The following is a 47,482-nucleotide window of genomic DNA, read 5'->3' as shown; positions in this document are numbered from 1 at the left end:
CCCGGTGGCGCCACCGACGAGCAGCAGCGGCCGGTGCCCGGCCTGCTGGAGCCGGCGGGCCATCACGACCTGCATCAGGTTGCCGATGTGCAGGCTCGGCGCGGTGGGGTCGAAGCCCACGTAGAAGGTGGTGCTCCCGCCGTCGAGCAGCTCGCGCAGTTCGTCGAGGCCGGTCGAGTCCTGGATCAGGCCCCGCCACAGCAGGTCGTCGGTCAGGGAGTCCCGCCCCTGCGGGAGGTTGCTGTCGGTCACGGTCACCGATTCTCCCCCATTGCCGGGCCCGGCCCGTACCGGGTTTGCCGAGGTGCGGCCGACTAGGCTGGCGGCGCCGTCGAACGCGAGGAGGAACCGCGGTGGACATGCCGAACCTGACCGGTGGCTTCGTGGCCCTGCTGGGCCTGACGTTCGACGAGGTCAGCGGGGACCGGGTGGTGATCCGGTGGAAGGTGCGCCCGGAGCTGCACCAGCCGTACGGGATCCAGCACGGCGGCGTCTACTGCTCGGTGGTGGAGACGGCGGCCAGCATCGGCGGCGCGCTCTGGCTGGGCGACAAGGGCAACGTCGTCGGGGTGTCGAACCAGACCGACTTCCTGCGTGCGGTGCGCGACGGCGAGCTGACCGCCGTCGGCACGCCGGTGCACCGGGGCCGCAGCCAGCAGTTGTGGCTCGTGGAGATCACCGACGCCGACAGCCGGCTGATGGCCCGCGGCCAGGTGCGGCTGCAGAACCTCACCATCTCCTGACGCATTCGCCCGAAACCGGGCACTGACGGCGATATCGTCGCCTCGGTGAGGACGTCCGCTCCCGGCCCGACGTGAGGAAGCTGTTCGCCGCCACGCTCGGCGTGCTGTCGGCCGTCGGCGGCTTCGTCGACATCGGTGACCTGGTGGCGGCCAGTCAGGCCGGCGCGCTGTTCGGCATGGCCCACACCTGGGTGCTGCTGGTCGGGGTGGTCGGCATCTGCGCGTACGCGGAAATGGCCGGCCGGATCGCGGCGGTGAGCGGACGGGCGGTGTTCGACCTGGTCCGGGAGCGGCTCGGGCCGCGGGTGGCGCTGCTCAACCTGGTCGCGTCGTGGCTGGTCACCGTCGTCACGCTCGCCGCGGAGCTGGGCGGGGTGGCGCTGGCGCTGCAACTGGCGACCCGGCTGAGCCACCTGTTCTGGGTGCCGCTCGCAGCGCTGGCGGTCTGGCTGGTGCTGTGGCGGCTGCGCTTCGAGCTGATGGAGCGGATCTTCGGCCTGGCCGGGCTGGCGCTGCTGGTGTTCGCGGTCGCGCTGGTGGCGCTGCCGACCGACTGGCCGGCACTCGGGGAGGGCGTGTGGCAGGTCAGCGCGTCCGGGCACGGCTGGCCGCTGTACTGGTTCGTGGCGGTGGCGCTGTTCGCCTCGACTGTGAGCCCGTACGAGGTGTTCTTCTTCTCCTCCGGCGGCGTGGAGGAGCGGTGGGGCGCGGCGGACCTGGCGCGGGCCCGCTCGAACGTGCTGATCGGCTTCCCGGTGGGCGGGTTCCTGGCGTTGTCGCTGGTCGCCGTGGCGACGGTGGCCTACCACCCGTCGGAGGCGTCGTTGAGCACGCTCGACGAGGTGGCGCGGCCGGTGGCGACGGCGCTCGGCGGCGCCGGCCTGGCCGCCGCGGTGCTCGCGTTCTTCGCGGTGACGTTCGGCGCGGCGCTGGAGACCGGGCTGTCGGCGGCGTACGCGGCGGCGCAGTACTTCGGGTGGCAGTGGGGCAAGCGGGTCCGCCCCCGGGAGGCGGCCCGGTTCCACAGCGTGCTGCTCGTCGGGCTGCTGCTCGGTGTGGTGATGCTGATGACGACGGTGGACCCGGTGCGGCTGACCGAGTACATGCTGGTGCTGAGCGCTGTGGTGCTGCCGCTGACGTACCTGCCGATCCTGGTGGTCGCCAACGACCGCGGGTATCTCGGCGACCGGGTCAACGGGCGGTGGATGAACCTGCTCGGCGCGGTGTTCCTGCTGCTCATCGTCGCGGCGTCGGTGGCGGCGATCCCACTGGCGATCATGACGGGGATAGGGCGATGAGGGTCCAGCTCGCCAAGCGGCTGCTCGACCGGCAGATCGTCGACGTGGACGGGCGGCTGGTCGGGCGGGTCGACGACATCGCGTTCGCCGTCGACGACGAGGGTTTCCCGTACGTCGACTGCCTGCTCACCGGGCAGGGCGCCCTCGGGGAGCGGATCGGCGGGCGGGTCGGGCGGCTGCTGGTGGCGGTGGCGGACCGGTTCACCGACGACCCGCCGGTGCCGCCGTTACGCGTACCGCTGTCCCAGGTGGCCCGCGTGGACAGCGCGGTGCGGCTGCGCTGCCCGGCTTCGGACCTGCCGCCGTCACCGGTGGAGGCGTGGCTGCGCCGGCACCTGATCGAGCGCATCCCGGGGTCCGGCCGTGCGAGCGGGTGAGCTGCTCGGCCGCACCGCGTACGACCTGCACGGGCGGCGGCTGGGCCGGGTGGTGGACGTGGTGGTGCGTGGCGGGTGGCCCCCGGACCGGCTGCTGATCACCGACGTGATCGTCGCCGGGCACTGGTGGACCCGGGTGATCAGCCGGCTGATCGGCCCCGAGCTGCACCCGTCCGGGCCGTGGCTGCTGCGGGTGATCGCCCGGCTGGTCGGGCGGAGCACCCGTCAGCTGCCCGCCGACGCGGTGCAGCTGCTCCCGCCGGTGCCCGGTTTCCCGTTCGGTCCGCCGGCCGGAGGCCGCTGAAACCGGGCGGCGGGAGAACCGGCGCCGGTCAGCGGCGGGCGTCGTCGAGTTCGGGCGCGTCGGCCGGGTCGGCCGCGTCGCCTGTGGTGTCGTCGTCCGGGGAGCCGTCGTGGCGGCTGCGGCGGCGTACGTGCACCTCGGTGATGGCCCGCTGGTCGACGTCGGCCACGGACAGCTCCCAGCCGTCCACGGTGACCTGCTCCCCCGCCACCGTCGGGATGTGCCCGAGGCAGATCAGCACCAGCCCGGCGACGGTGGTGTAGTCGCCGGCCGGCCGGTTCGGCAGCTCCACGCCGAGGTCGGTCAGGTCGTGCACCGGGAACGTGCCGGGCAGCACCAGCGTGCCGTCGGCCTCGGTCCGCACGGCGCGCAGGTCCCGGTCGGTCTCGTCGTAGATCTCGCCGACGATCTCCTCCAGGATGTCCTCCAACGTCACGATCCCGTCGACCGCGCCGCGCTCGTCGACCACGAGCGCGATGTGCTGGCGTTCGGCCTTGAACTGGCGCAACGCGTCGACCACGGGCAGCGAGTCGGGCAGCAGCATCGGCGGGCGGGCGATCTCGTCGACCGGCCGGTCGTCGGAGACACCCACCAGGTCCCGCAGGTGGATGACGCCCACCGCCTCGTCCAGGCCGCCGTGGCGGACCACCGGCGCCCGGGAGTGGCCGGTCGCGGCCAGGACGAGCCGGGCGGCCTCCGCGGTGGTGCCGCTGTCGAGCGTGAAGACCTGCAACCGGGGTACGAGCACCGCCCGCAACTGCCGGTCGGCGATCTCCACCGCACCGGCGATGATCGTGCGCTGCTCCTTGGTGAAGCCGTGGTTGCCGGCCACGATGTCGCGCAGCTCGTCCGGGCCGATCTCGTCCGGCTCGGCCTTCGGGTCCAGGCCGAACAGGCGTACCACCAGGTCGGTGGTGGCGCCCAGCAGCCAGACGGCGGGCCGGGTGATGCTGGAGAGCAGGTCCAGCGGGCGGGCCACCAGCAGCGCCCACCGCTCGGCCGACTGCATCGCGATCCGCTTCGGCGCCAGCTCGCCGAAGACCAGCGTGACGAACGTGAGCACCAGCGTGACAGCGACGATGGCGACGGTCTCGGCGGCGTTGCCGAACGCGCTGAGCAGCGGCACGAGCGGCCGGGCCAGCGACACCGCGGCGGCGGCGGAGGCGAGGAACCCGGCGAGCGTGATGCCGATCTGGATCGTGGCCAGGAACCGGTTCGGGTCCTTCGCGAGACGGGCGAGGGTCCGTCCGCCGCGGCTGCTGCGCTCCAGCCGCTGCACCTGGCTGTCGCGCAGGGACACCAGCGCCATCTCGCTGCCGGCGAACACCGCGTTGAGGATCACCAGCACACCGACCAGGGCAAGCTGGCTCCAGTAGCTCTGCACGACCGGTTATCTCCCTCGGCCCGATCCGGGTCGGCCGATGGCCGACTCGCCGGCCGGCAGATCCGGTCGGCGTGGCCCTCTGTTGCCCCGCGGGCCCGCCGCTGAATCATGACCGGCTCCGGCGTGACCCGCCGGGACCGGGTCTCAGGCCGGTACGGGCAGGTCGAGCACGTACGCGCCGCCCTCGGAGCGGAATCCGAGCCGGTGGTAGTAGGGGGCGACCATGCCGGGCGGGCTGACCACCCGGCGGAAACCGCGGTCGGTGAACAGCCGGCTGCGCCGGTAGACGAACTCCCCGGGCGTGAAGTCGCGGAACGGCGGGGTCACGTAGTCCAGGTCGATCTGGGCCACCCCGCCCGGTTCGGCGTGCGAGAGCATCACGCCGACCACCTCGTCGGCGCGTACCACCAGGAAGGCCGAGCGGTCCGGGGCGGCCGGGTCCCAGTGGAAGCCGGGGTTGAACCGGGCGATGTCGGCGGCGTGCACCCGCAGCGTGTGCGCCAGGAACGCGTCGCCGGTGCCCACCTCGACCACCTGGTAGGTCTGCTCGTCGTGCCGGGTGGCCAGCAGCTTGCGCAGGTACCAGACGTTGATCACGGTGAGCACCACGTTCAGGCCCACCATCGGCCAGACCTGCACGGCGGCGTTGTAGCCGATCAGGATGAGGCAGCCGACCAGGTTGAGCGCGCGCAGCCGCAGGATCCGGGTCTGCAGCAGGGACCAGACCAGCAGCGCGGAGCCGGCCCAGCCGACGAGTTCCAGCCAGTTCACCCGGGGAGACTAGCGGTCTGCCTGGTCAGACCCCTCGGCGGGCAGCGCCAGCACGTACTCCTCGACCTCGGTGCCGCGCGACGGGGCGTACCCGGAATCCTCGCCGACCACGACGAAGCCGCACTTGCGCAGCACCGCGAGCGAGGCGGCGTTGTCCTTCGCGGCGCGGGCGTGCAGCGGCCGGTGCGGCACCTCGCGCAGCAGCGCGCGCAGCGCGGCGGTGGCGTGGCCGCGCCCCCAGTGCGCCGCGTCGATCCAGTAGCTGACCTCGGTCTGCTCGCCGACCGGGAACGCGGCCACCCGGCCGATCACCTGGCCGTCGACGGTGACCGCGCGGTTGACGATGCGCGCGTCGGCGCGGATGCGCGCCCAGTGCGCTTCGAACGCGGCCCGGTCGGACGGGTCCTTCGGGCCGAACGCGGCCATCCAGTTCGCCTGCGGGTCCTGCTCGTGGGCGAAGAAGGCGGGCAGGTCGTCGTCGCGCACCGGGCGGAGCAGCACCTCGTTTGTCACGGCCGGAACCATACGTGGCCCCACCGACACCCTCGGGACCTCCGGCCCGGTGTGTGTCCCGTCCGGCCCTGCCGCGCCGCCGCCCGGCCCGGCTACCAAGGAGGTGGAACGACGCAGTCGAGGAGGCCGGACCATGTCGAAGTACGTCTACGACTTCATCGAGGGTGACCGCAGCCGGGCCGACCTGCTCGGCGGCAAGGGCGCCAACCTCGCCGAGATGACCCGGCTCGGGTTGCCGGTGCCGCCCGGGTTCACCGTCACCACCGACGCGTGCCGGGCGTACCTGGCCACCGGCGCGCCGCCGGCCGGCCTGTACGAGGAGATCAACGCGCACCTGCGGGAGGTGGAGGCGCGGCTGGACCGGTGGCTGGGCGACCCGCGTGACCCGCTGCTGCTGGCGGTGCGCTCCGGCGGGCGGTACTCGATGCCGGGGATGATGGAGACGATCCTCGACATCGGGCTCAACGACACCACGGTGGCCGGGCTGGCCGCCCGCGCCGGCGACGAGCGGTTCGCCTGGGACTCGTACCGGCGGCTGATCCAGATGTTCGGCCGGACCGTCCACGGCATCCCGGCCGAGGAGTTCGAGCACGAACTGGCCGCGCTGCGGGCCACCGCCGGGCCGGACGGGCCGGGCGCGGGGCAGTTGCGCGACCTGGTCGAGACGTACAAGAAGATCTTCGCCCGGCACGTCGGGCACGACTTCCCGCAGGCCCCGCACGAGCAGCTGTTCCTGGCCGTCCGCGCGGTGTTCGAGTCCTGGCACTCGGAGCGGGCCCGGATCTACCGGCGGCAGGAACGCATCCCGGACGACCTGGGCACCGCCGTCAACGTGATGGCGATGGTGTTCGGCAACCTCGGCCCGGACTCCGGCACCGGGGTGGCGTTCACCCGTGACCCGGCCACCGGCGCCCCCGGCTTGTACGGCGACTACCTGACCGACGCGCAGGGCGAGGACGTGGTGGCGGGCATCCGCAACACGGTGCCGCTGACCGAGCTGGCCCGGCTTGACCCGGTCAGCTTCCACCGGCTGCGGGAGATCATGGCGACGCTGGAGCGGCACTACCGCGACCTGTGCGACGTCGAGTTCACCATCGAACGCGGCCGGCTGTGGATGCTCCAGACGCGGGTCGGCAAGCGCACCGCGGCGGCGGCGTTCGTGATCGCCGCGCAGCTGGCCGAGGAAGGGCTGATCACCGCCGACGAGGCGCTGACCCGGGTCACCGGGGCGCAGCTCGCCCAGCTCATGTTCCCGGCCTTCGACACCGCCGGCGCGCCCGAGCCGCTCGCCGTCGGCGTCGGCGCCTCCCCCGGCGCCGCGGTCGGGCAGGTGGTGTTCGACTCGGCCGCCGCGGCGGCGTCCACCGGACCGGTGATCCTGGTCCGCCCGGAGACCAACCCGGACGACCTGCCCGGCATGATCGCTGCGACCGGGGTGCTCACCTCGCGCGGCGGGAAGACCTCGCACGCCGCGGTGGTGGCCCGGGGCATGGGCCGGACCTGCGTGTGCGGGGCCGAGGCGCTGGGCATCGACGTGGAGCGCGGCGAGTTCACCGTCGGCGAGCAGGTGGTGCGCGCCGGCGACCTGATCTCGATCGACGGCACCAGCGGGCGGATCTGGCTCGGCGAGGTGCCGGTGCAGCCGTCGCCGGTGGCCCGCTACCTGACCGGTGAGCTGCGGCCGGAGGCGGACCCGCTGATCGCCGCCGTGCACCGGCTGCTCGGGCACGCCGACGCGGTGCGCACGCTCGGCGTCCGCGCCAACGCGGACACCCCCGACGACGCCCGCCGGGCCCGCGAACTCGGCGCCGCCGGGATCGGGCTGTGCCGCACCGAGCACATGTTCCTCGGTGAGCGCCGGGAACTGGTCGAGCGGCTGATCCTGGCCGACGGCCCGGCCGAGGTGGGCGCGGCGCTGGACGAGCTGCTGCCGTTGCAGCGGGCCGACTTCCTCGGGCTGCTCACCGCGATGGACGGGCTGCCGGTCACCGTCCGGCTGCTCGACCCGCCGCTGCACGAGTTCCTGCCTCCGCTGGCCGAGCTGACCGCCCGGGTGGCGGGCGCGCAGGCGCGCGGCGAGGAACCGGGCCACGACGGTGTGCTGCTGGCGGCGGTGCGCCGGATGCACGAGACCAACCCGATGCTGGGGCTGCGGGGCGTCCGGCTCGGCCTGGTGGTGCCGGGCCTGTTCGCCATGCAGGTGCGGGCGCTGGCCGAGGCGGCCGCGCAGCGGGTCCGGGCCGGCGCTGACCCGCGCCCGGAGATCATGGTGCCGCTCGTCGGGGACGTGCGGGAACTCGCCGCCGTGGCGGACGAGGCACGGCGGGTGCTGGCCGAGGTGCCGGGCGCACCGGACATCCCGATCGGCACCATGATCGAGACGCCCCGGGCGGCGCTGACCGCCGGGGAGATCGCCGCCGAGGCGCACTTCTTCTCCTTCGGCACCAACGACCTGACGCAGATGACCTGGGCGTTCTCCCGCGACGACGTGGAGGGGGCGTTCTTCTCCACGTACCTGGAACGGGGGATCTTCCCGGTGTCGCCGTTCGAGAGCATCGACGCCACCGGCGTGGGCCGGCTGGTCCGCCTCGCTCTCGCCGAGGGGCGGGCGGCCCGGCCGGACCTGACCGTCGGCGTCTGCGGTGAGCACGGCGGCGACCCGGACTCGATCGGGTTCTTCGCCGACGCCGGGCTCGACTACGTCTCCTGCTCGCCGTACCGGGTGCCGGTGGCGCGGCTGGCCGCCGGCCGGGCCGCGGTCGAGGCCCGTACCGAGAAGTCCGACTCCCGCTAGGAGGGCAGCGTCATGACCGCCATCTTCAACCCGACCGGACCGGCGGTCGCGCCGGTCCCCCGGCCCGCGCCGCCGCAGGCCGCGACACCCGCCCCCGCCCCGGCCGGAGCCGTCGGCCCGGTGCTGGAGCTGCCCGGGGACGCCGCGCTGGTGCCGGTGAACCGCGACGGCCGCCCGGTCGGCGTGTTCGTCGCGGCCGGCGGCCGGGTCCGCTACCGACGCGTGGTCGAACCGGACCAGCTCGTCGCCGCCGCCACCGGGGCGTTCGCGGTGGCCGCGCTCACCGCCGCCGTGGCGGTGTGGTCCCGGCGCCGCCCGCCGTCCGTCGGCACCGTCACGATGGGGCCCGGCGGGTGGGTCAGCCTGCGCGGCGTGCCGGCGCCGCGGCTGCGCCCGGACCACAGGCCCTGGTGGGCGCGCGTGCTGCGGGCCCGCCGCCTGGTCGCCGAGCGCTGACCACCCAGGGGTACGGCCACCGGTACGTCACCGGCGGCCGTACCGCCGTTCCCGGCCGGGAAGGGGCCGTTGGTCCCGGGTCACCGCGGTCCTGCGCCCCTGCCCGGCAGCGCCCGGACCGACGACGCTGAGGGTGAGAACGAGAGCGAGGGAGGCCCCCGATGCGCGCCAGTGTCGTCACCGCGTTCGACCGTCCGATGGAGATCACCGAGCGTCCCGTGCCGGAGGCCGGCCCGGGCGAGATCCTGGTCCGCGTCGAAGCCAGCGGACTCTGCCACACCGACATACACGCCGCCCGCGGCGAGTGGCCGGTGAAGCCCACCCCGCCGTTCGTACCCGGTCACGAGGGCGTCGGCCTGGTCGAGCAGGTCGGTCCCGGCGTCACCGAGCACGCCGTCGGCGACCGGGTCGCGCTGCCCTGGCTCGGCTGGGCCTGCGGCACCTGCTCGTACTGCGTGACCGGCTGGGAGACGCTGTGCGAGTCGCAGCGCAACACCGGCTACAGCATCGACGGCGCGCACGCCGAGTACGCGGTGGCGTCGGCCCGCTACGCGGTCCGCGTGCCCGACGGCGTGGACCCCCTCGAAGCCGCGCCGCTGACCTGCGCGGGCGTCACCACGTACAAGGCCGTCAAGGTCGCCGGGGTACGGCCGGGCGAGCGGGTCGCGATCTTCGGCATCGGCGGCCTGGGCCACCTCGCGCAGCAGTACGCGCAGATCTTCGGCGCCGAGACTGTGGCGGTGGACGTGACCGCCGAGAAGCTGGACCTGGCCACCTCGCTGGGCGCGGCGCACACCGTCGACGCCGCCACCACCGACCCGGTCGAGCGGATCACCGCGCTGGGCGGCGTGGACGTGGCGATCGTGCTGGCCGCGAGCCCCCGGGTGATCGAGCAGGCCCACCTCTCGCTGCGCCGCGGCGGCCGGCTGGTGCTGGTGTCGCTGCCCGCCGACAACGCGATCACCCTGCCCGTCTTCGAGACGGTGCTCAAGGGCATCACGGTGCTCGGCTCGATCGTCGGCACCCGCGCCGACCTGGCCGAGGTCTTCGCGCTGCACGCCGCCGGCCGTACCCGGGTCGTCTACGAGACCCGCAAGCTGGACGACATCAACGACGCGGTGGACGACGTCCTCGCCGGCCGGGTCGCCGCCCGGCTCGTGCTCCAGCCCTGACCCCCGCCCCCGGTCCCCGCACCCCGCGGGGACCGGGCCACCGCCGACGCCCGGAGAGGGACCGACATGACCGCCACCGAACCCCTGGCCCCCTGGCGCGGATTCCACGCCGGAGCGTGGCAGGAGACAGTCGACGTGGCCGACTTCGTCCGCCACAACCACGAGCCGTACACCGGGGACGCGTCGTTCCTCGCCGGGCCGACGCCGCGCACGCTCGCGGTGTGGGACCGGCTGCGGGAGATGTTCGGCGAGGAGCGTCGGCGCGGCGTGTACGACGTCGACGCGGCCACCCCGTCGTCGATCACCTCGCACGCACCCGGGTACATCGACCGGGAGCGGGAACTGATCGTCGGGTTGCAGACCGACGCGCCGCTGCGGCGGGCGATCATGCCGGCCGGCGGGCTGCGGATGGTGGAGACGGCGCTGCGGGCGTACGGCCGTGAACCGGACCCGCGCGTGCACGAGATCTTCACCCGGTACCGCCGCACGCACAACGACGCGGTGTTCGACGCGTACCCGGCGAACGTGCTGGCGGCGCGGCGGTCGCACGTCATCACCGGGCTGCCCGACGCGTACGGGCGCGGGCGGATCATCGGCGACTACCGCCGGGTGGCGCTGTACGGCGTGGACCGGCTGGTCGAGGAGCGCCGCGCGCTCAAGGCGGCGCTGGACGAGCGGCGCAGCACCGACGACGTGATCCGCGACCGGGAGGAACTGGCCGAGCAGATCCGCGCGCTCGGCGAGCTGAAGGAGATGGCCGCCTCGTACGGCTTCGACATCTCCCGCCCGGCCGCCACCGGCGCGCAGGCGATCCAGTGGCTCTACTTCGCCTACCTGGCCGCCACGAAGGAGCAGAACGGCGCCGCGATGTCGCTGGGCCGCACCGCCGGGTTCGTCGACGCGTACCTGCGGCGGGACATCGCCGAGGGACGCCTGGACGAGAGCGGCGCCCAGGAGCTGATCGACGACTTCGTGATCAAGCTGCGGATCATCCGCTTCCTGCGCACCCCCGAGTACGACCAGCTGTTCTCCGGCGACCCGACCTGGGTCACCGAGTCGCTCGGCGGGATGGGCGCGGACGGACGGCCGCTGGTCACCCGCACCGCGTTCCGCTACCTCCAGACGCTCTACAACCTCGGCCCGGCGCCCGAGCCGAACCTGACGGTGCTGTGGTCGCCGCGGCTGCCGGAGGGGTTCAAGCGGTTCTGCGCCCAGGTGTCGCTGGACACCAGCGCCATCCAGTACGAGAACGACGAGCTGATCCGCCCGGCGTACGACGACGACACCGCGATCGCCTGCTGCGTGTCGGCCATGCGGGTCGGCCGGGACATGCAGTTCTTCGGCGCCCGGGCGAACCTGGCGAAGGCGCTGCTGTACGCGATCAACGGCGGCCGGGACGAGCTGACCGGCACGCAGGTCGCCCCGCCGGCCGCGCCGGTCGGGGGCGAGACGCTCGACTACGACGAGGTGCTGGCCGCGTACGACCGGACGCTGGACTGGCTCGCGCAGACGTACGTGGACGCGCTGAACGTGATCCACCACCAGCACGACAGGTACGCCTACGAGCGGCTGGAGATGGCGCTGCACGACCACCCGGTGCGCCGGTTCATGGCCACCGGCATCGCCGGCCTGTCGGTCGCCGTGGACAGCCTGTCGGCCATCCGGTACGGCCGGGTGAAGGTGCTGCGCGACGACACCGGCCTGGCCGTCGACTACGCGGTCGAGGGCGAGTTCCCGACGTACGGCAACGACGACGACCGGGCCGACGAGATCGCGGTGTGGCTGGTCGAGACGTTCGCGGAGAAGCTGCGCCGCCAGCGCACCTACCGCGACGCGGAGCTGACCATGTCGGTGCTCACCATCACCTCGAACGTGGTCTACGGCACGCACACCGGCAACACGCCGGACGGCCGGCGCGCCGGTGAGCCGTTCGCGCCCGGGGCGAACCCGATGAACGGGCGGGACACGCACGGCCTGGTCGCCTCGGCGCTGTCGGTGGCGAAGCTGCCGTACGACGCGGCCCGCGACGGCATCTCGCTGACCGGCACCGTCACGCCGGACGGCCTGGGCCACACCCGCGACGAGCGGATCGCGAACCTGGCCGGGGTGCTCGACGGCTACGCCGACGCCGGCGGGTTCCACCTCAACGTCAACGTGCTGGACCGGGCCACGCTGCTGGACGCGATGGCGCACCCGGAGCGGTACCCGCAGCTCACCGTCCGGGTCTCCGGGTACGCGGTGAACTTCGTCCGGCTCACCCCGGAGCAGCAGCGCGACGTGGTGTCGCGGACCTTCCACGGGTCGCTGTGACCGGCCGCCCGCCCGCGCCGCCGGAGGTGACTCCGGCGGCGCCGGGTGCCGTCACCGGCGCGGTGCACTCGTGGGACACGTCGGTCGGGGTGGACGGGCCGGGCACCCGGTTCGTCGTGTTCCTGGCGGGCTGCCCGCTGCGCTGCCGCTACTGCCACAGCCCCGACACCTGGTACGGCCGCAGCGGCCGGCGCCGCACGGTGGACGAGATGGTCGCGCTCGCCGGCCGGTACCGCCGGTTCATCCAGGTCGCCGGCGGCGGCGTCACCGTGAGCGGCGGGGAGCCGCTGCTGCAACCGGCGTTCACCGGCGAACTGCTGCGCCGCTGCCACGACCTCGGCCTGCACACCGCGCTGGACACCTCCGGCTTCCTCGGCGTCCGCGCCGACGACGCGCTGCTGGACGCCACCGACCTGGTGCTGCTCGACGTCAAGGCGGGCAACCCGCAGACGTACCGCCGGGTCACCGGCACCGGCCGGCTCGCGCCGACGTTGCGGTTCGCGCAACGGCTGGCCGACCGGGGTACGCCGATCTGGATCCGGTACGTGCTCGTGCCCGGCCTGACCGACGCGGTCGACGAGGTGCAGCGGGTGGCCGACGTGGCCGCCGGGCTGGCCACCGTGCAGCGCGTCGAGGTGCTGCCGTTCCACCGTCTCGGCGCGCACAAGTACGCCGAGCTGGGGCTGACCTTCCCGCTGGCCGACACCGAGCCGCCGGACGCCGGCCTGCTGGCCCGGGTACGCGGGCAGTTCGCCGCCCGCGGTCTCACCGTCACCTGACCGGTTCCCCGCCGCGCCACTAGGATCGGGGCATGTCTCGTCTGCGCCCGATCGCCCGTGTCCGCCCGCTGGCCGTCACCGGAGCGCGGGCCGTCGGCGCGCAGGCCACCGGCGCGGGTGCGACGGGCGCGCGGGCGCTGGGCGCGACGGCGATCGGCGCACTGGCCTTCGGCGCGTTCGCGCTCGGCGCCGTGGCGGTCGGGTCACTCGTGGTCGGCCGCCTGGCCGTGCGCCGCGCGGTGATCCGCGAGCTGCGCATCGGCCGCCTCGAGGTGGACGAGCTGGTCGTCCGCGACCGCTAGCTCGCCGCGGCGGTCGGATAGCCGTACAGGTCGAGCAGCCGGACCCGGGACGCCTGGAGCCGGTCCACCACCACGCTCATGAACCGGCTGGTGAGCTGGCGGCCCAGCGTGTCGTCGGACTCCATCAGCCGGCGTACCCCGTCGGCGTCGAGTTCGACGGCGGTGCTGCGCTGGGTGGCGACCGCGCCGAACTGCCAGCGGTACGGCGGGAACAGCCAGGACCAGCCGAGCACCCCGCCCGGCCCGATCGTCTCGATGCCCACGTCGCCGCGGCCCGGCACCGGGAAGTCCAGCGCCACCTGGCCGCCGCGGACCAGCCAGAACCGGTCGGCCGGCTGGCCGGCGCGGAACAGCCGGTGCCCGGGATGCCAGACCACCGGACGGGCGTAACCGGTGAGCCGGGGCAGCCACTCGTCGGGTAGCCCGGCCAGGAAGGGGTGGACGCGGAGCATCTCCAGCGGGGTCATCGCGCCTCCAGGATCGACAGGAGGGGAGCACTGGTTCCCATTCCACCCCGCCACCGCCCCGGCCGGTAGGGGCCGTTGGTCCCGGCTGTGCCGGGCGGATCGACTCTGCCCAGGTGGGAGCCGTCGGCGCAGGCTGAGAGGGAGCCGAAGGAGGACGTGATGACCGACAGGACCGGTGCCCCCGTCGTGGTGGGCGTGGACGGCTCCCCGTCCGCGCTGGACGCGGTACGGCTGGCCGCACGCGAGGCGGTGCTGCGGCACCGGCCGCTGCGGGTGGTGAACGCGTTCCTCTGGCCGCTGGTCGGCACGCCGCTGGGCATGGTCGCCCCGGTGCTGCCCGACATCGAACTGCGGCAGGAGGCCGAGAAGCTGGTCGAGGAGGCGGTGGACGAGGCCCGCAAGGTCGACGCCGACCTGGCGGTGACCGGCGCGGTGGTCGACGGCGGGCCGGTGGCGGTGCTGCTGCGGGAGAGCCGCGACGCCGCGCTGCTCGTGCTGGGTCACCGGGGACTGGGCGGCTTCGCCGAACTCCTCGTCGGCTCGGCCGCGGTGCAGCTGTCCGCCCGCGCGGACTGCCCGGTGCTCGTCGCCCGGGGTGAGGCCCGCGCCGACGGCCCGGTCGTGGTCGGCGTGGACGGCTCCGCGCTGTCCGACGAGGCGGTCGGTTTCGCGTTCGCCGAGGCCGCGGCGCGCGGCGCCGAACTGGTGGTGGTGCACAGCTGGCTCTACCCGCAGCCGGTGAGCTACCGCGAGGCGTTCGGCGACGTCCTGCCGCTGGCGTACGACCCGCGGGAACTGCGCGCCGACGAGCAGCGGGTGCTGGCCGAAGCCGTTGCCGGCTGGGCCGAGCGCTACCCGGAGGTCACGGTACGGCCGAAGCTGGTCGCCGCCGCCGCCCCGGCCCGGGTGCTGGTCGAGGAGTCCGTCGGCGCGCAGCTGACGGTGGTCGGCGCACACGGGCGCGGTAGCCTCGGTGCGCTGCTGCTCGGCTCGGTCAGCCACGCCGTGCTGCATCACTGCCACAGCCCGCTGGCCGTCGTCCGGCACCGGGGGAACCGCGCCCACTGAGCCGGTTCCCCGGCCCGGACGGGGCCTGCACCGCCACAATGGCCTGAGCCGACCGGAGGGAAAGCACCAGATGAACCGACCCGTCGTGGCGGGAGTGGACGGATCGCCGTCCAGCCTGGCCGCCGCCGACCTGGCCGCAGCGACCGCCGTCGCCCGTTCCCGGCCGCTGCTGCTGGTGCACGGCTACCTGCACCCGCTCGGCTACGGCGTGCCGCTCAACCCGTACGACCTGGGGTTGCCGGCGCCCACCGCGGAGTCGGAGAAGATGCTGGAGTCGGTCGCCGCCGACCTGGTCGAGCGGCACCCGGGCCTGCGGGTGCAGGTGCGCCAGGTGGCCGGCGGTCCGGGCGCGACGATGGTCGAGGAGTCCCGCCGCGCGGAGCTGGTGGTGGTGGGCAGCCGGGGCGTGGGCGGCTTCGCCGGCCTGCTGCTCGGCTCGGTCGGCGGGCAGCTCGCGCAGCACGGGCACTGCCCGGTGCTGATCGTCCGACCGGAGGAGCAGCCGATTCCGGTGGACGGACCGGTGCTGGTCGGGGTGGACGGCTCCGACCCGGCTGCGTACGCGATCGAGCTGGCCGCGGACGAGGCCGAGCGTCGCGACGCGGAGCTGGTGCTGCTGCACGTCCGGTCGCCGGAGCGCGGCGCGGTGGCGCCGGAGGTCGCGGCGGAGGCGTCCACCGCCGAGCGGGCCGAGGCGGCGGGGCTGCTGGTGGAGGCCGCGGACCGGGTCCGGGCCGCGCACCCGGGCCTGCGCGTGACGGAGCGGGCCGTGACCGCCGCCTCGCCGGAGACCGCGCTCGTGGAGGCCAGCGGCGAGGCGTCGCTCGTGGTGGTCGGCTCCCGGGGCCGGGGCGGCTTCGTCGGCCTGCTGCTCGGCTCGGTCAGCCAGGCGCTGGTGCAGCATGCCCACTGCCCGGTGCTCGTCGCCCACCGGCCCGAGCCGGCCGACGACTGACGCGCCGCGCGAGGCGGCCCCGCTCCGCTCGCTGGGCAGGCCGGCCCGGTCCAAGGGATGCCTTCTGAGCGATATGACTGAGAGGCACATTTATGCCTCTCAGTCATATCCGGTTTCCGGCATGGTTCGTCGTCGACGGCCACGCCCGGTAGCGGTCGGCTCCGCGCCGACCCGCCCGGGCGTCAGGACGGGTCGCGGCCGGCGAGCAGGTCGGCGAAGTCGGTGGTGAGCGCGAACGGGTCGGCCGGGCCGGTCGCGGGCGGGCGGCGGTCCACCTGCTCGGCCAGTTCGGCTCCGGCCCGGCGGATCCGGGACCGCAACGCGCTGTCGCCGTCGTCGCCGGCCCAGTCCTCGGGCGCGGCGAACACCGCCGTGGGCAGCGTCGCCGCCCGCAGGTACGTGAACATCGGCCGGACCGCGTGCTCCAGCGCCAGCGAGTGCCGGGCGGTGCCGCCGGTCGCCCCGATCAGCACCGGCTTGCCCGCGAGGGTGTCCCGGTCGACCACGTCGAAGAACGACTTGAACAGCCCGTTGTAGGACGCGTTGAAGATCGGCGTCACCGCGATCAGCCCGTCGGCGGCGGCCACCTCGTCGAGCGTGCGCCGCAGCGCGGCCGGCGCGAAGCCGGTGAGCAGGTGGTTCACCACGTCGTGGGCATGCTCGCGCAGCTCCACCACACGCAGCTCCACGGTGGCACCGCGGTCGGCCAGCTCGTCGCGGGCGGCCGCGGCGAGCTGGTCGGCGAGCAGGCGGGTGGACGACGGCTGGGCGAGACCGGCCGAGACCACCGCCAGGGTACGGCTGGTCATCGCTGCTCCCCGGCGGCCGGGGCGGCGTCGCGGGCGGCCAGGAGGCCGGCGTGGGTGGGCGCCTCGGGCACGTGCGCCGGACGCAGCGAGTCGAACTCCTTGCGCAGCACCGGCACCACCTCCTCGCCCAGCAGGTCGAGCTGCTCCAGCACCGTCTTCAGCGGCAGGCCGGCGTGGTCGATCAGGAAGAGCTGCCGCTGGTAGTCGCCGACGTAATCGCGGAAGCCCAGCGTACGGTCGATGACCTGCTGCGGGCTGCCCACCGTCAGCGGCGTCTCCCGGGTGAACTCCTCCAGCGACGGGCCGTGCCCGTAGACCGGGGCGTTGTCGAAGTAGGGGCGGAACTCGCGTACCGCGTCCTGAGAGTTGCGGCGCATGAAGACCTGCCCGCCGAGGCCGACGATGGCCTGGTCCGGCGAGCCGTGGCCGTAGTGCGCGAACCGCTCCCGGTAGAGGCCCACCATCCGCTGGGTGTGCTCCTTGGGCCAGAAGATGTGGTTGGCGAAGAAGCCGTCGCCGTAGTACGCGGCCTGCTCGGCGATCTCCGGGCTGCGGATCGAGCCGTGCCAGACGAACGGCGGTACGCCGTCGAGCGGGCGCGGGGTCGAGGTGAACGACTGCAGGGGCGTCCGGAACCGGCCCTTCCAGTCGACCACGTCCTCGCGCCACAGGCGGCGCAGCAGGTCGTAGTTCTCGATCGCGAGGGGGATGCCGTTGCGGATGTCCTGCCCGAACCACGGGTACACCGGGCCGGTGTTGCCGCGCCCCATCATCAGGTCCACCCGGCCGTCGGCCAGGTGCTGGAGCATGGCGTAGTCCTCGGCGATCTTCACCGGGTCGTTCGTGGTGATCAGCGTGGTCGCTGTCGACAGCAGCAGCCGTTCGGTGCGCGCGGCGATCCAGCCGAGCATGGTGGTCGGCGACGACGGCACGAACGGCGGGTTGTGGTGCTCGCCGGTGGCGAAGACGTCCAGGCCGACCTCCTCGGCCTTGAGCGCGATGGCGGTCATGGCCTTGATCCGCTCACGCTCGGACGGCAGCCGCCCGGTCGTGGGGTCGGCGGTGACGTCACCGACGGTGAAGACTCCGAACTGCATGACCAGCTCCTCGCGTGGGGTCCGGACCGGTCGCCCGGGATCGCTCCTCACAACATATTTGACGAGTCAACTATTCCGGCCGTCGCCCGCCCCGGCGTGGCCCGGATCACGTGCCACCCACCGACTACCCTTGCCGCGATGACGTACCCCTGGCTCGATGCACCGGCCGCGCAGATCGCCGACACCGCCCGGACCCTGCTCGGGTGGACCGTGTCGGCCGGCGGCGTCACCGTCCGGCTCACCGAGGTCGAGGCGTACGCGGGCACCGGCGAGGACCCGGCGTCGCACGCCCACCGCGGACCGACGCCGCGCAACAGGGTCATGTTCGGGCCCGCCGGGCACGTCTACGTGTACTTCGTGTTCGGCATGCACTGGTGCGCGAACATCGTCTGCGGCCGCGACGGCGAGGCGGCGGCCGTGCTGCTGCGCGCCGGCGAGGTGGTCGACGGCGTCGAGATCGCCCGGGAGCGCCGGCCGCGCGCCGCCGACCGGGAACTGGCCCGGGGTCCGGCTCGGCTGGTCACCGCGCTCGGACTCGGGCGGGACGCGAACGGCACCTCGGCGATCGACGGCAGCGGCCCGCTGCTGCTGACGCCACCGGCGAGCCCGGTCGACCCGGCGCGGATCGTCGCCGGGCCCCGCGTCGGGGTCGCCGCCGCGCACGACCTGCCGTGGCGGTTCTGGCTGGCGGACGAGCCGAGCGTGAGCGTCTACCGGCGGCACACCCCGCGTCGCCGGCCCGCCTCGGCGCGCAACTCACCGGCCTGAACCGGCCGTTCCGGGCAACCCGGAACACCCCGCAGCGCGTCTGTGGTGCATGACGCGCCGCCTTCTCACCACACCCTGAGGGCGCGACGTTGCGCACGAATGGCTTTCAACAGGGTGTTGACAACAGGTCATTCTTGGGTGTGGGATGGACGGCATGGTCACCGTGGACAACGACCCGTTCACCGCTCCGGATGCTGCCCAGGCCCGGGCGCACCGCAACTACGCGGCGCTGCTGCGGATCGCCGAGCGGCACGCCGGCACGAACTCCCGTCGCCGGCGGTACGCCCACCCCGACGTGCCCGACGCCTACGAGGCAGCCACGCTGGTGATGGCGCTCGCCGGGGGCGCCGAGCTGGACGAGGGTGAGGAGCCCGTCGACCAGGCCGACCTGATGGCCGCGCTGACGCTGATCCCGCACGTACGCTCCGAGGTGGACGCGCTGGAGGCCGGCCTGTTGCAGGTGGCCCGCGGGCGGGGGATGACCTGGCAGGCGATCGCCTTCGGGCTGGGGCTGGGCAGCGCCCAGGCGGCCCGGCAGCGCTACGAGCGGCTCACCGTCCGCACCGGCACCGGCGACTGACCGGCGGCGCGCACTGTCACAGGGGCAGGCGAGACTGTGCCGGACGACGGCACGGGAGGACGCGATGACGCGCGAGGAGATGCTGGCCTACTGCCTGGCCAAGCCCGGAGCCTGGCTCGACCGGCCGTGGGAGGGCGACGAGGTGGTGAAGGTGGGCAGCCGGATCTTCGCGTTCCTCGGCTCGCCCGAGGGTGAGGCACGGGTCGGGGTGAAGTGCGGAGCGTCCCGGGAGGTGGCCGACGAGTGGCTGCACCGGTTCCCAGCCGACGCGCGCCCCTCCCCCTACATCGGCCGGTCGGGCTGGAACACGCTGCGGCTCTCCGCCGGCATCCCCGACGACGAGCTGATCGAGGCGGTCGACGGGTCGTACGACGCGGTGGTGGCCAAGCTCCCGAAACGCGAGCGCCCCACCGGCTGATCGGAGAACGCGGAGGAGCACCGGCAGCCTGGGCTGGCTGGACGAACTCGCGCAGACCGGCTAGCGACGCTGAGTGTGCGCCAGATCCGGGGCACCAGCGAGAGCCGCCCCGAGCGGCGGAGATTCGAACTCCGAGACCGAAGCCCAGGTCCCGCTAAGCGGGATCCGTGTTCCACAAGGCAGGACCGTTGTAGATCTTGGAAGCTATGCGCCCCTATAGGGGCCATTTCCTACCAAGATCTCGCGGGGCGCGGCGCGGCGCGGGCGGGGCGCGGGGCTGGTCCGGGACGGAGCGCGGGCGGGGCGCGGGGCTGGTCCGGGACGGAGCGCGGGCGGGGCGCGGGGCTGGTCCGGGACGGAGCGCGCCCTGCCCCGAACCAGCCGCGCAGGTCAGCGGGGGACGACCCGCTCGGCGGCCCACTCCCGCCAGCCGGCCAGCTTGTCCGCCGCGGCGGCGAGCTGGTCGGCCACCGGGCCGGGGCCGGTGGAGCCGGGCGTGATGCGGGCGGCCAGCGCCGAGCGCACCGAGAGCACGTCGCGCACCGACGGGTCCAGGTGCTCGCTCACCGCGGCGAGGTCGGCGTCGGACACCTCATCCAGCGCGCACTCGCGGGCGGCGCAGAGCGCCACCAGCTTGCCGGTGATCTCGTGCGCGTCGCGGAACGGCACGTTGCGCCGGACCAGCCAGTCGGCGACCTCGGTGGCCAGCGAGAAGCCCGACGGCGCGCTGGCCACCAGACGGTCCACCCGGACCGTCATCGTGGAGATCATCCCGGCCAGCGCGGGCAGCAGCAGTTCCAGCGTGTCGACCGCGTCGAACGCCGGCTCCTTGTCCTCCTGCATGTCCCGGTCGTACGTCATGGGCAGGCCCTTGAGCATGGTGAGCACGCTCATCAGGCCGCCGACCAGCCGGCCGGACTTGCCCCGGGCCAGCTCGGCGATGTCCGCGTTCTTCTTCTGCGGCATGATCGACGAGCCGGTGGCGAAGGCGTCGTCCAGCTCGACCCAGCCGAACTCCTGCGACGTCCAGAGCACCACCTCCTCGCCGAGGCGGGACAGGTGCACGCCGATCATCGCGGTGACGAACAGGAACTCGGCCACGAAGTCGCGGTCCGCGACCGCGTCCATCGAGTTGGCGAACGAGGTGCGGAAACCCAGCTCCTTGGCGACCGCCACCGGGTCCAGCGGCAGCCCCGAGCCGGCCAGTGCGCCCGCGCCGAGCGGGCTGATCGCGGTCCGCTCGTCCCAGTCGCGCATCCGCTCCAGGTCGCGCAGCAGCGGCTGCACGTGGGCCAGCAGCCAGTGCCCGAACGTCACCGGCTGGGCGTGCTGCAGGTGCGTCATGCCCGGCGCGGCGGTGTCCACGTGGCGCTCCGCCTGCTCGACGAGGGCCTCGGCCAGCTCGACCAGCCGGGCGGCCACGCCGCGGGCGTGGTCGCGCAGGTAGAGCCGCAGGTCGGTGGCGACCTGGTCGTTGCGGGACCGGCCGGCGCGCAGCTTGCCGCCGAGGCTGCCGAGGCGCTCCAGCAGGCCGCGTTCCAGCGCGGTGTGCACGTCCTCGTCGTCCACGGTCGGGCGGAACGCGCCGGAGGCGCACGCCGCTTCCAGGTCGTCCAGCGCCGCGAGCATCCGGCCCAGTTCGTCCGGGTCGAGCAGGCCGGCGCCGGCGAGGACCCGGGCGTGCGCGCGGGAACCGGCGATGTCGTACGGGGCGAGACGCCAGTCGAACTGGACGCTCACCGACAGCCGCGCGAGCGCCTCGGCGGGACCGCCGGCGAACCGGCCACCCCAGAGGCTCGTCCGGTTGGCGGGGGCGCTGTTCTCGGTCAGGCTCTTGTCGTCCACCCCACCCATTGTGGTGCCCCCCATCAGGCCCCTCCCATCCGGGCGTCCCGTTGCGCGGCCATCGTGCTGGGCAGTCCCCACAGTCGTACGAATCCCTTCGCCAGCGACTGGTCGAACGTGTCGCCGGTGTCGTAGGTGGCAAGGCCGAAGTCGTAGAGGCTCGCCTCGGAGCGCCGGCCGGTGACCACCGCCCGGCCGCCGTGCAGCCGCAGGCGTACCTCGCCGGTGACGTGCCGCTGCGCGTCGTCGATGAACGCGTCCAGCGACCGCTTCAGCGGCGAGAACCAGAGCCCGTCGTAGACGAGCTCGCCCCAGCGCTGGTCGACGCCGCGCTTGAACCGGGCCAGGTCCCGCTCGACGGTCACCGCCTCCAGCTCCTGGTGGGCGGTGATCAGGGCGAGCGCGCCGGGCGCCTCGTACACCTCGCGGCTCTTGATGCCGACCAGCCGGTCCTCGACCATGTCGAGCCGGCCCACGCCGTGCGCCCCGGCGCGCCGGTTCAGCTCCCGGATCGCCTGGTACGGGGTGACCGTCTCGCCGTCGATCGCGACCGGGACGCCGCCGTCGAACGTGATCACCACGTCGTCCGGGTCGCGTTCCGACGCCGGGTCCTCGGTGTACGCGTAGAGGTCCTCGACCGGGGCGTTCCAGATGTCCTCCAGGAAGCCGGTCTCCACGGCCCGGCCCCACAGGTTCTGGTCGATCGAGTACGGCGACTTCGCCGACACGTCGATCGGCAGCCCCTTCTCCTCGGCGTACGCGATCGCCTTGTCCCGGGTCCAGGCGAAGTCCCGGGCCGGCGCGACGACCGTCAGGTCCGGCGCGAGCGCGCCCAGGCCGACCTCGAAGCGGACCTGGTCGTTGCCCTTGCCGGTGCAGCCGTGCGACACGATCGTGCCGCCGTGGGCGCGCGCCGCCGCGACCAGGTGCTTGACGATCAGCGGCCGGGACAGCGCGGACACCAGGGGGTAGCGGTCCATGTAGAGGGCGTTGGCCCGGATCGCCGGCAGGCAGTAGTCGGCGGCGAACTCGTCGCGGGCGTCGACCACCTCGGCCTCGACGGCGCCGCAGTCGAGCGCGCGCTGCCGGATCACGGCCATGTCCTCGCCGCCCTGGCCGACGTCGACAGCTACCGCGATCACCTCCGCGCCGGTCCGTTCGGCCAGGTACGGGATGGCGACCGAGGTGTCCAGGCCCCCGGAGTACGCCAGCACGACCCGCTCGGTCACGAGGTGCCCCCTTCGGCGGTGTCGTCGCGGCGCGCCCAGGCGGCGAGCCGCTCGCCCAGCGCTGCGCCGCCGTCGGCCTCACGGGCCACGACGAGGATGGTGTCGTCGCCGGCGATGGTGCCGACGATCTCGGTCAGGCCGGCCCGGTCCAGCGCGCTGGCGAGGTACTGCGCGGCGCCCGGCGGGGTGCGCAGCACCGCGATGTTGCCGCTGGAGTCGACGCCGTTGAGCAGCTCACGCAGCAGCCGGACCAGCCGGGCCGGCGCTCCCTCGGCGTCGCGCAGCGGCCGGTGCCCGTCCTCCGGGATCAGGTAGACGCCCCGCCCGTCACCGCCGCGCGCGGTCACCGCCCCCAGTTCCTTCAGGTCGCGCGACAGCGTGGCCTGGGTGACCTGGATGCCGTCCCCGGCGAGCAGGTCGGCCAGCTCGGTCTGCGAGTGGATCGGGGTGTCGCGGATCAGCTCGACGATGCGGGCGTGCCGCGCGGCGCGGGTCAGCGGAGCGGTCATGCGGATTCCTCCAGGAGAAACGTCAGCAGCGCCTTCTGGGCGTGCAGCCGATTCTCCGCCTGGTCGAACACCGCGCTGTGCGGGCCGTCGAGCGCCTCGTCGGTGATCTCCTCGCCCCGGTGGGCGGGCAGGCAGTGCAGCACGATCACGTCGGCGTCGGCGTGGCCGAGCAGCGCGTCGTTGACCTGGTACGGCAGGAACGGGGTGATCCGGTCCAGCCCGTCGGACTCCTGCCCCATCGACGTCCACGTGTCGGTGGCGACGACGTGCGCGCCGCGTACCGCCGCGGCCGGGTCGGTGAGCACCTGGACCGAGCCGCCGGTGGTGGCGGCGATCTTCTCGGCGCGGGCCACGATCTCCGGGTCCGGCTGGAACCCGCCCGGCCCGGCGATCCGCACGTGCATCCCGGCGGTCGCGCCGGCCAGCAGGTACGAGTGGGCCATGTTGTTCGCCGCGTCGCCCACGTACGTGAGGATCCGCCCGGCGGTGCCGCCGAAGCGCTCCCGCACGGTGAGCAGGTCGGCCAGCAGCTGGCAGGGGTGGTACGTGTCGGTGAGCGCGTTTACGACCGGCACTGTCGCGTGCTCGGCGACCTCGGCGATCCGGTCGTCGCCGTGGGTGCGCAGGACGATCGCGGCGACGTAGCGGGACAGCACCCGGCCGGCGTCGGCGAGCGTCTCGCCCCGGCCGAAGTGGGTGACCTGGGTGTCCACCACGAGCGGGTGCCCGCCCAGTTCGGCGATGCCCACGTCGAACGAGATCCGGGTGCGCAGGCTCTGCTTGTCGAACAGCACCGCCACCGACTTCGGCCCGGCCAGCGGCTGGTGCCCGTACCGGTCGGCCTTCATCCGGGCGGCGAGATCGAGCACGGCGGCCTGCTCGGCGGGCGTGAGGTCGTCGTCGCGCAGGAAGTGGCGGATCATGCGGGAGCCTCCGTCGGGGTCGTGGCGTCGGACGCGGCGTCGGCGGCGGGCGCTGCGGCGCCGGTGGAAGGGGGCGGCGCGGCGGCGGACAGCGCGGCCGGCAGGGCGGCGAGGAACGCGTCGGCCTGGGCGGCGGTGAGGATCAGCGGCGGGGCGAGCCGGACCACGTCCGGCTGCACCGGGTTGACCAGGAAACCCGTCTCGCGCAGCGCGGCCGCGGCAGCGGCGGAGACCGGCTGGTCAAGCACGACGCCCAGCAGCAGCCCGGCGCCGCGTACCTCGCGGACCAGCGGATGCCCGAGCGCCTCGACGCCGCGCCGCAGCCGCTCGCCGATCCGCTTGACGTGGTCGAGCAGGCCCTCGTGGGCGATCGTGGAGACGACGGCGAGCGCGGCGGCGCAGCTGACCGGGTTGCCGCCGAACGTGGTGCCGTGCGAGCCGGGGGTGAGCAGGTCGGCGGCCCGGCCGAAGGCCAGGCAGGCGCCCAGCGGCAGCCCGCCGCCGAGACCCTTGGCGAGCGTGATGACGTCCGGCTCGACGCCCTCGGCCTGGTGGGCGAACCAGTGGCCGGTCCGGCCGACGCCGGTCTGCACCTCGTCCAGCACCAGGAGCGCGCCGTGCGCGGCGGTGATCCGCCGGGCCGCGGCCAGGTAGCCGGGCGGCGGGACGACCACGCCGTTCTCGCCCTGGATCGGCTCGATGATCAGCATGGCGGTGTCGTCGGTGACCGCCTCGGCCAGCGCGTCGGCGTCGCCGAACGGCACGTGGGTCACGTCGCCGGGCAGCGGGCGGAACGGGTCGGCCTTCGCCGGCTGCCCGGTCAGCGCCAGCGCGCCCATGGTCCGGCCGTGGAATCCGCCGTGGGTGGCGACCACGTGCCGGCGGCCGGTGAGCCGGGACAGCTTGAACGCCGCCTCGTTGGCCTCCGCGCCCGAGTTGGCGAAGAACACCCGGCCCGGGCGGCCGGCCAGCGCGAGGAGCAGCTCGGCCAGCGCCACCGGTGGCTCGGCGACGAACAGGTTCGACACGTGCCCGAGCGTCGCGACCTGCTTGCTGACGGCGGCCACCACCGCCGGGTGGGCGTGGCCGAGCGCGTTGACGGCGATGCCGCCGAGCAGGTCGACGTACTCCCGGCCGGCCTCGTCGACCACGACGGCGCCGGAGCCGGAGACGAGCGCCAGCGGCGGCGTGCCGTAGTTGTCCATCATGGTGGCGTTCCACCGCTGCAGCAGCGTGCTCATGAGTCGATCACCATGGTTCCGAAGCCCTCCGACGTGAACACTTCCAGCAGCGTGGAGTGGGCGACCCGGCCGTCGACGACGTGCGCGGCGGGCACTCCCCCGCGCACCGCCCGCAGGCAGGCCTCCATCTTCGGGACCATGCCCGACTCCAGGGACGGCAGCAGCTTCGCCAGGTCGTCCGCGGTGATCTCGCTGACCAGGCTGGACGTGTCGGGCCAGTTCGCGTACAGGCCCGGCACGTCGGTCAGCACGACCAGCTTGCGGGCGTCCAGCGCCACCGCGAGCGCGGCGGCGGCGGTGTCCGCGTTGAGGTTGTGCAGCACCCCGTCGGCGTCCGGCGCGACTGTCGAGATGACCGGGATCCGGCCGGCGGCGATCAGGTCGGTGACCGCCGAGATGTTCACCGACTCCACGTCGCCCACCTGGCCCACGTCGACCGGTTCCCCGTCCACGTACGCGGGGCGGCGCACCGCGGTGAACAGCCCGGCGTCCTCACCGGAGAGTCCGACCGCGTACGGGCCGTGCGCGTTGATCAGCCCGACCAGCTCACGGCCGACCTGACCGACCAGGACCATCCGGACCACGTCCATCGCCTCCGGGGTGGTGACCCGCAGGCCGCCCCGGAACTCGCTGGCGATGCCCAGGCGGCCGAGCATGGCGGAGATCTGCGGACCGCCGCCGTGCACCACGACCGGCTTGAGGCCGGCGTAGCGCAGGAACACCATGTCGGCGGCGAAGGCGCGCTGCAGTTCGGGGTCGACCATGGCGTTGCCGCCGTACTTGACCACGACGGTGGCGCCGGAGAAACGGGCCAGCCAGGGCAGCGCCTCGATCAGCGTGGCGGCCTTGGCCTGGGCCCGGGTGAGGTCAGCGGAGAGATTCATGCTGAGCCCGCCTTTCGTTCGCGACTGCGGGACTCCGCTTCGCTACGTTCCTCGCGCTCACCGAGCCCGCCTTTCGTTCGCGACTGCGGGACTCCGCTTCGCTGCGTTCCTCGCGCTCACGTCGAATAGGCCGAGTTCTCGTGGACGTACGCGTGGGACAGGTCGTTGGTCCAGATGGTGGCGGCGTCGGCACCGGCGTGCAGATCGATCCGGACGGTGACGCCGCGGCCGGTGAGGTCCACCTTGGCGCGGTCCTCGGCGGCGGCGCCGCCCCGGCACACCCAGATGCCGTTCACCGCGACGTCCACGCCGTCCGGTTCGAACACGGCGGCGGTGGTGCCGACCGCGGCGAGGATCCGGCCCCAGTTCGGGTCGTTGCCGAACAGCGCGGTCTTCACCAGGTTGTTGCGGGCCACCGTGCGGCCCACCTCCACCGCGTCGTCCTCGCTCGCCGCGCCGACCACCTCGATCGCGACCTCCTTGGTCGCGCCCTCGGCGTCGGCCAGGAGCTGCTGGGCCAGATCGTGGCAGGCGGCGGTGACCGCGGCGGTCAGCTCGGCCGCGGTCGGCTCGATGCCGGAGGCGCCGCTGGCCAGCAGCAGCACCGTGTCGTTGGTGGACATGCAGCCGTCGGAGTCGATCCGGTCGAACGTGATCCGGGTGGCGGCGCGCAGCGCGGCGTCCAGGGCGTCCGGCCCGGCCACCGCGTCGGTGGTGAGCACGCAGAGCATGGTGGCCATGGCCGGGGCGAGCATGCCGGCGCCCTTGGCCATCCCGCCGACGGTCCAGCCCGTACCCTGGGCCACCGTCGTCTTGGGCCGCGTGTCGGTGGTCATGATCGCCTCGGCGGCGGCCGGGCCGCCGTCGCGGGACAGGCCGCGCACCGCGTCGCGTACGCCGGGAAGAAGCTTGTCCATCGGCAGCCGCTCGCCGATCAGGCCGGTCGAGCAGACCGCCACCTCGCCGGCGCCGACAATCAGCCGCGCGTTCGCCGCGGTGATCGCGGCGGCGGTGTGCTCGGCGGTGGCGTGGGTGTCCTGGAAGCCGGCCGGTCCGGTGCAGGCGTTCGCGCCGCCGGAGTTGAGCACCACGGCACGTACGACGCCGCCGTGCACGACCTGCTGGCTCCACAGCACCGGCGCGGCCTTGACCCGGTTGGCGGTGAAGACGCCCGCGACACCGGCGTCCGGACCGTCGTTGATCACGAGGGCGACGTCGGCGGCGCCGGCGGACTTCAGGCCGGCCGCGACACCTGCGGCGCGGAACCCACGGGGGACGGTGACGCTCACGGGGCCACTCCAAACACGGACAGTCCGGTGGTCTCCGGGAGACCCACCATCAGGTTGGCGTTCTGCACGGCCTGACCGGCCGCGCCCTTGCCCAGGTTGTCGATCGCGCTGACCACGATCACCCGGCCCGAGTCGACGTCCACCGTCGCCTGGAGGTGGCAGGAGTTCGAGCCGGCGGTGGCGGCGGTGTGCGGCCAGGCGCCCTCGGGCAGCACGTGCACGAACGGTTCGTCGGCGTACGCGGCGGCCAGCACCGCGCGCGGGTCGGCGTCGCCGGTGGGCACGGCGGTGACGGTGGCCAGGATGCCCCGGGGCATCGGCGCGAGCACCGGGGTGAAGGACAGGCCGGTCGCGCCGGTGGCCTGCTTGATCTCCGGCACGTGCTGGTGCGCGCCCACCTTGTAGGGGGTCAGGTCGCCCATCACCTCGCTGCCGAGCAGGTGGGCCTTGGCGGCCCGGCCCGCGCCGGAGGTGCCGGAGGCGGCGACCACCACCACGTCGTCGGGGCGTACCGCGCCGGCCGCGACCAGCGGGGCCAGCGCCAGCGTGGTCGCCACGGCGTAGCAGCCGGTGCTGGCGACCCGCGTCGCGGCGGCGATCTCGGCCCGTCGGCCGGGCAGCTCGGGCAGCCCGTAGGTCCAGGTGCCGGCGTGCTCACCGCCGTAGTAGCGGGACCAGGCGGCGGCGTCGCGCAGCCGGTGGTCCGCGCCGAGGTCGACCACCTTCACCGAATCGGGCAGCGTCGCGGCGAGCGCCGCGGACTGCCCGTGCGGCAGGGCCAGGAAGACCAGGTCCGCGTCGGCCAGGGTCGCCGGTTCGGTCGCGGCGAACACCAGGTCCAGGCCCGCGAGGTGCGGGTGTACGACGGTGACGGGCTGACCGGCCTGGCTGTGCGCGGTGGCGGCGATCAGCTCGAACTCGGGGTGACCGGCGAGCAGGCGCAGCAGTTCGCCCCCGGCGTACCCACTCGCCCCGGCAACAGCAACCCGAATGCCCATACCCACCTCCGCATGACTATGCAGAGGAGGTTACCCGCCGGGGCCGTGCCACCGCAAGGTCATACGGCGCGTTGCATAGCCATGAAATGACGTTCACCAGCGGCTCGTGTGGGCGGGCGTGTTAAGAGGGGCCCCCTCCTCTACCGGAGGCGTTAAGAGGGGGCCCCTCCTTTCATGCGCCGCGCAGGGTGGCGCCGAAACGCTCGGCGGCGACAGCGACCGCCGCGTCCCGCGCGGCCACCGCCTCCTCGCCCGCGAGGGTCCGGTCCGGGGCGCGAAACGTCAGCTTGTACGCCAGCGACTTGCGTCCCGCACCGAGCTGCTCGGAGGTGTAGACGTCGAACAGCCGGACGTCCTCCAGCAGCGCGCCGGCGCCCTCGACCAGCGCCGCCCGCACGTCGGCCGCCGGCACCGAGTCGTCCACCACCAGCGCCACGTCGATCAGGGCCGGCGGGAACGTGGAGATGGTCGGTCCGGTCGCCAGCGGTGCGGCGGGCAGCGCGTCCAGGTCCAGTTCCATGGCGCTGGTACGCCGGGGCAGCTCCAGTGCCGCCAGCACGGCCGGGTGCAGCTCACCGGCGTGGCCGACGACCACGTCGTCCACCACCAGTTCGGCGCAGCGGCCCGGGTGCCAGGGCGCGCGCTCCCCGGCCCGTACCGTCACCCGGTCGGCGGGGATTCCGGCGGCGTCGAGCACCGCCCGGCCCGCCTCGATCGCGTCCGCCCAGCCGGCCGTGCGGCCCGCGCCCCACCAGCCGGCCGGTTCGATCTCACCGGTGAGCGCGACCGCGACGTGCCGCGGCTGGGCGGGCACCACCGCGTCGGCGGCGGCGAACTCCTCGTCGGTGGGCCGCCGGTCCACGCCCATGGCGGGCGGGGCGCCGGCGCCGGGACGCGGGTGGAAGACGGTGCCGATCTCGTAGATCGCCACGTCCCGCTGGCCCCGGCCGACGTTGCGCCTGACGATGCCGAGCAGCGGGCCGAGCAGCGTGGTGCGCAGCAGCGGCTCCTCCTCCGACAGCGGGTTCGCCAGCCGTACCGCGGGGCGGCGCGGGTCGTCGGCGGGCAGGCCGAGCTGGTCGACCAGCTCCGGCGCGACGAACGGCTGCGCCAGCACCTCGACGTAGCCGCGCTCGGCGAGGGAACGGGCGACGGCCCGGCGGCGCTGCTGCTGCCAGGTCAGGCCCCGGCCCGGCGGCGCGGTGGGCAGCACCGACGGCACCCGGTCGTAGCCGTCGAGGCGTACCACCTCCTCCACCAGGTCGGCCGGGTCGGTCAGGTCGGGCCGCCAGCTCGGCGGCGTCACGGTCAGCACCTCGCCACCCCCGGCGGCGGAACCGCCACCGGTGGTCGTGCCGACGCTGCCCGGGTCCTCGGCGAGCCGGTCGGCGCCGCGGGTGACGGTGCAGCCGACCTGCTCCAGCAGCTCCACCACCCGGTCCGGCGAGTAGGTCACGCCGACCCGGCGCGACGGCAGGTCCACCGGCAGCGTCACCGGCGTACGCGGCGCGACGTGGTCGATGTCGAGCACCTCGGCGCCCGCGGTGCCGCCGGCGAGGTCGGTGAGCAGCCGGACCGCCTTCTCCAGCGCGACGAGCGGCAGCGCCGGGTCCACGCCCCGTTCCCACCGCTTCGCGGCCTCGCTGAACAGCTTGTGCCGCCGCGCGGTACGGCCGACGGTGGCCGGATCCCAGTGCGCCGCCTCGAACAGCACGTTCGTGGTGGAGGAGAGCACCTCGCTGGTCTCGCCGCCCATCACCGCGGCGAGCGAGATCGGAACGCCGGCGTCCTCGCCTGCGAGGGCGTTGGGCAGCCCAGCGTCGCAGATGACCAGGTCCTCGGCGGACAGCGTGCGGTTCACCCCGTCCAGCGTGGTCAGCTTCTCCCCCGCCTCGGCGCGGCGCACCACGAGCGTCCCGGCGATCCGGTCCGCGTCGAAGGCGTGCATCGGCTGGCCGAGTTCGAGCATCAGGTAGTTGGTGATGTCGACGGCGAGCGAGATGCTGCGCACCCCGGCCACGGTGAGGCGCTGCCGCATCCAGCCGGGCGTCTCCACGGTCGGGTCGACGCCGCGCACCATCCGCGCCGCGAACCGGTCGCAGCCGACCGGGTCGCGGACCTCCACCGGGTACGCCGGCTCGGCGGTCGCGCCGGGCGCGGGCGCGTCGGCCGGGTCGCGGAACGGCACGCCGAGCGCGTGCGACAGCTCCCGGGCGATGCCGCGCACGCTCAGCGCGTACCCGCGGTCCGGGGTGATCTCCATCTCGACCACGACGTCGTCCAGGCCGACGACGGGCCGGGCGTCGTCGCCGGGCTGGGCCTTGACGTCCTCGGGCAGCACGACGATGCCCGAGTGGTCGTCGCCGAGGCCCAGCTCCTGCGCGGAGCAGATCATGCCGTGGGAGTTGCGCCCGTACGTCTTGCGCGCGCCGATGGCGAACCCGCCGGGCAGCACCCCGCCGGGGAGGATCACCACGACCTTGTCGCCCACGGCGAAGTTGCGCGCCCCGCAGACGATCTCCTGCGGCTCGCCGGTGCCGTTCGCGGCGCCGACGTCCACCCGGCAGAAGCGGATCGGCTTCTTGAAGCCGGTCAGCTCCTCGATCTCCAGGACCTCGCCGACGGCGAGCGGGCCGGTGACCGACTCGCGCAGGTCCACGACGGACTCGACCTCGATGCCGAGGTCGACCAGCGCCTGCTCCAGGTCACCGGTGGGCAGGTCGACCGGGAGGTCCACGTACTCCCGCAGCCAACTGACAGAGACTCGCATGACTGTTAAACCACCGTTCCCGTAGCTCAGGCGCCGAACGCGCGGGTGAACCGCACGTCGCCCTCGGCCATGTCCCGCATGTCACTGACGCCGTGCCGGACCATCACGGTCCGGTCGATGCCCATGCCGAACGCGAATCCGGAGTAGACCTCCGGGTCGATGCCGCAGGCGCGCAGCACCCGCGGGTTGACCATGCCGCAGCCGCCCCACTCGACCCACTGCGGACCGTCCCGGTGCTCCGGGAACCAGACGTCGAACTCCGCCGACGGCTCGGTGAACGGGAAGTAGTGCGGCCGCCAGCGCGTCTTCGCGCCCTCGCCGAACATGGCCCGGGCGAAGTGGTCGAGCGTGCCGCGCAGGTGCGCCATGGTGATGCCCTTGTCCACCACCAGACCCTCGACCTGGTGGAAGACCGGCGCGTGGGTGGCGTCCAGCTCGTCGGTGCGGTAGACCCGGCCCGGCACCACCACGTAGATCGGCGGCTTGCGGCTGAGCATGGTGCGCGCCTGCACCGGCGACGTGTGCGTGCGCAGCACCAGGCCACTGCCCTCGGGTGCGATGTGGAACGTGTCCATCAGACCGCGCGCCGGGTGGTCGGCCGGGATGTTCAGCGCGTCGAAGTTGGTCCACTCCAGCTCGACCTCGGGGCCCTCGGCCACCTCGTAGCCCATGCCGATGAACAGATCGCTGATCTGCTCCATCAGCACACTGAGCGGGTGGCGGGCGCCGCGCGGCCGGCGGTCGTACGGCAGGGTCACGTCGACCCGCTCCTCGACCAGCACCCGCGCGGCCCGTTCCCGGTCCAGGATCTCCTGCCGGGCGGCGTACGCGGACTCGATCGCCCGGCGGGCCTCGTTGACCCGCTTGCCGGCGTCGGCCTTCGCGGCCGGCGGCAGCGCGCCGATCTCCCGGCGGGCCAGCGACACCGGGGACCGGTCACCGAGGTGCGCGGGGCGCAGCGCGGTGAGCGCGTCCGGGTCGGCGGCCCCGGCGAACGCCTTCTCGGCGTCGGCCACGGCCCCGGCCAGGGCGTCCGGGTCGAGCAGGGCGACCTGCTTCGGGTCGTACGGATCGTTGCGGTAGCTCATGGTGAACGGGCACTCCCTCACGGCGGCGCCGACCCTCACGGGTGGCTAGGCGAGTCTACGGACGCGCGGCTTCGCCGCAGCCCGCCGGTGGGGAGTCGTGCAGGGGGAAGGGTCAGGCCCGCCGCCCGCCGACACCGGCGGGCTGGCTAAACGAACGCCGTGGCGCGTTCATGACGAGGCGGACTCCCCTGCTGTGTCGTGCGTGACCGTGGGCCGACGCAGTGCTCTCGCGGAAGAATACAGGCAGACCGCCGCCGCCGCAGCCAGATTGAGACTCTCCGCGCGCCCGTGCAGCGGCACCCGGACCCGGGCGTCGGCGGCGTCGGTCAGCTCCTCGGGCAGGCCGTGCGCCTCCGAGCCGAACAGCCACGCGGTGGGTGCGGCCAGCCGTCCGGCGTCGGCGAGGTCGTCCAGGTCGCTGTCGCCGTACCCGGTGGTGGCGAAGACGGTGAGGCCGGCGGCCCGCAGCGCCTCGACTGCGGCGAGCGGGTCGGCGGCGCGCACCACGTCGACGTGGAAGAGGCTGCCGGCGGAGGCCCGCACGCACTTGCCGTTGTAGGGGTCGACCGCCTCGCCCGCGAAGACCACGGCGCCCGCGCCCGCCGCGTCGGCGGTGCGCAGCACCGTACCGGCGTTGCCCGGGTCGCGGATCCCGGCGAGCACCGCGACCAGTCGCGGCCCGCGCGCCACGGCCTGCTCCAGGGGTACGTCGAGGTGGCGGCACACCGCCACCAGGCCCTGCGGGGCGACGGTCTCGGCCAGCGCGGCCAGCGCGTCGTCGGTCACCTCGGAGACCGGCACGTCGGCCCGGGCGGCGGCGGCCGCGAGGTCGGCGTACCTGTCGAGTGCCGCCGGGGTGCCGAACAGCTCGACCACGGTGCCGGTGCGGGCGAGCGCCTCCCGGACCGCCTGCGGCCCCTCGGCCAGGAACCGGCCGGCCTGGTCGCGGTCGCGACGGCGCTGCAGCCGCCGGGCGGCCACGATCCTCGGGGTACGCGGGGTGAACGGTCCGGGAACGGCGTCGAGACGCCTCCCCTGCGAATGTGACTGCATGGGAGACGCCTCGATCTGCCGTACAGGGTGGGTCAGGCGGCCTGAGCCGCGGCGCCACCGGTGCCCTCGGCCGCCACGGCGGCGCGGGCCAGCTCGACGATCGCCGCGAACGAGGCGGCGTCGTTGACGGCCATGTCGGCCAGGATCTTCCGGTCGACCTCGATGCCGGCCAGGCGCAGGCCCTGGATCAGCCGGTTGTAGGTCAGGCCGTTGGCCCGGGCGCCGGCGTTGATCCGCTGGATCCAGAGCTGCCGGAAGTCGCCCTTGCGGTCGCGACGGTCCCGGTAGGAGTACTGCATCGAGTGCAGCACCTGCTCCTTGGCCTTGCGGTACAGCCGGGAGCGCTGACCGCGGTAGCCGCTCGCGGTCTCCAGCAGGGTACGACGCTTCTTCTGGGCGTTCACAGCCCGCTTGACGCGTGCCATCTCAACTCCTTCTTCGGTTCAGGTGGCTCGCGTCAGCGGCCGAGCAGCTTCTTGATGCGCTTGACGTCGGCCTTGGCCAGCTCGACGGTGCCGGTCAGCCGACGGGTCTGGGTGCTGGGCTTCTTCTCCAGGTTGTGGCGAAGGCCGGCCTGCTGGGCAACGATCTTGCCCTTGCCGGTCACCTTGACCCGCTTGCCCATACCCGTGTGGCTCTTCATCTTCGGCATTGGAACGTCTTCTCCCCTGTTACTGGCCGCTGGTCTCAGCGGTCGTGCCGGTCTCACCGGCTGCTGCGGTCTCGCCGGCCGCCGGGGTCTCGCCGGCCGGAGCGGCCGGTTCCTCCGCTGCCCGGTCACGCGGTCCACCGCGGGACGCCGTGGCGGCGACCGCGGAGGCCTTGACGGCCCGGTGCGGAGCGAGAACCATGATCATGTTTCGGCCGTCCTGCTTCGGCGCGGCCTCGACGTATCCAAGGTCCGTGATCTCGGACTCGAGCCGGCGCAGGAGCCGGTAACCCAGCTCCGGGCGGCTCTGCTCCCGACCGCGGAACATGATCGTCACCTTGACCTTGTCGCCGGCCTTGAGGAACCGCACCACGTGACCCTTCTTGGTCTCGTAGTCGTGCGGGTCGATCTTCGGCCGGAGCTTCATCTCCTTGATGACGGTCTGCTGCTGGTTACGCCGCGCTTCGCGCGCCTTCAGTGCGCTCTCGTACTTGAACTTGCCGAAGTCCATGAGCTTGCACACCGGCGGGCGCGCCATCGGCGCAACCTCGACCAGGTCCAGGTCGACGTCCGCGGCCAGCTGCAGGGCGCGCTCCAGCGGGACGATGCCCACCTGCTCACCCTCAGGACCGACCAGTCGGACCTCACGTGCCCGGATCTGCTCGTTCACGCGTGGTTCGACGCTGATGGGGCCTCCTCGAGTCGAGTCTCCTACGGTGCCGACTCCGTGGGCTCCCGGGTGGGAGCCGACCCGGAAAGCAGAAGGCCCCGGCGTATGCCAGGGCCCACTCGACCGGTCGGCACGATCACAGGATCGCGCATCCGGCGTCGGGACATGCCCGAAACCGGGGACCGGACCCGGCCACCGTGGCGGCGACTCGGGTGGGAGCGGGCGCTCCGCTTCACGACCGCCCGCGCGTCAGGGACGGGGGCAGTCTGGTCGACTCCGCAACACTACACCCTCGGCCCAGGCCCGCCCAAACCGGGCTCCCTGGTCAGCGGGGTGCCGACTGGCCGGCGGACAGCGCCGCCAGGTGCGCCTGGTGCAGGCGGCGCAGGGCGCGGACCGCCTCGACCGCGCTCTCCTTGTCGGCGGCCTGCAACGCGACCATCGGCAGCAGGTCGTCGTCGTGCAGCTCCAGGCTGGCCCACGGGGCGCCCCGGTCGAACCGGACCCCCCGGATCACCTCCCAGGGCAGCTCGTACGAGCTGATCACGTTGCGCACCCGGACGCCCTTGGCGTCGGCGATCACGCGCGGGCGGGTGAACAGCAGGAAGCCGAGCGCGCCGAAGACGCCCAGGCCGATCATGGCGAACTGGTCGCCGCGCTGGAACGTGCCGTAGCCGTTGCCGGTGGCGCCGGTCAGCGACGTCGCGACGAGGCTGAACACCACGACCAGCGTGACGGCCGACACCCAGCAGACGACCCGGATGCGGCGGGGTCGCACGGTCACCACGGAATCGCTCACCCGACCAGTCTGCCATCCGGTTCGCGCGCGCCTTCGGCCGCCACACGGTCCGGGCCGCGCCGGCCCAGCCCGGTGACCACCACGGCGAGCAGCGTGAGCAGGGCGCCGGCCAGCACCGGCAGCCGGACACCGGGCCCACCGGGCAGGACCAGGTCCAGCAGCAGCGCGCCGCCGAGCTGCCCGGCCACCAGCGCCAGGCCGGTGCGCAGCACCCCGGCGGCGCGTACCCCGACCAGCAGCGAGAGCACGATGCCGACGCCGAGCAGGCCGCCGACGTAGAGCCACCACTGGCCGGGCCAGCGGGGCTGGCTCGCGAGCGCGCCGGTCAGCGCCGCCACCGCGCCGATCACCACGGTGCTGACCGCGAAGTTGACGGCGAGCCCGGCGGCCGGGCCCACGGTGGCGGCGACGCGGCCGTTGAGCGCGGACTGCGTCGCCACCGCCAGCCCGCCCAGGACGCAGAGCAGCACCAGCCCGACCGCCAGGTCACCGACCGGGCGGCCGAGCTGCGCGAGCGCGACAGCGCCGACGCCGAGCACCGCACCGCCGACCCGGGGCACTGTGAGCGGCATCCGCCCGGTCGCGGCCAGCCCGGCCCGGTCCACCGCCAGGCCGCCGAGGCTGCCGCCGGCCACCTGGGCGATCGTGAACACCGCCACCCCGAGCACCGGCACCACCACCGGCGCGACCAGCACGATCACCGCGCCGCCCACCCCGCCCAGGTACGCCCACCAGGGCAGCCCGGAGCGGCGCAGCCCGGCCAGCCCGGCACGCATCGACGGCAGCGCCACGACTCCGGCCAGCACCAGCAGGCAGCCGCCGAGGTTGTTGACGACCGCGCCGAGGACCGGGGCGCCGGTCCGCTCCCCCATCTCGGCGTTGACCGCGCCCTGGGCGGCCGAGGCCACGCCACCGGCCACGACCACGGCGAGCGCGGCCGGAAGCGGCAGCGGCCTCACAGCCGGCAGGCGTGGATGTTGGTGACCAGGATCGCGCGGGCGCCGAGCTCGTACAGCTCGTCCATGATCCGGTGCACGTCGTCGCGGAGCACCATCGCCTGCACCGCGACCCAGCCCTCCCGGTGCAGCGGCGAGACGGTCGGCGACTCGATGCCGGGGGTCAGCGAGCTGGCCCGGTCCAGCAGGCCGGCCGGTACGTCGTAGGCGAGCATCACGTACCGGCGGGCGACGAGCACGCCGTGCAGGCGGCGCAGCAACTGCTCCTGCTGGGGGCCGCCGGGCGCGCCGGCGCGGCGGACCAGCACCGCCGAGGAGCGCAGCAGCGGCTCGCCGAAGACCACCAGGCCGGCCTGGCGCAGCGTCGCGCCGGTCTCCACCACGTCGGCGATCACGTCGGCCACGCCGAGGCGGATGGCGTTCTCCACCGCGCCGTCCAGGCGGATCACGTCGGCCTTGACTCCCGTCTCGGCCAGGTGCCGCTCGACCAGACCGGGGTACGCGGTGGCGATCCGGTGCCCGCCGAGCTGCTGGACCGTGGCCACGTCGTCGGGCCGGGCGGCGAACCGGAACGTGGCCCGCGCGAAGTCGAGGTCGAGGATCTCCTCGGCCGGCGCGCCGGAGTCGATCAGCAGGTCGCGGCCGGTGATGCCGACGTCCAGGTCGCCGGAGCCGACGTAGGTGGCGATGTCCTTGGGGCGCAGGTAGAAGAACTCGATGTCGTTGGGCTCGTCCCGGCAGACCAGGTCCTTCGGGTCGGTGCGCTGGCGGTAGCCCGCCTCGCGCAGCATCCCGGCGGCCTTCTCGGCCAGGGCGCCCTTGTTGGGTACTGCGACACGCAGCATGGGAGTGCTCCTTCGTTCGATCGGATGATCAGCGGACGGGCACTCAGAGATGTCGGTAGACGTCCTTCAGTTCCAGGCCGGTGGCGAGCATCAGCACCTGCGCCTGGTAGAGCAGCTGGGAGATCTCCTCGGCGGCCCGCTCCGGGCCCTCGTGCTCGGCGGCCATCCACGACTCGGCCGCCTCCTCGACGACCTTCTTGCCGATGAAGTGCACGCCCTTGGCGAGCGCCTCCACGGTGCCCGAGCCCGGGGTGCCGGCGGCGGCCTTGGCCTGCAGCTCGGCGAACAACTCCTCGAACGTCTTCACGGAAGGCGATTCTTCCAGCCGCCCCGGGTGAGCGCGCCCACCGGGTCCACCCGCGTCGTCCGGCTCACCCGGGCAGCGCGGCGAGGAAGTCCCGTACCGCGGTGGCGAGCCCGGCGGGGCGCGCGGTCGGCACCGCGTGACCGGCCTCGACTGTCACCAGGCGGGCAGCGGGGATCCGGGCCGCCATCCGCGCCAGCTCGTGCTGCGGCAGGTGGCTGGCGGGACCACCGGCCACCACCAGGGTGGGCGCGGTGATCTCGGTCAACTCCTGCCACCACGCGGGAGGCGGGGCGTTGAGTTCGGCGACGACCGCCTGCCGGGCAGCCCAGTCATAGGGCAGCGGCCCGTCCGGCCGGGACGGCAGCCGAAGGCCGAGCGGCACCGGTGGCGGCGGTTCGACGAGCACCAGCGCCGCCACCCGGCCCGGATACGCCCGGGCGAACAGATGGGCCGCCGCGGCCCCCGAGGAGTGGCCCAGCACCACGACCCGGGTCAGCGCCAGCGCGTCGAGCAGACCTCGCACATCGTCGCGGACCAGCTCCAGCGAGTACGCCGAGGCCGGCCCGGTGGCGCCGTAGCCGCGCAGGTCGGGGGCGTACGTGCGGGTGGTGGCGCCGAGCGCCGCCGCGAGCGCGGCCCAGCTCTCCCCCGATCCCGTGCCGCCGTGCAGTGCCACGAGCGGGCGGCCGTCGGCCGGGCCCCAGATCCGGTACGCCATCCGCAGCCCCGGCAGGTCCGCGTACCCGATCTCCGTCACCGCAGCAGTCAACCACAACGCGGAATTCGTTCGAAGCGGTTCTTTCGAAAGTCTCCTTTTCAAAGTAGTCTTTCGATATGACCGAGCAACGCCCTCGCGAGATCACCGACGTGGAGACGCTCCGCGCGTTCGCCCACCCCCTGCGCCTGCGCATCCTCAACGCCGTCGGCCTGTACGGGCCGCTGACCGCCACCGAGGTGGCCGAGCGGGTCGACGAGAGCCCGGCCAACTGCTCCTGGCACCTGCGCCAGCTCGCCAAGTACGGCTTCGTCGCTGAGGCGGGCGGAGGGACCGGCCGGCAGCGCCCCTGGCGGATGGTCACCGACGGGCACCGATGGGGCGACGGCGACGAGAGCCCCGAACTGGCCCGGGCCGGCGACGCCGCCGCCCGGGTGCTGCTCGACCTGGAGTACCGCAAGCTCTGGGACTGGATGGCGGCCCGCCGGCAGGAGCCCGCCGAATGGCGGGACGCGGGCTTCTTCAACCAGTTCATCGGCTGGTACACGGCTGAGGAACTGGCCGGGCTCCGGGACGAGCTCCGGGCGCTGTTCGCCCGCCACCTCGACCGGCTGGAGGATCCGACCGCCCGGCCACCCGGATCCCGCCCGGTGCGCCTGATGGCGTGGGGCGTACCGGAGGTGGAGCGGTGAGGGCCCTGCTGCGCCGGCCGGACTTCCGGCTGTTCTTCCTCGCGCTGACCGTGAGCATGGTCGCCGAGTCGGTGCTGCTGCTGGCGCTCGCGGTGTGGGTGAAGCAACTGACCGGCTCGGACGGGCTGGCCGGTGCCACCTTCGTCGCCCTGACCGCGCCGATGGTGCTCGCGCCGCTGGTCGGCTGGGTGGTCGACCGGGTGCCCCGGCGGAGGCTGTTCGTGCTGCTCAACGCCGGCACCGCCGTACTGCTGCTGCCGCTGCTCACCGTGCACGACGACAGCCGGCTTTGGGTGGTCTACACGGTCGCCGCCGGATACGGCCTGTCCTATCTCGCGCTGGGCGCGACGGTCACCGCGCTCGTGCAGGAACTGGTCCCCGGCACGCTGCTACCCGACGCGAACGGCGCGACGCAGACGGTCAAGCAGGGGCTTCGGCTGGCCGGCCCGCTGCTCGGCGCCGGCCTGTTCGTGTTGCTCGGCGGCCCGGCGCTGGCCGGTGCCTGCGCCGTCGGCTTCATCCTGGCCGCGGTGGCCGGGCTGGGGCTGCGACCGGCGCCGGTCGAGGAGGACGGCGGCGGACACGCGCACCAGAGCCCGGGCCCGGCGGGCACGGCCCACGGCGGACGCGGCGAACTGGTCGCCGGCATCCGCCACCTGGTCGGCGAGCCCGCGCTGCGTCGCGCCCTGGTGGCGACCGTGGCCGCGTCGGTCGGCCTGGGATTCGGCGAGACGCTCTGGTTCGCGTACGTCGACCAGGGGCTCGGGCGGGAGCCCGCCTTCCTCGGTGTGCTGGTGTCGTTGCAGGGTGTCGGCGGTCTGGTCGGCGGCGTCGCCTCGGCGGCACTGGTCCGCCGTCTCGGCGAGCTGGGCGCGATGGCGCTCGCCGTGTCCTGCGTCGCGCTGGCCAGCGTGGCACTGACCCGGCCGGCCCTCGGGCTGGCCGTGGCAGCGAGCGTCCTGATCGGGCTGGGCCTGCCGGTCGCCATGGTGGCGATCATGACGCTGATGCAGCGGCGTACCGCGCCGGATCTGCTCGGACGGGCCTCGGCCGCGCTGGACGCGGTGGCCAGCGGCCCCCAGGCGGCGGCGATCGGCGCGGGCGCCCTGATGGTCGGCCTCGTCGACTACCGGCTGCTCTACGGCGCGATCGGGATCGTGCTGACCGCCACCGCCGGCTACCTGATCACCGGCCGCCGCCTCACCACCCCGGTGGCGCCACCCCTCCTCGGACGCACCTCCCCCGCGCTCCCGCCCGGCGGTAGACAGCGTCCCGCCGCGCGTCGATCATGAAGTTGCCGGCAAACGCCGTCCCTTTTGTCCCCGTCAACTTCATGATCGACCGAGTGGTGGGGAGGGGGTGCGCTCCTGGGGTGACCGGTGGGTCAGGCGAAGCCGACCCGGTGGGCGGACTGGGCGTCGAGGGCGCGCACGGCCAGCGCGGCGTCCAGCGCGGCGACCGTCGCCGACCAGCCCTTGTCCTCGGCCGAGCCGGGCAGCCCGGCCCGGTCCCGGGCCTGCTCGATGGTGTCCACGGTGAGCACCCCGTGCGCCACCGGCTTGCCCTCGTCCAGCGCCACCCGGGTCAGCCCCTCGGTGACGGACTGGCACACGTAGTCGAAGTGCGCCGTCGCGCCACGGACCACCACGCCGAGCGCGACGACCACGTCGAAGCGGCGTGCCATCGCCTGGGCCACCACCGGCAGCTCCACCGAGCCCGCCACCCGGGCCACCACGGCCCGCGCCCCGCACGCCTGCGCGGCGGCCACGGCCCGCTCGGTCATGTGGTCGGTCAGGTCGCCGTGCCACCGGGCGGCCACCACGCCGACAGTCATGCCGGCGGCGTCCACCGCGCTCACGCCCGGCTCACCGAAACCCGCCATCGCCCTACGCTCCGATCTCGTCACCGGCGACCGGGCGGCCCATCGGCGCCTCGGTCACCTCGTCCAGTCCGTCCAGCAGGTGACCCATCCGGTCCCGCTTGGTGCGCAGGTAGCGCACGTTCTCCGGGTTGGACCGCACGGGCAGCCCCTCCCGCCCGGTCACGGTGAGGCCGTATCCCTCCAGCCCGGCCCGTTTGGCCGGGTTGTTGGTCAGCAGCCGCATCGACCGCACGCCCAGGTCGTAGAGGATCTGCGCGCCGGTGCCGTAGTCGCGGGCGTCGGCCGGCAGGCCCAGGTCGAGGTTCGCGTCCACGGTGTCGCGGCCCTGGTCCTGGAGCTGGTACGCCTGCAGCTTGTGCAGCAGGCCGATACCCCGGCCCTCGTGCCCGCGCACGTAGAGGACCACGCCGCGGCCCTCCTGCGCGACCCGGGCCAGCGCGGCCTGCAACTGCGGCCCGCAGTCGCAGCGCAGCGAGCCGAACACGTCGCCGGTGAGGCACTCGGAGTGCACCCGCACCAGCACGTCCCGCCCGTCGCCCAGGTCGCCCATGACCAGCGCGACGTGCTCGGCCGGGTCGTGCTCGGCGCGGTAGCCGAGCGCCCGGAACACGCCGTACGGGGTGGGCATCCGCGCCTCGGCGGCCAGCTCGACCTGCTTCTCGGTACGCCGCCGGTAGGCGATCAGGTCCGCGATGGTGACCAGCGTCAGCCCGTGCTCGGCGCAGAACTTCTCCAGGTCCGGCAGGCGCATCATGGTGCCGTCGTCGTTCACCAGCTCGCAGAGCACGCCGGCCGGGCGCAGCCCGGCCAGCCGGGTCAGGTCCACCGCCGCCTCGGTGTGCCCGGGGCGGCGCAGCACCCCGCCGGCGCGGGCGCGCAGCGGCACCACGTGACCGGGCCGGGCCAGGTCGGTGGGGCCGGTGGCGGCGTCGGCGAGCAGCCGGATGGTGTGCGACCGGTCGGCGGCCGAGATGCCGGTGCTGACGCCCTCCCGGGCGTCCACCGTCACCGTGTACGCGGTGCCGCGCCGGTCCTGGTTCGTGTGGTGCATCGGCGGGAGGTCCAGCCGGTCGCACTCGTCCTCGGTCAGCGGCACGCAGATGTAGCCGGAGGTGTAGCGGACCATGAACGCGACCAGCTCCGGGGTGGCCAGCTCGGCCGCGAAGATCAGGTCGCCCTCGTTCTCGCGGTCCTCGTCGTCGACCACCACCACCGGACGCCCGGCGGCGATGTCCGCCACCGCCTGCTCGATCGAACCGAACGTGCTCATGCCACGGCCTCCGAGTACGTCGCCGGGATCGGGGCGGGCGCGGTCGCGACGGCCCGGGAGGTGCGCCACCAGCTGTACAGGCCGGCGGCGCAGAACGCGCCGTAGACCAGGTACATGGCGGCCGACGGGTAGAAGCCGCCGCGCAGCAGCAGTGGTACACCGACCGCGTCGACGGCGATCCAGATCAGCCAGAACTCGACCCAGCCGCGGGCCATGCCGTAGGTGGCGAGCAGGCTGCCGACCAGGATCCAGGCGTCCGGCAGCGGCCCCCACGAGCCGAGCGCGGCGAGCACCGGGTACGCGGCGGCGGTGCCGACGACGGCGGCGACGAGCAGGCCGAGCCGCTCCGGCCAGGTGGCCCAGCGCGGCACCACGGCCGGCTGGTCCCCGCCACCGCCGCGCCGGTTGCGCGACCAGCGCCACCAGCCGTACACGCTGACGCTGAAGAAGAAGACCTGCCGGCCGGCCTGGCCGTAGAGGTCGTGCGCCTGCGGGGTGACGAAGACGCCGCCGAGGAACACGGTGAGCAGCAGCGCGTTGCCGATCATGCCGACCGGCCAGGCCCAGACCACCCGGCGCAGCCCGAGCAGCGCCGAGGCGAGCCCGAAGCCGTTGCCGACGATCTCCCGGACCAGCACCGGCGAACCGGCCACGTGCACCTGGGCGTCGAGCAGCCAGCCGAGCGGGCCCATCACCGGGCACCCCCCGCACTCCGGTCGCCGAGCAGCCGCTCGACGTACTTGGCCAGCACGTCCACCTCGAGGTTGACCGGGTCACCGACCTGCTTGCTGCCGAGCACCGTGAGTTTCAGCGTGGTGGGGATCAGACCGACCGAGAACCAGTCGTCGCCGGCCTCGGCGACGGTCAGTGAGACGCCGTCGACGGTGATCGAGCCCTTCTCCACCACGTACCGGGCCAGCCCGGCGGGCAGCCGGAACCGCACGGTCTCCCACTGCGCGGCCGGCTCCCGGGCGACGATCTCACCGACGCCGTCGACGTGACCCTGCACCAGGTGCCCGCCGAGGCGGCTGTTGAGCGCGGCGGCCCGTTCCAGGTTGACCGGGTCACCGGGGCGCAGCGCGCCCAGCGCGGTGCGGCGCAGCGTCTCGCCCATCACGTCGGCGGTGAAGACGCCGCCGTCGACGTCGACCACGGTGAGGCAGACGCCGTTGACCGCGATCGAGTCGCCGTGCCGGGCGTCCGAGGTGACGAGCGGGCCGCGGATGGCGACCAGCGCGGAGTCGTCCCCGGTCTCGGTGCTCCGGACGATCTCGCCCAGTTCCTCGACGATGCCGGTGAACATGTCAGGCCTCCCTCTTCCGGGGCAGCGCGGTGATCCGCAGGTCGGGACCGACCCGCGTAACGTCGGTGATCTCCAGGTCGATGGCGTCGGCGATGGTCGTCACGCCGGCGTCGCGCAGCGCGGTCGGGCCGGCGCCGAGCAGCTTCGGCGCGACGTACCCGACGATCTTGTCGACCAGGCCGGCGGCGAGGAACGCGCCGGCCAGCGTGGGCCCGCCCTCCAGCAGCGCGGCCCGCACGCCCCGGTGGTGCAGCTCCGCGAGCAGCGCCGCCAGGTCGACCCGGCCGTCCGGGCCGGCGCCGACCTCCGCGGCGGTGGCCACCCAGGTGCGGGCGGCGCCGTCGCGGACCCGGGCGTCGGCCGGGGTACGCCCCGAGCTGTCCACCACCACCCGCAGCGGCTGCCGGATGGCGAGCGTGCCGTCGCGCAGGTTGCGTGCGGTGAGGCGGGGGTCGTCGGTGAGGACGGTGCCCACCCCGGCGAGCACCGCGTCGACGGTGCCGCGCAGCGCGTGCACGTCGATCCGGGCCGCCTCGGAGGTGATCCACATGCTGGTGCCGTCGGCGGCGGCGGAGCGCCCGTCGAGCGTGGCCGCGTACTTCCAGATCACGAACGGCCAGCCCCGGCGCATCGAGGTGAGCCAGGCCACGTTGCCGGCCTCCGCTTCCTGGCCGCGTACCCCCAGATCGACCTGGACCCCGGCGGCGCGCAGCGTGGCCGCGCCGCCGGAGGCGACCGGGTTGGGGTCGGGGACGGCGATCACCACGCGGGACACCCCGGCGGCGATGAGCGCGTGGCTGCAGGGGCCGGTGCGGCCGGTGTGGTCGCAGGGTTCGAGGGTGACCACAGCGGTGCCGCCGCGGGCGCGCGTGCCGGCCTGGGCCAGCGCGACGATCTCCGCGTGCGGGCCGCCGGCGTACGCGTGGAAGCCCTCGCCGACGACCTCGCCGTCGGCGCCGAGCAGCACGCAGCCGACCACCGGATTGGGGCTCGTGGCGCCGAGGCCGCGCGCGGCCAGTTCGATGGCACGACGCATCGCCTCGTCGACGGAGACGCTCGCCATGGCCGCCTGTCCTCCCGCTCGCCGGTCACGCGCGGGCGGTTCGGGAGCAGCGGCACGAAGGCCGCGGACACGCGGCGGCGGGAAACCCGGGGACGGCAGTGCCGACCCCGGGGAGCCCACGCGGCGGCTGAGGGTGCTCAGCGGCCGGCAGGGGCCTCCCCCGTTCCGCGCGCTGTCTCCCATCCGGACTTTCTGGGGGCGGACGAGCCGCACCCCAACCGTCGGCCCCGGATTCTCACCAGGTCCACCGTTCGGCCGAAGCCGTCCGGGTCGCGGGCTTACCACGGTCGGACCGTGGATCACCGCCGGTTCGGAATTTCACCGAGCCCCGCCAGCGCGTGGTGGGTACACGGGAAGTCTTACACGTTCCGCCCGGCCGTGCGCCACAGAGGCGAGCTACCTCACAGGGCCGGTCAGGTGACGCCGCGACGGCGGTCCACCGCCACGTACGAGCCGGGCTGGCTCTTGGCCACTGTCTTCATCTCCGAGGCCACCGCGATCGCCTCCAGCGGGTCGGTGAACCGCTTGCCGGAATCGGACAGCGACACGCCGATGGAGAGCGTGACGAGCGCGGCGCGGCGGATGTTCCCGCGCCGGTCCTTCAGCTCGACGAAGCCGCGTTCCCGGTCGGTGGCGTCGTAGAGCGCGTCCGCGGCCTTCTCGAAGTCGACCACGGCCCGGCTGGTCAGCGGCCGGACCTGGTTGGGGGCGCAGACGATGACGAAGTCGTCGCCGCCGACGTGGCCGAGGAACGCCGGTGGCAGCCCGATCGACACCACCGCCCGGTGCAGGCTGCGGGCCAGGGCGGAGATGAACTCGTCGCCGCGCACGAAGCCGTACCGGTCGTTGACGCTCTTGAACCGGTCGATGTCGATGTAGCCGACGGCGTAGTCGACGCCGTTGCGCACCCGGTCGCTGATCTCCCGCCGGATCCGGCTGTTGCCGGGCAGGCCGGTCAGCGGCGAGACCTCCCGGAACTCCTTGTTGCGCCGCAGCGTGGAGTTGACCCGGGCCACCAGTTCCAGCGTGTCGAACGGCTTGACCAGGTAGTCGTCCGCGCCGACGCTGAGCCCGTTGACCTTGTCCTGGGTCATCCCCTTGGCGGTGAGCATGATCACCGGCAGGGCCGAGGTCATCGGGTCGGCGCGCAGCCGCCGGGTCAGTTCCAGCCCGTCGATGCGCGGCATCATCAGGTCGACCACGGCGAGGTCGGGCCGCTGCCGCTCGATGATCTCCAGCGCCTCCTGGCCGTCGGCGGCGTGCAGCACCTCGAAGCCGTGCAGGCGCAGGTTGAACTCGACGAAGCGGGCGATGTCCTCGTCGTCGTCGACGACGAGGATCACGTCGGGTCGCTCGCCGGCCGGGTCCATCTCAGGCCCCGGTCATCGCGCGTTCCGCCAGGCCCCGCAGGCGGCGTACCGCCTCCGCGGGATCGTCAGCGCCGTAGACGGCGGTGCCCGCGACGAACGCGTCGGCGCCGGCCGCGGCGGCCTGCTCGATGGTGTCCGCGGCGATGCCGCCGTCGACCTCGATGCGCAGCTCCAGGTGCCCGCTGTCGACGTGCCGGCGGGCCGCGCGCACCTTGTCCAGCAGTTGCGGCAGGAAACGCTGGCCGCCGAAGCCGGCCTTGATCGTCATGATCAGCAGCGTGTCGAAGCTCGGCAGCAGCTCCAGGTACGGCTCGATCGGAGTGTCCCGGTCGATCGCCAGCCCCGCCTTCGCCCCGGCCGAGCGCAGGTCCTTCGCGAGCGCCACCGGGTCGTCGCACGCCTCGGCGTGGAACGTGACGTTGTACGCGCCCGCGTCGGCGTACCCGGGCGCCCAGCGGCGCGGGTCCTCGATCATCAGGTGCACGTCGAAGGGGATCTCCGTGACGGCACGCAGGCTCTGCACCACCGGCAGCCCGATGGTCAGATTGGGCACGAAGTGGTTGTCCATGACGTCCACGTGCAGCCAGTCGGCGGCGGGCTCCACGGCACGGACCTCGTCGGCGAGGCGGGCGAAATCGGCGGCCAGGATGCTGGGCGCGACGATCGGCGGCGGTACTGTCACCGGGCCAGTGTACGAACGCGGTGATCCGGAGGTAGCGGCACGGCTCCCGGAGCGACAGCTGGTGATCCTTCCGTGACCGATGGTGCGTCATCGGGCCGTCCGGCGAGAAATTCGGCACGAATAGTCGCCGGTGACTGGCCGATCGATTGAAAGGTGACGAAACTCCTACAGGGACGGTCACGTATGCTGCACGCCCGGGCGCGGGGGACGCCGGTCGGGCCTATGACGACCGGCTGTCATCTCTCCCGGAAGGGGCGGACGATGCGACGGTGGCTCCACGTGCTCGCGCTGGCCGGCGCCGCGACGGTGGTGCTCGCGGGATGCGCACAGGCGCACCGGGCCGACGGCGACCTGATCGACGACTGGGCGGCACTGCCGGTGCCGCAACTGTTCGTCCCGGCGACCGAGGCGTGCCTGCCCCGGCTGAGCACCGTGGTGTCCGCCGCCACGTACGAGACGGTGAACTGCGCGGGCAGCCACCTGGCCGAGACCGTGCACGTCGGCCGGTTCACCGGGCCGGAGGCGCAGGGCGTACGCCCGGAACCGGGCTCGCCGGCGCTGCGGACCGCGCGCGCCGAGTGCGACCAGCGGGCGCGGGAGATGATCGGCGGGGACTGGCACGCCGCCCGGCTCACGCTGAACATCGCGCTGCCGACGGTGACCGCCTGGGCGTCCGGCGCCCGCTGGTTCCGGTGCGACCTGGCCGAGACCGACAGCATCGACAACACCCGCCCGGTCAACCGGGTCGGCAGCCTGCGGGGCGCGCTCGTCGGCGACAACCCGCTGGTGCACAGGTGCTTCGACCCGAAGCTGATCGGCCAGAACCTCAACTACATGGCCCCGGTGCTGTGCACCGAACCGCACCGGGCGGAGTTCGTCGGCGTCTACGAGGAACGCGACATGAGCTGGGCGGAGTTCACCCGCGGCGCGCCCACCACGCACCGGCGCTGCATGACGCTGATCGCCGCGTTCGCCGAGGTGCCGGACAACGCCGAGCTGCCGTACCGGGCCGGGTCCATCTTCTACCCGCCGTCGGAGCGGGAGTGGGAGGAGGGCGACCGGGGCGTGCGCTGTTTCCTGTGGAG

50 protein-coding genes, 1 pseudogene and 1 riboswitch (2 of these 52 running past the window's edge) are annotated in these 47,482 nt (G+C 73.9%); of the genes and pseudogenes, 18 read left to right on the top strand and 33 right to left on the bottom strand.

What is annotated here, in order from left to right:
* On the bottom strand, window positions 1-252 hold the start of the coding sequence (gene tyrS, locus ACQP26_RS12190) for a tyrosine--tRNA ligase (protein WP_262015738.1). Its footprint begins 1,032 nt before the window's first position; the window shows 252 of its 1,284 coding nt (coding positions 1-252); its start codon is at window positions 250-252; its stop codon lies beyond the left edge, outside the window.
* 101 nt (window positions 253-353) lie between these two features.
* Between tyrS and ACQP26_RS12185 the strand changes: the two genes are divergently transcribed.
* The 4 genes from ACQP26_RS12185 to ACQP26_RS12170 all read left to right on the top strand — a co-directional run bounded on the left by ACQP26_RS12185 (window position 354) and on the right by ACQP26_RS12170 (window position 2,722).
* Window positions 354-743, top strand: coding sequence for a PaaI family thioesterase (locus tag ACQP26_RS12185; protein ID WP_433495762.1), 390 nt, complete (start codon window positions 354-356; stop codon window positions 741-743).
* A gap of 71 nt (window positions 744-814) precedes the next feature.
* The gene (locus ACQP26_RS12180; protein ID WP_433495761.1) at window positions 815-2,041 is read left to right on the top strand and encodes an NRAMP family divalent metal transporter; all 1,227 of its coding nucleotides are present in this window, start codon (window positions 815-817) and stop codon (window positions 2,039-2,041) included.
* Entirely contained in the window at window positions 2,038-2,418 is a 381-nt protein-coding gene (locus ACQP26_RS12175) for a hypothetical protein (protein WP_269700406.1), read from the top strand. Before ACQP26_RS12180 ends, ACQP26_RS12175 begins: the two co-directional genes overlap by 4 nt.
* Window positions 2,405-2,722, top strand: a complete 318-nt coding sequence (locus ACQP26_RS12170) for a PRC-barrel domain containing protein (RefSeq protein WP_269700408.1) — start codon at window positions 2,405-2,407, stop codon at window positions 2,720-2,722. The genes ACQP26_RS12175 and ACQP26_RS12170 overlap by 14 nt, the downstream gene beginning before the upstream one ends.
* Before the next feature lie 28 nt (window positions 2,723-2,750).
* On the opposite strand, the gene ACQP26_RS12165 is transcribed toward ACQP26_RS12170, so the two are convergent.
* The 3 genes from ACQP26_RS12165 to ACQP26_RS12155 all read right to left on the bottom strand — a co-directional run bounded on the left by ACQP26_RS12165 (window position 2,751) and on the right by ACQP26_RS12155 (window position 5,402).
* Entirely contained in the window at window positions 2,751-4,106 is a 1,356-nt protein-coding gene (locus tag ACQP26_RS12165) for a hemolysin family protein (RefSeq protein WP_433495760.1), read from the bottom strand.
* A gap of 144 nt (window positions 4,107-4,250) precedes the next feature.
* Window positions 4,251-4,877: a hypothetical protein gene (locus tag ACQP26_RS12160; protein WP_433495759.1), complete on the bottom strand. Its 627-nt coding sequence runs from the start codon at window positions 4,875-4,877 to the stop codon at window positions 4,251-4,253.
* A 9-nt stretch (window positions 4,878-4,886) separates the two neighbouring features.
* Complete coding sequence (locus ACQP26_RS12155; protein WP_433495758.1) at window positions 4,887-5,402, bottom strand: GNAT family N-acetyltransferase; 516 nt, start codon at window positions 5,400-5,402, stop codon at window positions 4,887-4,889.
* Window positions 5,403-5,523: 121 nt separating this feature from the next.
* Between ACQP26_RS12155 and ppdK the strand changes: the two genes are divergently transcribed.
* The 6 genes from ppdK to ACQP26_RS12125 all read left to right on the top strand — a co-directional run bounded on the left by ppdK (window position 5,524) and on the right by ACQP26_RS12125 (window position 13,203).
* Complete coding sequence (gene ppdK, locus ACQP26_RS12150) at window positions 5,524-8,184, top strand: pyruvate, phosphate dikinase (RefSeq protein WP_433495757.1); 2,661 nt, start codon at window positions 5,524-5,526, stop codon at window positions 8,182-8,184.
* A gap of 12 nt (window positions 8,185-8,196) precedes the next feature.
* Complete coding sequence (locus ACQP26_RS12145) at window positions 8,197-8,640, top strand: hypothetical protein (protein WP_433495756.1); 444 nt, start codon at window positions 8,197-8,199, stop codon at window positions 8,638-8,640.
* Window positions 8,641-8,801: 161 nt separating this feature from the next.
* The gene (locus ACQP26_RS12140) at window positions 8,802-9,812 is read left to right on the top strand and encodes a zinc-dependent alcohol dehydrogenase (protein WP_433495755.1); all 1,011 of its coding nucleotides are present in this window, start codon (window positions 8,802-8,804) and stop codon (window positions 9,810-9,812) included.
* 66 nt (window positions 9,813-9,878) lie between these two features.
* A complete protein-coding gene (pflB, locus tag ACQP26_RS12135; protein WP_433495754.1) occupies window positions 9,879-12,122 on the top strand; it encodes a formate C-acetyltransferase in 2,244 nt (747 codons plus the stop codon).
* Window positions 12,119-12,901 carry a pyruvate formate-lyase-activating protein gene (gene pflA / locus ACQP26_RS12130; RefSeq protein ID WP_433495753.1) on the top strand — a complete coding sequence of 261 codons (783 nt, stop codon included), beginning with the start codon at window positions 12,119-12,121 and terminating at the stop codon, window positions 12,899-12,901. The genes pflB and pflA overlap by 4 nt, the downstream gene beginning before the upstream one ends.
* A gap of 32 nt (window positions 12,902-12,933) precedes the next feature.
* Window positions 12,934-13,203 (top strand): hypothetical protein, encoded by a 270-nt coding sequence (locus ACQP26_RS12125; RefSeq protein WP_269700422.1) that lies wholly within the window; start codon window positions 12,934-12,936, stop codon window positions 13,201-13,203.
* On the opposite strand, the gene ACQP26_RS12120 is transcribed toward ACQP26_RS12125, so the two are convergent.
* Window positions 13,200-13,670 (bottom strand): cyclic nucleotide-binding domain-containing protein, encoded by a 471-nt coding sequence (locus tag ACQP26_RS12120; protein WP_030502451.1) that lies wholly within the window; start codon window positions 13,668-13,670, stop codon window positions 13,200-13,202. The genes ACQP26_RS12125 and ACQP26_RS12120 overlap by 4 nt on opposite strands.
* 159 nt (window positions 13,671-13,829) lie before the next feature.
* On the opposite strand from ACQP26_RS12120, the gene ACQP26_RS12115 reads away from it, so the two are divergent.
* Both ACQP26_RS12115 and ACQP26_RS12110 read left to right on the top strand, forming a co-directional pair.
* Entirely contained in the window at window positions 13,830-14,738 is a 909-nt protein-coding gene (locus ACQP26_RS12115; RefSeq protein ID WP_433495752.1) for a universal stress protein, read from the top strand.
* Between the two features lie 70 nt (window positions 14,739-14,808).
* Window positions 14,809-15,693 (top strand): universal stress protein, encoded by an 885-nt coding sequence (locus ACQP26_RS12110; protein WP_433495751.1) that lies wholly within the window; start codon window positions 14,809-14,811, stop codon window positions 15,691-15,693.
* Window positions 15,694-15,875: 182 nt separating this feature from the next.
* Here ACQP26_RS12110 and ACQP26_RS12105 read toward each other — a convergent pair whose 3' ends face one another.
* Together ACQP26_RS12105 and ACQP26_RS12100 are read right to left on the bottom strand one after the other, a co-directional pair.
* The gene (locus tag ACQP26_RS12105) at window positions 15,876-16,502 is read right to left on the bottom strand and encodes a CE1759 family FMN reductase (RefSeq protein ID WP_433495750.1); all 627 of its coding nucleotides are present in this window, start codon (window positions 16,500-16,502) and stop codon (window positions 15,876-15,878) included.
* Window positions 16,499-17,599, bottom strand: coding sequence for an LLM class flavin-dependent oxidoreductase (locus ACQP26_RS12100; protein WP_433495749.1), 1,101 nt, complete (start codon window positions 17,597-17,599; stop codon window positions 16,499-16,501). The genes ACQP26_RS12105 and ACQP26_RS12100 overlap by 4 nt, the downstream gene beginning before the upstream one ends.
* A 138-nt stretch (window positions 17,600-17,737) precedes the next feature.
* Between ACQP26_RS12100 and ACQP26_RS12095 the strand changes: the two genes are divergently transcribed.
* From ACQP26_RS12095 to ACQP26_RS12085, 3 genes are all read left to right on the top strand, one after another.
* Window positions 17,738-18,367 (top strand): DNA-3-methyladenine glycosylase, encoded by a 630-nt coding sequence (locus ACQP26_RS12095; protein ID WP_433495748.1) that lies wholly within the window; start codon window positions 17,738-17,740, stop codon window positions 18,365-18,367.
* 154 nt (window positions 18,368-18,521) lie between these two features.
* Entirely contained in the window at window positions 18,522-18,947 is a 426-nt protein-coding gene (locus ACQP26_RS12090; protein WP_036343457.1) for a hypothetical protein, read from the top strand.
* A gap of 64 nt (window positions 18,948-19,011) precedes the next feature.
* A complete protein-coding gene (locus ACQP26_RS12085; protein ID WP_269700433.1) occupies window positions 19,012-19,365 on the top strand; it encodes an MmcQ/YjbR family DNA-binding protein in 354 nt (117 codons plus the stop codon).
* A 390-nt stretch (window positions 19,366-19,755) separates the two neighbouring features.
* Here ACQP26_RS12085 and argH read toward each other — a convergent pair whose 3' ends face one another.
* The 19 genes from argH to ACQP26_RS11990 all read right to left on the bottom strand — a co-directional run bounded on the left by argH (window position 19,756) and on the right by ACQP26_RS11990 (window position 38,177).
* Window positions 19,756-21,219 carry an argininosuccinate lyase gene (gene argH, locus ACQP26_RS12080; protein ID WP_433496131.1) on the bottom strand — a complete coding sequence of 488 codons (1,464 nt, stop codon included), beginning with the start codon at window positions 21,217-21,219 and terminating at the stop codon, window positions 19,756-19,758.
* Window positions 21,220-21,233: 14 nt separating this feature from the next.
* Window positions 21,234-22,439, bottom strand: coding sequence for an argininosuccinate synthase (locus tag ACQP26_RS12075; RefSeq protein ID WP_433495747.1), 1,206 nt, complete (start codon window positions 22,437-22,439; stop codon window positions 21,234-21,236).
* Window positions 22,436-22,948, bottom strand: a complete 513-nt coding sequence (locus tag ACQP26_RS12070; protein WP_120570478.1) for an arginine repressor — start codon at window positions 22,946-22,948, stop codon at window positions 22,436-22,438. Before ACQP26_RS12070 ends, ACQP26_RS12075 begins: the two co-directional genes overlap by 4 nt.
* A complete protein-coding gene (argF, locus tag ACQP26_RS12065) occupies window positions 22,945-23,871 on the bottom strand; it encodes an ornithine carbamoyltransferase (RefSeq protein WP_433495746.1) in 927 nt (308 codons plus the stop codon). The genes ACQP26_RS12070 and argF overlap by 4 nt, the downstream gene beginning before the upstream one ends.
* Complete coding sequence (locus ACQP26_RS12060) at window positions 23,868-25,112, bottom strand: acetylornithine transaminase (RefSeq protein ID WP_433495745.1); 1,245 nt, start codon at window positions 25,110-25,112, stop codon at window positions 23,868-23,870. Before ACQP26_RS12060 ends, argF begins: the two co-directional genes overlap by 4 nt.
* On the bottom strand, window positions 25,109-25,996 hold the full coding sequence (gene argB / locus ACQP26_RS12055) for an acetylglutamate kinase (RefSeq protein WP_433495744.1): 888 nt from the start codon (window positions 25,994-25,996) through the stop codon (window positions 25,109-25,111). The genes ACQP26_RS12060 and argB overlap by 4 nt, the downstream gene beginning before the upstream one ends.
* Window positions 25,997-26,112: 116 nt before the next feature.
* Window positions 26,113-27,285 carry a bifunctional glutamate N-acetyltransferase/amino-acid acetyltransferase ArgJ gene (gene argJ, locus ACQP26_RS12050; RefSeq protein ID WP_433495743.1) on the bottom strand — a complete coding sequence of 391 codons (1,173 nt, stop codon included), beginning with the start codon at window positions 27,283-27,285 and terminating at the stop codon, window positions 26,113-26,115.
* Window positions 27,282-28,283, bottom strand: a complete 1,002-nt coding sequence (gene argC / locus ACQP26_RS12045; RefSeq protein ID WP_433495742.1) for an N-acetyl-gamma-glutamyl-phosphate reductase — start codon at window positions 28,281-28,283, stop codon at window positions 27,282-27,284. Before argC ends, argJ begins: the two co-directional genes overlap by 4 nt.
* 172 nt (window positions 28,284-28,455) lie before the next feature.
* Window positions 28,456-31,053 (bottom strand): phenylalanine--tRNA ligase subunit beta, encoded by a 2,598-nt coding sequence (locus ACQP26_RS12040; protein WP_433495741.1) that lies wholly within the window; start codon window positions 31,051-31,053, stop codon window positions 28,456-28,458.
* A 26-nt stretch (window positions 31,054-31,079) separates the two neighbouring features.
* The gene (gene pheS, locus ACQP26_RS12035) at window positions 31,080-32,141 is read right to left on the bottom strand and encodes a phenylalanine--tRNA ligase subunit alpha (RefSeq protein ID WP_047892351.1); all 1,062 of its coding nucleotides are present in this window, start codon (window positions 32,139-32,141) and stop codon (window positions 31,080-31,082) included.
* Between the two features lie 168 nt (window positions 32,142-32,309).
* Window positions 32,310-33,194, bottom strand: coding sequence for a TrmH family RNA methyltransferase (locus ACQP26_RS12030; RefSeq protein WP_269700448.1), 885 nt, complete (start codon window positions 33,192-33,194; stop codon window positions 32,310-32,312).
* 32 nt (window positions 33,195-33,226) lie between these two features.
* Complete coding sequence (gene rplT / locus ACQP26_RS12025) at window positions 33,227-33,619, bottom strand: 50S ribosomal protein L20 (protein WP_043324928.1); 393 nt, start codon at window positions 33,617-33,619, stop codon at window positions 33,227-33,229.
* A 32-nt stretch (window positions 33,620-33,651) separates the two neighbouring features.
* Window positions 33,652-33,846, bottom strand: coding sequence for a 50S ribosomal protein L35 (rpmI, locus tag ACQP26_RS12020; RefSeq protein ID WP_026267805.1), 195 nt, complete (start codon window positions 33,844-33,846; stop codon window positions 33,652-33,654).
* A gap of 19 nt (window positions 33,847-33,865) precedes the next feature.
* Window positions 33,866-34,513, bottom strand: coding sequence for a translation initiation factor IF-3 (gene infC / locus ACQP26_RS12015; protein ID WP_013285540.1), 648 nt, complete (start codon window positions 34,511-34,513; stop codon window positions 33,866-33,868).
* Between the two features lie 325 nt (window positions 34,514-34,838).
* Window positions 34,839-35,312, bottom strand: coding sequence for a PH domain-containing protein (locus ACQP26_RS12010; RefSeq protein ID WP_269700450.1), 474 nt, complete (start codon window positions 35,310-35,312; stop codon window positions 34,839-34,841).
* Complete coding sequence (locus ACQP26_RS12005; RefSeq protein WP_269700452.1) at window positions 35,309-36,271, bottom strand: DMT family transporter; 963 nt, start codon at window positions 36,269-36,271, stop codon at window positions 35,309-35,311. Before ACQP26_RS12005 ends, ACQP26_RS12010 begins: the two co-directional genes overlap by 4 nt.
* Window positions 36,268-37,113 (bottom strand): ATP phosphoribosyltransferase, encoded by an 846-nt coding sequence (gene hisG / locus ACQP26_RS12000; RefSeq protein ID WP_281578309.1) that lies wholly within the window; start codon window positions 37,111-37,113, stop codon window positions 36,268-36,270. Before hisG ends, ACQP26_RS12005 begins: the two co-directional genes overlap by 4 nt.
* A gap of 43 nt (window positions 37,114-37,156) precedes the next feature.
* On the bottom strand, window positions 37,157-37,420 hold the full coding sequence (locus ACQP26_RS11995; RefSeq protein ID WP_013285536.1) for a phosphoribosyl-ATP diphosphatase: 264 nt from the start codon (window positions 37,418-37,420) through the stop codon (window positions 37,157-37,159).
* Window positions 37,421-37,484: 64 nt separating this feature from the next.
* Window positions 37,485-38,177 (bottom strand): alpha/beta fold hydrolase, encoded by a 693-nt coding sequence (locus tag ACQP26_RS11990; protein WP_433495740.1) that lies wholly within the window; start codon window positions 38,175-38,177, stop codon window positions 37,485-37,487.
* 77 nt (window positions 38,178-38,254) lie between these two features.
* Between ACQP26_RS11990 and ACQP26_RS11985 the strand changes: the two genes are divergently transcribed.
* Window positions 38,255-38,827 (top strand): winged helix-turn-helix domain-containing protein, encoded by a 573-nt coding sequence (locus ACQP26_RS11985; protein WP_433495739.1) that lies wholly within the window; start codon window positions 38,255-38,257, stop codon window positions 38,825-38,827.
* The gene (locus ACQP26_RS11980; RefSeq protein ID WP_433495738.1) at window positions 38,824-40,119 is read left to right on the top strand and encodes an MFS transporter; all 1,296 of its coding nucleotides are present in this window, start codon (window positions 38,824-38,826) and stop codon (window positions 40,117-40,119) included. The genes ACQP26_RS11985 and ACQP26_RS11980 overlap by 4 nt, the downstream gene beginning before the upstream one ends.
* 92 nt (window positions 40,120-40,211) lie before the next feature.
* On the opposite strand, the gene ribH is transcribed toward ACQP26_RS11980, so the two are convergent.
* From ribH to rpe, 7 genes and pseudogenes are all read right to left on the bottom strand, one after another.
* Window positions 40,212-40,709, bottom strand: a complete 498-nt coding sequence (gene ribH / locus ACQP26_RS11975) for a 6,7-dimethyl-8-ribityllumazine synthase (protein ID WP_269700455.1) — start codon at window positions 40,707-40,709, stop codon at window positions 40,212-40,214.
* Window positions 40,710-40,713: 4 nt separating this feature from the next.
* Window positions 40,714-41,979, bottom strand: coding sequence for a bifunctional 3,4-dihydroxy-2-butanone-4-phosphate synthase/GTP cyclohydrolase II (locus ACQP26_RS11970; protein ID WP_433496130.1), 1,266 nt, complete (start codon window positions 41,977-41,979; stop codon window positions 40,714-40,716).
* Complete coding sequence (pnuC, locus tag ACQP26_RS11965) at window positions 41,976-42,671, bottom strand: nicotinamide riboside transporter PnuC (protein ID WP_269700456.1); 696 nt, start codon at window positions 42,669-42,671, stop codon at window positions 41,976-41,978. The genes ACQP26_RS11970 and pnuC overlap by 4 nt, the downstream gene beginning before the upstream one ends.
* Window positions 42,661-43,282: pseudogene (locus tag ACQP26_RS11960) on the bottom strand (riboflavin synthase); the annotation flags it as partial. The gene pnuC and the pseudogene ACQP26_RS11960, both read right to left, overlap by 11 nt.
* A gap of 1 nt (window position 43,283) precedes the next feature.
* A complete protein-coding gene (ribD, locus tag ACQP26_RS11955; RefSeq protein WP_433495737.1) occupies window positions 43,284-44,345 on the bottom strand; it encodes a bifunctional diaminohydroxyphosphoribosylaminopyrimidine deaminase/5-amino-6-(5-phosphoribosylamino)uracil reductase RibD in 1,062 nt (353 codons plus the stop codon).
* Window positions 44,346-44,512: 167 nt separating this feature from the next.
* Window positions 44,513-44,685, bottom strand: a riboswitch (FMN riboswitch).
* Between the two features lie 73 nt (window positions 44,686-44,758).
* Window positions 44,759-45,715 carry a response regulator gene (locus tag ACQP26_RS11950; RefSeq protein ID WP_269700461.1) on the bottom strand — a complete coding sequence of 319 codons (957 nt, stop codon included), beginning with the start codon at window positions 45,713-45,715 and terminating at the stop codon, window positions 44,759-44,761.
* A 1-nt stretch (window position 45,716) separates the two neighbouring features.
* A complete protein-coding gene (gene rpe / locus ACQP26_RS11945) occupies window positions 45,717-46,397 on the bottom strand; it encodes a ribulose-phosphate 3-epimerase (RefSeq protein WP_174534484.1) in 681 nt (226 codons plus the stop codon).
* A 261-nt stretch (window positions 46,398-46,658) separates the two neighbouring features.
* Here rpe and ACQP26_RS11940 point away from each other — a divergent pair, with 261 nt between their 5' ends.
* Window positions 46,659-47,482, top strand: the 5' portion of a protein-coding gene (locus ACQP26_RS11940) for a septum formation family protein (protein WP_281578312.1). The gene runs 64 nt beyond the window's last position; the window shows 824 of its 888 coding nt (coding positions 1-824); its start codon is at window positions 46,659-46,661; its stop codon lies beyond the right edge, outside the window.

This window comes from Micromonospora sp. CA-248089 (assembly GCF_050948515.1).
Lineage (GTDB): Bacteria > Actinomycetota > Actinomycetes > Mycobacteriales > Micromonosporaceae > Micromonospora.
This window is presented reverse-complemented; position numbering and strand designations above follow the sequence as displayed.

Coding starts and splice junctions, on each gene's coding strand:
- ACQP26_RS12175 (WP_269700406.1), top strand. CDS start 2,038: ATGAGGGTCCAGCTCGCCAAGCGGCTGCTCGACCGGCAGATCGTCGAC.
- ACQP26_RS12155 (WP_433495758.1), bottom strand. CDS start 5,402: ATGGTTCCGGCCGTGACAAACGAGGTGCTGCTCCGCCCGGTGCGCGAC.
- ppdK (WP_433495757.1), top strand. CDS start 5,524: ATGTCGAAGTACGTCTACGACTTCATCGAGGGTGACCGCAGCCGGGCC.
- ACQP26_RS12145 (WP_433495756.1), top strand. CDS start 8,197: ATGACCGCCATCTTCAACCCGACCGGACCGGCGGTCGCGCCGGTCCCC.
- ACQP26_RS12140 (WP_433495755.1), top strand. CDS start 8,802: ATGCGCGCCAGTGTCGTCACCGCGTTCGACCGTCCGATGGAGATCACC.
- pflB (WP_433495754.1), top strand. CDS start 9,879: ATGACCGCCACCGAACCCCTGGCCCCCTGGCGCGGATTCCACGCCGGA.
- ACQP26_RS12125 (WP_269700422.1), top strand. CDS start 12,934: ATGTCTCGTCTGCGCCCGATCGCCCGTGTCCGCCCGCTGGCCGTCACC.
- ACQP26_RS12120 (WP_030502451.1), bottom strand. CDS start 13,670: ATGACCCCGCTGGAGATGCTCCGCGTCCACCCCTTCCTGGCCGGGCTA.
- ACQP26_RS12115 (WP_433495752.1), top strand. CDS start 13,830: ATGACCGACAGGACCGGTGCCCCCGTCGTGGTGGGCGTGGACGGCTCC.
- ACQP26_RS12110 (WP_433495751.1), top strand. CDS start 14,809: ATGAACCGACCCGTCGTGGCGGGAGTGGACGGATCGCCGTCCAGCCTG.
- ACQP26_RS12105 (WP_433495750.1), bottom strand. CDS start 16,502: ATGACCAGCCGTACCCTGGCGGTGGTCTCGGCCGGTCTCGCCCAGCCG.
- ACQP26_RS12100 (WP_433495749.1), bottom strand. CDS start 17,599: ATGCAGTTCGGAGTCTTCACCGTCGGTGACGTCACCGCCGACCCCACG.
- ACQP26_RS12095 (WP_433495748.1), top strand. CDS start 17,738: ATGACGTACCCCTGGCTCGATGCACCGGCCGCGCAGATCGCCGACACC.
- ACQP26_RS12090 (WP_036343457.1), top strand. CDS start 18,522: ATGGTCACCGTGGACAACGACCCGTTCACCGCTCCGGATGCTGCCCAG.
- ACQP26_RS12085 (WP_269700433.1), top strand. CDS start 19,012: ATGACGCGCGAGGAGATGCTGGCCTACTGCCTGGCCAAGCCCGGAGCC.
- argH (WP_433496131.1), bottom strand. CDS start 21,219: ATGGGTGGGGTGGACGACAAGAGCCTGACCGAGAACAGCGCCCCCGCC.
- ACQP26_RS12070 (WP_120570478.1), bottom strand. CDS start 22,948: ATGACCGCTCCGCTGACCCGCGCCGCGCGGCACGCCCGCATCGTCGAG.
- argF (WP_433495746.1), bottom strand. CDS start 23,871: ATGATCCGCCACTTCCTGCGCGACGACGACCTCACGCCCGCCGAGCAG.
- ACQP26_RS12060 (WP_433495745.1), bottom strand. CDS start 25,112: ATGAGCACGCTGCTGCAGCGGTGGAACGCCACCATGATGGACAACTAC.
- argB (WP_433495744.1), bottom strand. CDS start 25,996: ATGAATCTCTCCGCTGACCTCACCCGGGCCCAGGCCAAGGCCGCCACG.
- argC (WP_433495742.1), bottom strand. CDS start 28,283: ATGGGCATTCGGGTTGCTGTTGCCGGGGCGAGTGGGTACGCCGGGGGC.
- ACQP26_RS12040 (WP_433495741.1), bottom strand. CDS start 31,053: ATGCGAGTCTCTGTCAGTTGGCTGCGGGAGTACGTGGACCTCCCGGTC.
- pheS (WP_047892351.1), bottom strand. CDS start 32,141: ATGAGCTACCGCAACGATCCGTACGACCCGAAGCAGGTCGCCCTGCTC.
- ACQP26_RS12030 (WP_269700448.1), bottom strand. CDS start 33,194: ATGCAGTCACATTCGCAGGGGAGGCGTCTCGACGCCGTTCCCGGACCG.
- rplT (WP_043324928.1), bottom strand. CDS start 33,619: ATGGCACGCGTCAAGCGGGCTGTGAACGCCCAGAAGAAGCGTCGTACC.
- rpmI (WP_026267805.1), bottom strand. CDS start 33,846: ATGCCGAAGATGAAGAGCCACACGGGTATGGGCAAGCGGGTCAAGGTG.
- hisG (WP_281578309.1), bottom strand. CDS start 37,113: ATGCTGCGTGTCGCAGTACCCAACAAGGGCGCCCTGGCCGAGAAGGCC.
- ACQP26_RS11985 (WP_433495739.1), top strand. CDS start 38,255: ATGACCGAGCAACGCCCTCGCGAGATCACCGACGTGGAGACGCTCCGC.
- ribH (WP_269700455.1), bottom strand. CDS start 40,709: ATGGCGGGTTTCGGTGAGCCGGGCGTGAGCGCGGTGGACGCCGCCGGC.
- ACQP26_RS11970 (WP_433496130.1), bottom strand. CDS start 41,979: ATGAGCACGTTCGGTTCGATCGAGCAGGCGGTGGCGGACATCGCCGCC.
- pnuC (WP_269700456.1), bottom strand. CDS start 42,671: ATGGGCCCGCTCGGCTGGCTGCTCGACGCCCAGGTGCACGTGGCCGGT.
- ribD (WP_433495737.1), bottom strand. CDS start 44,345: ATGGCGAGCGTCTCCGTCGACGAGGCGATGCGTCGTGCCATCGAACTG.
- ACQP26_RS11950 (WP_269700461.1), bottom strand. CDS start 45,715: ATGGACCCGGCCGGCGAGCGACCCGACGTGATCCTCGTCGTCGACGAC.